Source organism: Ferruginibacter yonginensis (genome assembly GCF_042651465.1).
Classification (GTDB): Bacteria; Bacteroidota; Bacteroidia; order Chitinophagales; family Chitinophagaceae; genus Ferruginibacter; species Ferruginibacter yonginensis.
Window position 1 is genome coordinate 1,128,363 of the sequence record NZ_JBHSCZ010000001.1, and the last position, 57,671, is coordinate 1,186,033.

Annotated in this window: 45 protein-coding genes (1 of these 45 only partly in view); 20 read left to right on the forward strand and 25 right to left on the reverse strand. The window is 35.3% G+C overall.

All coding sequences use genetic code 11. The features are described 5' to 3' along the window. Positions 1-584: 584 nt before the first annotated feature. Positions 585-845, reverse strand: a complete 261-nt coding sequence (locus ACFOWM_RS04910; RefSeq protein WP_379707564.1) for a hypothetical protein — start codon at positions 843-845, stop codon at positions 585-587. A 597-nt stretch (positions 846-1,442) separates the two neighbouring features. On the opposite strand from ACFOWM_RS04910, the gene ACFOWM_RS04915 reads away from it, so the two are divergent. Next, positions 1,443-1,643 (forward strand): hypothetical protein, encoded by a 201-nt coding sequence (locus ACFOWM_RS04915; RefSeq protein ID WP_379707565.1) that lies wholly within the window; start codon positions 1,443-1,445, stop codon positions 1,641-1,643. Between the two features lie 59 nt (positions 1,644-1,702). On the opposite strand, the gene ACFOWM_RS04920 is transcribed toward ACFOWM_RS04915, so the two are convergent. Genes ACFOWM_RS04920 through ACFOWM_RS04930 form a run of 3 tightly spaced genes read right to left on the reverse strand, consistent with a single transcriptional unit; the run spans position 1,703 to position 5,493 of the window. After that, complete coding sequence (locus ACFOWM_RS04920) at positions 1,703-3,922, reverse strand: xanthine dehydrogenase family protein molybdopterin-binding subunit (RefSeq protein ID WP_379707566.1); 2,220 nt, start codon at positions 3,920-3,922, stop codon at positions 1,703-1,705. Between the two features lie 9 nt (positions 3,923-3,931). Then, on the reverse strand, positions 3,932-4,909 hold the full coding sequence (locus ACFOWM_RS04925; RefSeq protein ID WP_379707567.1) for an FAD binding domain-containing protein: 978 nt from the start codon (positions 4,907-4,909) through the stop codon (positions 3,932-3,934). Continuing rightward, entirely contained in the window at positions 4,906-5,493 is a 588-nt protein-coding gene (locus tag ACFOWM_RS04930) for a (2Fe-2S)-binding protein (RefSeq protein ID WP_379707568.1), read from the reverse strand. Before ACFOWM_RS04930 ends, ACFOWM_RS04925 begins: the two co-directional genes overlap by 4 nt. A 236-nt stretch (positions 5,494-5,729) precedes the next feature. On the opposite strand from ACFOWM_RS04930, the gene ACFOWM_RS04935 reads away from it, so the two are divergent. Continuing rightward, positions 5,730-6,560, forward strand: coding sequence for a helix-turn-helix domain-containing protein (locus ACFOWM_RS04935; protein WP_379707569.1), 831 nt, complete (start codon positions 5,730-5,732; stop codon positions 6,558-6,560). A gap of 74 nt (positions 6,561-6,634) precedes the next feature. Further along, positions 6,635-7,192 carry a cupin domain-containing protein gene (locus ACFOWM_RS04940; protein ID WP_379707570.1) on the forward strand — a complete coding sequence of 186 codons (558 nt, stop codon included), beginning with the start codon at positions 6,635-6,637 and terminating at the stop codon, positions 7,190-7,192. Between the two features lie 108 nt (positions 7,193-7,300). Here the strand turns inward: ACFOWM_RS04940 and rpsG are convergent, their stop codons facing one another. The 3 genes from rpsG to ACFOWM_RS04955 form a co-directional block, all read right to left on the reverse strand. Next, positions 7,301-7,768, reverse strand: a complete 468-nt coding sequence (rpsG, locus tag ACFOWM_RS04945; RefSeq protein ID WP_379707571.1) for a 30S ribosomal protein S7 — start codon at positions 7,766-7,768, stop codon at positions 7,301-7,303. Between the two features lie 94 nt (positions 7,769-7,862). Beyond that, positions 7,863-8,237 (reverse strand): 30S ribosomal protein S12, encoded by a 375-nt coding sequence (gene rpsL, locus ACFOWM_RS04950; RefSeq protein ID WP_255157446.1) that lies wholly within the window; start codon positions 8,235-8,237, stop codon positions 7,863-7,865. A gap of 146 nt (positions 8,238-8,383) precedes the next feature. Then, positions 8,384-9,448: a branched-chain amino acid aminotransferase gene (locus ACFOWM_RS04955; protein WP_379707572.1), complete on the reverse strand. Its 1,065-nt coding sequence runs from the start codon at positions 9,446-9,448 to the stop codon at positions 8,384-8,386. A 52-nt stretch (positions 9,449-9,500) separates the two neighbouring features. On the opposite strand from ACFOWM_RS04955, the gene ACFOWM_RS04960 reads away from it, so the two are divergent. From ACFOWM_RS04960 to ACFOWM_RS04970, 3 genes are read left to right on the forward strand one after another with little or no spacing between them, the layout of a single operon-like run. Continuing rightward, positions 9,501-10,073 carry a hypothetical protein gene (locus tag ACFOWM_RS04960; protein ID WP_379707573.1) on the forward strand — a complete coding sequence of 191 codons (573 nt, stop codon included), beginning with the start codon at positions 9,501-9,503 and terminating at the stop codon, positions 10,071-10,073. A gap of 9 nt (positions 10,074-10,082) precedes the next feature. After that, positions 10,083-10,664 (forward strand): RdgB/HAM1 family non-canonical purine NTP pyrophosphatase, encoded by a 582-nt coding sequence (rdgB, locus tag ACFOWM_RS04965; protein ID WP_379707574.1) that lies wholly within the window; start codon positions 10,083-10,085, stop codon positions 10,662-10,664. Beyond that, complete coding sequence (locus ACFOWM_RS04970) at positions 10,657-11,088, forward strand: acyl-CoA thioesterase (protein WP_379707575.1); 432 nt, start codon at positions 10,657-10,659, stop codon at positions 11,086-11,088. Before rdgB ends, ACFOWM_RS04970 begins: the two co-directional genes overlap by 8 nt. Here the strand turns inward: ACFOWM_RS04970 and ACFOWM_RS04975 are convergent. From ACFOWM_RS04975 to ACFOWM_RS04985, 3 genes are all read right to left on the reverse strand, one after another. Then, on the reverse strand, positions 11,085-11,825 hold the full coding sequence (locus tag ACFOWM_RS04975; protein ID WP_379707576.1) for a shikimate dehydrogenase family protein: 741 nt from the start codon (positions 11,823-11,825) through the stop codon (positions 11,085-11,087). The genes ACFOWM_RS04970 and ACFOWM_RS04975 overlap by 4 nt on opposite strands. Before the next feature lie 80 nt (positions 11,826-11,905). Continuing rightward, complete coding sequence (locus tag ACFOWM_RS04980) at positions 11,906-12,667, reverse strand: phosphosulfolactate synthase (RefSeq protein WP_379707577.1); 762 nt, start codon at positions 12,665-12,667, stop codon at positions 11,906-11,908. A gap of 75 nt (positions 12,668-12,742) precedes the next feature. Then, complete coding sequence (locus ACFOWM_RS04985) at positions 12,743-14,164, reverse strand: tetratricopeptide repeat protein (RefSeq protein WP_379707578.1); 1,422 nt, start codon at positions 14,162-14,164, stop codon at positions 12,743-12,745. A gap of 143 nt (positions 14,165-14,307) precedes the next feature. On the opposite strand from ACFOWM_RS04985, the gene ACFOWM_RS04990 reads away from it, so the two are divergent. Continuing rightward, the gene (locus ACFOWM_RS04990; protein ID WP_379707579.1) at positions 14,308-14,658 is read left to right on the forward strand and encodes a hypothetical protein; all 351 of its coding nucleotides are present in this window, start codon (positions 14,308-14,310) and stop codon (positions 14,656-14,658) included. Position 14,659: 1 nt separating this feature from the next. On the opposite strand, the gene ACFOWM_RS04995 is transcribed toward ACFOWM_RS04990, so the two are convergent. From ACFOWM_RS04995 to ACFOWM_RS05010, 4 genes are all read right to left on the reverse strand, one after another. Next, complete coding sequence (locus ACFOWM_RS04995; protein WP_379707580.1) at positions 14,660-15,319, reverse strand: hypothetical protein; 660 nt, start codon at positions 15,317-15,319, stop codon at positions 14,660-14,662. A 112-nt stretch (positions 15,320-15,431) separates the two neighbouring features. Further along, positions 15,432-17,288: a membrane protein insertase YidC gene (gene yidC / locus ACFOWM_RS05000; protein WP_379707581.1), complete on the reverse strand. Its 1,857-nt coding sequence runs from the start codon at positions 17,286-17,288 to the stop codon at positions 15,432-15,434. A gap of 173 nt (positions 17,289-17,461) precedes the next feature. Further along, positions 17,462-18,052 carry a 50S ribosomal protein L25 gene (locus ACFOWM_RS05005; RefSeq protein WP_379707582.1) on the reverse strand — a complete coding sequence of 197 codons (591 nt, stop codon included), beginning with the start codon at positions 18,050-18,052 and terminating at the stop codon, positions 17,462-17,464. Positions 18,053-18,136: 84 nt separating this feature from the next. Beyond that, entirely contained in the window at positions 18,137-19,090 is a 954-nt protein-coding gene (locus ACFOWM_RS05010; protein ID WP_379707583.1) for a ribose-phosphate pyrophosphokinase, read from the reverse strand. A 68-nt stretch (positions 19,091-19,158) separates the two neighbouring features. Between ACFOWM_RS05010 and radC the strand changes: the two genes are divergently transcribed. Further along, entirely contained in the window at positions 19,159-19,860 is a 702-nt protein-coding gene (gene radC / locus ACFOWM_RS05015; protein WP_379707584.1) for a RadC family protein, read from the forward strand. 52 nt (positions 19,861-19,912) lie between these two features. On the opposite strand, the gene ACFOWM_RS05020 is transcribed toward radC, so the two are convergent. From ACFOWM_RS05020 to ACFOWM_RS05045, 6 genes are all read right to left on the reverse strand, one after another. Continuing rightward, positions 19,913-20,224 carry a DUF3467 domain-containing protein gene (locus tag ACFOWM_RS05020; protein WP_379707585.1) on the reverse strand — a complete coding sequence of 104 codons (312 nt, stop codon included), beginning with the start codon at positions 20,222-20,224 and terminating at the stop codon, positions 19,913-19,915. 71 nt (positions 20,225-20,295) lie between these two features. Next, positions 20,296-21,219 carry a hypothetical protein gene (locus tag ACFOWM_RS05025; protein WP_379707586.1) on the reverse strand — a complete coding sequence of 308 codons (924 nt, stop codon included), beginning with the start codon at positions 21,217-21,219 and terminating at the stop codon, positions 20,296-20,298. 134 nt (positions 21,220-21,353) lie between these two features. Beyond that, entirely contained in the window at positions 21,354-22,952 is a 1,599-nt protein-coding gene (locus tag ACFOWM_RS05030; protein ID WP_379707587.1) for a SusD/RagB family nutrient-binding outer membrane lipoprotein, read from the reverse strand. 25 nt (positions 22,953-22,977) lie between these two features. Further along, on the reverse strand, positions 22,978-26,184 hold the full coding sequence (locus tag ACFOWM_RS05035) for a SusC/RagA family TonB-linked outer membrane protein (RefSeq protein ID WP_379707588.1): 3,207 nt from the start codon (positions 26,182-26,184) through the stop codon (positions 22,978-22,980). A gap of 143 nt (positions 26,185-26,327) precedes the next feature. Beyond that, entirely contained in the window at positions 26,328-28,409 is a 2,082-nt protein-coding gene (locus tag ACFOWM_RS05040) for a ComEA family DNA-binding protein (protein ID WP_379707589.1), read from the reverse strand. After that, on the reverse strand, positions 28,406-29,242 hold the full coding sequence (locus ACFOWM_RS05045) for a hypothetical protein (protein WP_379707590.1): 837 nt from the start codon (positions 29,240-29,242) through the stop codon (positions 28,406-28,408). Before ACFOWM_RS05045 ends, ACFOWM_RS05040 begins: the two co-directional genes overlap by 4 nt. Positions 29,243-29,347: 105 nt before the next feature. Between ACFOWM_RS05045 and ACFOWM_RS05050 the strand changes: the two genes are divergently transcribed. The 10 genes from ACFOWM_RS05050 (at position 29,348) to ACFOWM_RS05095 (ending at position 41,702) form a co-directional block, all read left to right on the forward strand. Next, on the forward strand, positions 29,348-30,226 hold the full coding sequence (locus ACFOWM_RS05050; RefSeq protein WP_379707591.1) for a bifunctional 5,10-methylenetetrahydrofolate dehydrogenase/5,10-methenyltetrahydrofolate cyclohydrolase: 879 nt from the start codon (positions 29,348-29,350) through the stop codon (positions 30,224-30,226). An 8-nt stretch (positions 30,227-30,234) separates the two neighbouring features. Then, a complete protein-coding gene (locus ACFOWM_RS05055) occupies positions 30,235-30,861 on the forward strand; it encodes a 7-carboxy-7-deazaguanine synthase QueE (protein WP_379707592.1) in 627 nt (208 codons plus the stop codon). A gap of 90 nt (positions 30,862-30,951) precedes the next feature. Next, on the forward strand, positions 30,952-32,880 hold the full coding sequence (locus ACFOWM_RS05060) for an OmpA family protein (protein WP_379707593.1): 1,929 nt from the start codon (positions 30,952-30,954) through the stop codon (positions 32,878-32,880). Between the two features lie 28 nt (positions 32,881-32,908). Further along, positions 32,909-34,006, forward strand: coding sequence for a DNA-processing protein DprA (dprA, locus tag ACFOWM_RS05065; RefSeq protein ID WP_379707594.1), 1,098 nt, complete (start codon positions 32,909-32,911; stop codon positions 34,004-34,006). Between the two features lie 65 nt (positions 34,007-34,071). Further along, positions 34,072-35,565: an IMP dehydrogenase gene (guaB, locus tag ACFOWM_RS05070; protein ID WP_379707595.1), complete on the forward strand. Its 1,494-nt coding sequence runs from the start codon at positions 34,072-34,074 to the stop codon at positions 35,563-35,565. Between the two features lie 109 nt (positions 35,566-35,674). Then, a complete protein-coding gene (locus ACFOWM_RS05075; RefSeq protein ID WP_379707596.1) occupies positions 35,675-36,865 on the forward strand; it encodes an Lnb N-terminal periplasmic domain-containing protein in 1,191 nt (396 codons plus the stop codon). After that, entirely contained in the window at positions 36,855-37,649 is a 795-nt protein-coding gene (locus ACFOWM_RS05080; RefSeq protein WP_379707597.1) for an alpha/beta fold hydrolase, read from the forward strand. The genes ACFOWM_RS05075 and ACFOWM_RS05080 overlap by 11 nt, the downstream gene beginning before the upstream one ends. A 57-nt stretch (positions 37,650-37,706) precedes the next feature. Continuing rightward, positions 37,707-40,325 carry a PKD domain-containing protein gene (locus ACFOWM_RS05085; protein WP_379707598.1) on the forward strand — a complete coding sequence of 873 codons (2,619 nt, stop codon included), beginning with the start codon at positions 37,707-37,709 and terminating at the stop codon, positions 40,323-40,325. 51 nt (positions 40,326-40,376) lie between these two features. Next, positions 40,377-41,135: an SDR family NAD(P)-dependent oxidoreductase gene (locus ACFOWM_RS05090; RefSeq protein ID WP_379707599.1), complete on the forward strand. Its 759-nt coding sequence runs from the start codon at positions 40,377-40,379 to the stop codon at positions 41,133-41,135. 81 nt (positions 41,136-41,216) lie between these two features. Beyond that, positions 41,217-41,702: a hypothetical protein gene (locus ACFOWM_RS05095; protein WP_379707600.1), complete on the forward strand. Its 486-nt coding sequence runs from the start codon at positions 41,217-41,219 to the stop codon at positions 41,700-41,702. 47 nt (positions 41,703-41,749) lie between these two features. Here ACFOWM_RS05095 and ACFOWM_RS05100 read toward each other — a convergent pair whose 3' ends face one another. From ACFOWM_RS05100 to ruvA, 5 genes are all read right to left on the reverse strand, one after another. After that, positions 41,750-44,185, reverse strand: a complete 2,436-nt coding sequence (locus tag ACFOWM_RS05100; RefSeq protein ID WP_379707601.1) for an outer membrane beta-barrel protein — start codon at positions 44,183-44,185, stop codon at positions 41,750-41,752. A gap of 229 nt (positions 44,186-44,414) precedes the next feature. Beyond that, positions 44,415-45,311, reverse strand: coding sequence for a helix-turn-helix transcriptional regulator (locus ACFOWM_RS05105; protein ID WP_379707602.1), 897 nt, complete (start codon positions 45,309-45,311; stop codon positions 44,415-44,417). Between the two features lie 76 nt (positions 45,312-45,387). Next, positions 45,388-46,773 (reverse strand): PDZ domain-containing protein, encoded by a 1,386-nt coding sequence (locus ACFOWM_RS05110; RefSeq protein WP_379707603.1) that lies wholly within the window; start codon positions 46,771-46,773, stop codon positions 45,388-45,390. A 127-nt stretch (positions 46,774-46,900) separates the two neighbouring features. Next, entirely contained in the window at positions 46,901-54,184 is a 7,284-nt protein-coding gene (gene sov / locus ACFOWM_RS05115) for a T9SS outer membrane translocon Sov/SprA (RefSeq protein ID WP_379707604.1), read from the reverse strand. A 29-nt stretch (positions 54,185-54,213) separates the two neighbouring features. After that, a complete protein-coding gene (ruvA, locus tag ACFOWM_RS05120; protein ID WP_379707605.1) occupies positions 54,214-54,801 on the reverse strand; it encodes a Holliday junction branch migration protein RuvA in 588 nt (195 codons plus the stop codon). A gap of 131 nt (positions 54,802-54,932) precedes the next feature. Between ruvA and ACFOWM_RS05125 the strand changes: the two genes are divergently transcribed. Beyond that, positions 54,933-55,931 carry a beta-ketoacyl-ACP synthase III gene (locus tag ACFOWM_RS05125; protein ID WP_379707606.1) on the forward strand — a complete coding sequence of 333 codons (999 nt, stop codon included), beginning with the start codon at positions 54,933-54,935 and terminating at the stop codon, positions 55,929-55,931. Positions 55,932-55,990: 59 nt separating this feature from the next. Continuing rightward, a protein-coding gene (locus ACFOWM_RS05130) for a S8 family serine peptidase (RefSeq protein WP_379707607.1) crosses the window boundary here: on the forward strand, positions 55,991-57,671 show its 5' portion. 284 nt of this gene lie beyond the right edge of the window; only the first 1,681 of its 1,965 coding nucleotides appear in the window; it begins with the start codon at positions 55,991-55,993; its stop codon lies beyond the right edge, outside the window.

The window sequence follows — 57,671 nt, forward strand, 5'->3', positions numbered from 1 at the left end:
AACTATTGCTAATAAAAATAAACCCTATTAATGAGATTTTGAATACTTTAAACAAAATTTTAAGCATTATATTATTTGAAGAACAATGATAATATTTCGTTTCTGATAATATTAGTTATAAATAAATTTTAAAAAATACTATAAAATCAAAATACTTTTTAAAATTAGTAAATCCTTGTAATTGTTTTAAAAGTATTGAAAAAATCGAATTGATCGTATTTAAAAACGGTAGATTAATTATTAAAATTTTGAAGAAGTATTTACTGAGTTAACAATAGCTTTACATTATTGTGATGTCCAATTTATTACATAATGTCTGATAAAAAATTACAGTGTCATAAATTATTTAAACTGCAATCAAAAAAAACTTTCTTGCATTGCTTATGCAAGAAATAAATATTATAAAATAAAAGACCGTTGTAATTAAATATTACAATCAATGAATTTTTCTATATTCTTCTGGAGTGAGCTTGGTAGTTTCTTTTACTTTACTGTAAGATCTAATTAATACCATTGACATAATCGTAATCAAAATAAATATCGATACAGAAATAATTTTTACTTTATTATTCATAATATTTTTTTTAACAATTTTTACAAATTCTCTCTTGTACACAATCATAATAAGCATTTATTTCTGCTTGAGTTGCAGGAGAGCCTACTGTTGAAGTAGGGGGACTACAGTGTATTGCTGAAGAAACAGCTACAGAAATATTTTCCCAAAAATTACAGTCATCCGCATTAACTGTTCCATTTGTATTTCGATGACATTTATCACCAAAATAAATAAAAGAATTTATTGAATTTGCATCGTCATTTTTCTCCTTCCTTTCTATTTGTATCAATATTTTAAAATATTCTTCAACCTTAGCTTCACTGTATTTTTTGCATAAAATCTTTGAAGCGCTAACTATTATATCTAGTGAGTTTTTTATATCATTAAAATTATTTGATTTTAATGCAGATTTATACTCTATAATATTATCTGTAATACTTTATAGATTGATATCGGTTTTAAAAGAATCAATTGAATTGTCAAAAGAATTTTATTTAACACATGAAATAATAGTACAGACCAAAACAAAAAACGATAAATTTTTAATAGTTTTCATATTCCTTTTTATTAACAACTTCCAACAGATTTGAGGCGCTGTGGAATAAATAATAAAATTGTATTATTACTTCCGCCTATTTACTATTCAATACTATAAAGTTATAAAGAGCTGATAACAGATTGTAAATGATATTTAGTAAAATATGTAGAAATACATCTTTTGTATTAGATTTAGCTTGAACTACTTTGTAAATGTTTAATATTTTTATAAGTCGAAAATAAAAATTAATATTTTGTATACATTAGTTGATTGTAGTAATAAAAATAGATTTATGTAGATTTTAAACAAACAATACTTTTACAACTAATCTATTTACAATAAAAAATCATGTCACGTAAACGCAACCCCATTTCATTTCCCCTTATCATCATATTTATTATTATTGCAGCTGCATTATGGAAACTTATCAACTTTAGTAATTTCAGCATTCAAAAACCCGGCTTGGCATTGGTATATGCTATTTGTTTGATAGTGTTGTTTTATTTAATGCTAAAGCGTATTAACCATAAAGATGATGCTACTTCATAAAAAAAACGACCGTACATTTTTTTAATGTAACGGTCGTAATTCAATGTTTATATGAATTATTAAGCCATCAATATTTTATCTGGCGTAATCGGTAAATCGTATATACGCTTACCTGTAGCATTGTATATAGCGTTGGCTATGGCAGCTGCGGCACCAATGATACCTACTTCACCCAACCCTTTTGAACCCGATGGGTTGCTATTGACATCTGGCTTACCAATAAAAGCCACTTCAATTATGGGGGCATCAGCATTTACAGGAATATGATATGCACCAAAATCGTTGCCTATACCCGTGCCCAATGTTGCATCAATGGTTTGGTATTCAGTTAATGCCATACCAATACCGCCAACACAAGCACCTGATATTTGATTGGCTGCTGCTTTTTGATTTACAATAGTACCACCATCGGCCACACACACCATTTTGTGCATTTTTACTTTACCTGTTTTGGTGTTTACTTTCACTACACAAAAATGAGCGGCAGATGAGGCAAATGCAAATTGTTTTCTTTCTTCACCCGGGGCGGCAGTGGCCATTACTTCTACCACTTCTAAATTATTCTTACGCCAAATATCAGCAAACAATACTTTTACCGAAGGTTGTGCCTTTATAGTTATGGCATCGTTGGTTAATACGAGTTCGTCAACCCCTACGGTTTTGAAAGCGGTGTTTTGTTCAACAGCCCATGTGGCTAATTTTGTTTTTAACTGATTGCATACCGCTACTATAGCACCGCTGATAGATGATAAGCCCGTGCTGCCACCTTGACTAGGCGCTGGAGGTAGGTTAGAGTTGCCGAGTTCTACTTTAATTTTTTCTTTATCAATACCCAATGTACTGTATGCCATGTTTTGTACACCGGTGCCCGTGCCCGTACCAATATCCGTCATGGCGGTTTGTACCACTACCGTTCCATCTTTTGTCATTTGTATACTAGCACTAGCGCTGGTTCGGCCTGCATTCCACATACCTACTGCCATGCCGTATCCTATTTTCCAATCGCCTTCGGTTAAAGTACCTGGTGTAGCGGGCCTATTTTGCCATTGAATCATGCTGGCACCTTTGGTAATACATTCATCAATATAATGAGTGCTCCAAGGTTTACCACTATCAGGATCTATTTTCAATGCTAGGTTTTTTAAACGCAAAGCAACAGGATCTTGCTGTAATTGGTAACTCAATGTATCAATGGCACTTTCCACTGCAAAGGCACCTGTACAGTCACCTGGCCCCCGCATCCATGTAGGTGTACTGAGGTTGAGTGGTACAATGGCTGATTCTGTTTTAAGGTTTTCGATGTTATACACCAACCTTGATATTCGAGTAATGCCTTCGTTAAAATTATCGTACACGGAGGTACTGTGCTTGGCTTGGTGCCATAAGCTAGTAAACTTACCGGTAGCATCTGCACCTATCACTAGTTTTTGCCATGATGCTGGTCGGTACCCTACCAATGTAAACATTTGCGGACGAGTTAATACTACTTTCACTGGTCGCTTTACTTGTTTAGCTGCCATAGCAGCTGCCAAAGTGTTGGGCCATACTTTTAAACCTGAACCAAAGCCACCACCAACAAATTCACTCACTACTTGTATATTATCAACAGGCATTTTGTATAAGCCAGCAAATACCCTTTGCACATTGTTTACCCCTTGGTTTTTATCGTACAAAAGCAACTTACCATCATCTTGCCAATGAGCAATAGTGGCATGCATTTCCATTGGGTTATGCACTTCATTTTTAATGGTGTAAGTACCTGATACTTGTACACTTGCTAGTTGCAGGGCATCGATATTGCCCCTATCTTTACCAGCAGGTTTTAATGGTACGTTGGCATGGGCTTTATCAAAGTCAACTACAAAATTCGTTTCATTGTATTCGGCTGTAACCAATGAAGCAGCATAGGTAGCTTCTTCAAAAGTTGCTGCAATAACCAATGCAATAGGTTGACCTTTAAAAAATATTTTATCGGTATGAAAAATAGGCAAACTAAACCTACTGGCTTTAATAGCAGCTTCATCAGCCAAACCAGGTACCGTTTGTTTGTTGAGGTGGGTAATAATATCAATTACGCCATCAGCCATTTTAGCATTGGCCGTTTGAATGGTTTTAATGGTACCTGCTGTAATAGTACTCGTTACAAAAACGCCGTAACACATGTTCGGCAATTGGTACTCGGCAGCATATTTACCTTTACCTGTTACTTTTGCCATGGCTTCTACCCTACCTTCTGGCGGAGGTGTAGGCATATCAACATATTCATCAAAAAATTCCATATAAAAAAGTTATACAGTTAAACAATTTTGTAGGGCTGTTTCAATAGCGCCTTGCAACATCAACGTTTTAAAACCATTATTGGCCAAGGCCTTGGTTTCACTCACCGCAATAGTAGCGGCAGCGGTAAAATTAGCAGCGGTTGCTGCTTTTCCTTTTAAAAATGCTGCTGCTTTGTTCCAGCGCCAAGGTTGGTGTGCTACACCACCAGATGCAAGTGTGGCTGCTACAATGGTATTACCGTTTAATTGTAACCCTGCTGCTACTGATATTAATGCAAATGCATATGAATCACGATCACGAACTTTTACATAACTGTAATGTTTATTAAAAGGATTATCGGGTATTTCAATGGCATTGATGATAGCCCCTTCAGGTAAATTATTATCAGCTGCAGGGTTATTACCCGGTAAGCGATGAAAATTATTGAAAGCAATGGTACGTTGGTTATTGCTTTTATCAGTTATGATTACATTGGCATCTAATGCAGCTAAAGCCACACAAAGGTCTGATGGATGCACTGCAACACATTGATCGCTGTAGCCTACAATTGCTGCCATGCGTTGATCGCCAGTAAGGGCACTACATCCACTACCTGGCGTACGTTTGTTACAAGGCGATACAATATCGTAGAAATAAGGACAACGAGTTCGTTGCAATAAGTTGCCTCCTGTTGAAGCCATATTGCGTATTTGAGGAGAAGCACCTGCTAATACTGCTTTGGCTACTAAAGGAAATTGAGCCACCACAATTGGGTGTTGGTGTAGGGCACTATTGCGTACCATAGCACCAATACGAATGCCCTTAGTTGTTCGTTCAATTTGGTTTGATAACGATTGTGTAACATCAATAACTACATCAGGTGTAGCAATGGCTTTTTTCATTAAATCGACCAAATTGGTGCCACCTGCAATATATTGTGTAGCAGCCGTTTTTTTGGTAAGGGCTTGCCGAACATTGGTTGGTTTACTAAATACAAATGGTTTCATATGGCTACTTTTTGAATAGATTCAACAATACCGTTATAAGCGCCGCAGCGACAAAGGTTACCACTCATAAATTCTTTTATTTCAGCAACTGATTTGGTGTGCCCCTCTTTAACACAGGCCACGGCCGACATAATTTGCCCCGGTGTACAATACCCACATTGAAAACCATCGCATTCAATAAACGCTTGTTGCATGGGGTGTAAAGTATCACCATCTGCAAGTCCTTCAATAGTGGTAACATTTTTACCGGGCAACATGGCAGCTAACGTAAGGCAACTCAATACCCTTTCGCCATCAATATGAACGGTGCAAGCACCGCATTGTCCGTGATCGCAACCTTTTTTAGTACCCGTTAAATGCAATTGTTCTCTTAACACATCTAAAAGGGTAGCACGGGTATCAGCACTAATGGTATAAGGCTTTTTATTGATGTTGATGGTGAGGGGTATCACCTCTTTGGGAGGAACAAAATAATTTTTTACTTCCTCATAGAGTGCTTTCACTTTTGATGGTATCAACGATACCGCACCCACCACAGATACTGACTTTAAGAAGAACCTTCGGGAGAAGGATTGTTTTTCCATACCATAATATTTGTAACAATTTACCAAATAAGTATGATAAAGCATGTACTATTTTTTTTAAAACAATCAACTTGCATTTCAACATATTCAATCAATTACAGCGGCTGTTGAATCGATATAAACGCAGTTCACCCTTTAATAATTTTCGATTTTTAAAGCAAAAAAAGTGTTTACGGAATAGCAAGGTTTTCAGTTTAAAGTATGATTCACTTAACTTAGTAATAGCATTATATTGTATGGTATTATCTGAATTTACACCCAGTTTATATTTAAGCCCTTATGTGAGGGTGTACCGTATTGTGCAATTCGAAATTAAGGGCCATGATTTACCTTTTAAAGCGTATCCACCTCGGCCAGAACAATGTTTAAGTTTTTACCCTAAAGACACAGAAACCGTTACCTATATAAACGAAGGCACTAGTTTTAGTAAGTTACGTACCGTGGTGATGGGACAGCAAACAGGCGTAACCCACCGGTTTGTTGGCCATAATTTCTTAGTATTTCAAGTTGTATTTGCTCCCGGAGGTTTATTTAAAATGACAGGCATACCTGCCGCCCTTTTGAATAATTGTTATTTAGATGCTTCCTTAATATTTTCGAAAGATATTACCTGTGTTAATGAACAATTGTTTGAAGCTCAAAATGAACAAACAATGGTTAGCATTGTAGAGCAGTATTTAAAACAACAGTTATACAAAACCAAGTTGGTTACACACCCTATTGATATGGTTGCGCCAAAACTTTTAACGTTACACGATGCTTTTACTATTGAACAACAAGCACGAACAGCATGTTTGAGCTTGCGCCAATATGAGCGTAAGTTTGTGGAAAGAATGGGTGTTTCACCGAAATACTACCAAAAAATTGTACGCTTTGAACATGCATTTCGATTAAAAAACAAGTACCCTTCATTAGATTGGTTATCTATAGCCATACGCTGTGGCTATCATGATTATCAACATTTGGCAAAAGACTATAAAACCCTTACCCAACAATTACCCAATGCTTTTCATGAAATGGATAGTGCTGCCCCCGAAAGACTTTTTGGTGAGGCAGATACCTATTAAAAATTGTCGTTTTTTTACCACCATCAGCTTCATTACGCAATCGATATTTGTGTAGTACAAATAAGCTATTTAAAATGAAAAGAAAACAGTTTTTATGGAGTACTGCAGCTGCAATACCTGCGGTTTTATTTGGTAAAAGTATGGCTGGTAACTTACCACCCAAACGCCCCAATAAAGGGTTTGTTGTTAAAGCTGGCAGCAGCAAAACAGGCAATGAGGTAATGTTGGGTGGCAAAAATGCCAACAATGTAAAAGTTGCTAGTAAAGATACTAATGGTGATTTGGCGATTTTTGAGTATATCGGTAAAGAAAAGGGTGGACCACCATTACATGTACATCCGCACCAAGATGAAATTTTTTTTGTGGTAGCAGGAACGTATCTTTTTCAAGTAGGTGATGAGCAGCATCGTTTACAAGCAGGTGATACCATTTTTTTACCTAGAACGGTACCGCATACATTTGCACAGCTATCTGATACTGGTCATTTATACTTTATGTTTCAACCTGCTGGTAAAATGGAAGTTTTTTTTGAAGCATTGGGTAGGTTAAAAGCACCACCAAGTGCGGCTGAAGGCGCTGCGTTGTTTGCTCAGCATGATATGAAAGTAGTAGGTGCTCCCTTAGCCTTTTAAGCCATCGATATGTTGCTATCAAAAAATTTTAATGATACAACCGTTTTATATAGGTAATAAAAAAGCCATTCAAAATTGAATGGCTTTTTTATTACTATTTTATGAAGCTTAAACTCTAAAGTGAGCAAATGCTTTGTTGGCTTCTGCCATACGGTGTGTATCTTCTTTCTTTTTGAAAGATGCACCTTCACCTTTACTTGCAGCTACAATTTCGTTTGCTAATTTATCTGCCATGCTACGACCGTTTCTTTCACGGCTGTAACGTACCATCCATTTGATACTTAAAGAAATTTTTCTATCAGGACGTACTTCAGAAGGAATTTGGAAAGTAGCACCACCAATACGGCGACTTCTTACCTCAACACCTGGAGTGATGTTACTTAATGCTTTTTTCCATACTTCGTATCCATCTTCACCTGTAATTTTCGCTACTTTATCTAACGCATCGTAGAAGATGTTGAACGCACCACTTTTTTTACCTTCCCACATTAAGTTGTTAACGAAACGAGTTACCAATTTGTCGTTAAACTTTGGATCGGGTGCTAAAGGGAGCTTTTTGGCTTGTGCTTTACGCATTGCTTAATTTTTAATTTGGGGGCTGAATTTCTTCAAGGTTTAAAACTTTACTCAACCCTATGTTTAATGAATAATTACGTTGTTAAAAAGCTACTTATTTCTTAGCTTTTTTAGTACCATATTTACTACGGCTTTGCTTACGATCTTTCACACCTGCAGTATCTAATGAACCACGTACGATGTGATAACGTACACCTGGTAAATCTTTTACCCTACCACCACGTATCAAAACGATACTATGCTCTTGTAGGTTGTGACCTTCACCCGGAATGTAAGCGATAACCTCAATTTTATTAGTCAAACGTACTTTTGCTACTTTACGTAACGCAGAGTTTGGCTTTTTAGGCGTAGTAGTGTATACTCTCGTACATACTCCACGGCGTTGAGGACAAGCGTCTAATGCTCTAGACTTGCTTTTAGCCTTAATAATTTCTCTTCCTTTTCTTACCAGTTGTTGTATAGTTGGCATTTATATAACCTTTTTTTTCGGACGGCAAAGGTAGGAGTAAGTTTTCAAAAAAGGAAATAAAACTTCGGAAAATCTGCATTTTTTTTCAAATAAAATAAAAAACCTTCATTTCTGAAGGCTTTTTATCAATAATCAATCAAGAAAAATTACAATTTTACCATCCACCCGTGGGTATCTGCTACTTTACCGTAACGAATGTTGTTCAAAGTTTCTTTCACTTTAGGTGCTACTTGTAATGTAGCGGTATCAAATTCCATTACATAATCTTTATAACGCAACTCTTTAATTAAAGAGATGGTTGCAGCCGTACCTGTACCAAATACTTCTTTTAAAGTACCTGCTTTATGGGCTTCAATAACTTCATCAATATTTAAGGCTCTTTCTTCTACCGTTAGGCCCATTTCCTTTAAAATAGTGATTACACTGTCTCTTGTAACGCCTTTCAAAATAGTACCCGATTCTAAATCAGGTGTAATGGCTGTGTTACCAATAATGAAGATAACGTTCATAGTACCACACTCCTGCACATATTTGTGCTCGTAAGCGTCTGTCCACAAAACTTGATCGTACCCTTTTAATTTTGCTTGTGCAGTTGCATACATTGCACCACCATAGTTACCAGCGGCTTTTGCAAAACCAATACCACCTGGCACGGCACGTACATATTGCTCTTCCACATAAATACGCATAGGGGTAGCATAATAAGGACCCGTAGGGCTTAAAATGATCATGAATTTGTATTTATCACTTGGTTTAACACCAATGGTTTCATCGGTACTAAACATAAACGGACGAATATATAGGGAGTGGTCTACTTTTTCAGGTATCCAATTAGCATCTAACTTCACTAATTGTTTCATGCCTTCCATAAAAATTTCTTCAGGAACGGTAGGCATTTGCATTCTTTCTGCCGATGCGTTGAAACGTTTAAAGTTATCGAGTGGTCTAAAAATATATGGCTCACCAGCGTCATTCTTGTAAGCTTTTACACCTTCAAAAATAGCTTGACCATAATGAATAGCCGCTAACGATGGCGCCATTAACAAAGGTTGGTACGGTTTAATTTCCACGTTTTTCCATTCACCATCTTCATAATCTGCTTCCAACATGTAATCCGTCATGTATTTACCGAAAGGAATATTTTCTAAATTGATATCGTTCAACTTGCTCCTTTCTATCTTTGTTATATTAAAATCTGCAGCTGCAATCATAATGATTAATTTTGCTGCAAAGAAACGAAATTTTACCAGCAAAAAAGACAGTATGAGTTTAGATAATATAAAATTGTCAACGACTACCATAAGTGATTTATATAAAAACACCTTAGTAAATACGTCGAATATTGAAAATTATCTAAAAAACGACGAAAATACCGTCAGTTCAAACAACAACTCTATACAAGAAAAAAATCTTATTCAAAACGCTACTATAAGCCCTGTTGAAAAAATAAAATACTTGGGTAATAATGGCAGGCATATTTTAATAGCAGTAGCAGATGCTGATAATGCCTTTTTAGATGATGAAAGTTTGAGTTTTTTAATTAATGTGTTGAGTGCTTGTAGTGTATCAATGGCTGATGTGGCAGTCATTAATACCCATCCCTACAGTGGTATACAACAAGCAGCCATTATAGAACAGTTTGCCCCAACTATTTTAATATTTGCTGGCACTACGCCAGCACAATATGGATTTCCTTTGCAGATACCTCATTATCAGGTACAAGCCTATCATCAACAACAGTTTTTGGTAACCCCAACGTTTAAAGCTATAGCGGCTGATGTTGCTCAAAAAAAGTTATTGTGGGCTGCCCTTAAAAAAATATTTTCCATTGCTTAATACATTCCCATGCAATTAATTTTTGCTACCAATAACCAACATAAAGTACAAGAAATAAGTGCTGCCCTTACAGATGGGTTGCAAATTATTACTTTAAAAGATGCAGGTATTGATATTGATATACCTGAACCACATGATACGTTAATTGCCAACGCCATTGAAAAAGCCACGGTTATTCATCAACTAACCCAACAAAATTGTTTTAGTGAAGATACAGGCCTTGAGGTAGCGGCTTTACATGGAGCACCAGGGGTAAGAAGTGCTCGGTATGCAGGTGATAAAGCGGATCATAAAAAAAACATTGCCTTGTTGTTAAAAAATATGGAAGGCATTGCTGAACGTAGTGCACAATTTAAAACGGTTATTTGTTTGGTTTTAAACAACGAACAATATTTTTTTACCGGTATTTGCGAAGGCCGTATTATTGATACCGAAATAGGCACCCAAGGTTTTGGGTATGATGCGGTGTTTGTACCTAATGGAAGTAATAAAACATTTGCTCAAATGGATATTGCCGAAAAAGGACAGTACAGTCATCGTAAAAAAGCATTGCAACAATTAATAGATTTTTTAAACCAATACCATGGCTAGAGTAAAAATTGATATTGCCACCCCCAGCCTATTTTCAACACAAATACCAGTACGCATTACAGATGTAAATTATGGTAACCATGTGGGTAATGATGCATTGGTAAGTATGGTGCATGAAGCAAGAATGCAATGGCTTACGTTTGGCGGTTTTAGTGAACTAGATGTAAAAGGTGCTGCACTAATAATGGGCGATTTAGCAGTTGCATATAAAAGCGAATCGTTTTATGGCGATATACTTGATTTCTCAATATCAGTGGATGGTATTACCAGCGTTAGCTTTGAAATATATTACCAAATAACCACTGTTCGTAATGGCATTACCGTTACAGTAGCGCAAGCCAAAACAGGTATGGTATGTTATGACTATACAGCCAAGAAAGTTGTAGCTATACCTGCTGCCTTTAAAAAGTTTTTAAGTCATTAAATATTGTTCCAAATTTGCCAATTGGCTTCTGCCTGAATGGCCAACATATCATACCCATTTTTTACCAATGTGTGTTGATGTAAACCTTGTTGTAAAAAAGCAGTGACGGCAGGCTGGTATACTAAATCATACAACAAATGCTGTGGCGTTAAGTATTGGTATGGTATAGCCGGTAATGAGCTAACATTTGGGTGCATACCTAGTGGTGTGCAATTGATGATAAGTAAGTACTGTTGTAGTATGGTTTTATCAATATCATTATAGGTGATGCTATTTTTATGCTGCTGTTTTGATCTGCTAACAATTACATAATCAATACCTAACTTATTCAATACAAATTGAACCGCTTTTGCTGCACCGCCTGTACCTAATACCAAGGCCTTTTTATGGTAAGGTTGTAAAAGGGGTTGTAATGATTGCTCAAAGCCAGTAACATCCGTATTATACCCGGTTAATTCACCATCATTAATGGTAATGCAATTAACGGCACCAATTTGTAAAGCCGTATCGTTTATATGCGTTAAGTAAGGCATTACAGCCTCTTTATAAGGAATGGTTACGGCTAACCCTTTCAGCTGTGGCGTTTGTAATAAAAGGTTAGGTAATGCAGTAATGCTGGTTAATGGATATAATTCAAACTGAGCATTTTTAATGTGTTCCGTTTGAAACTTATGTGTAAAATATTGCTTTGAAAACGAGTGCCCAAGCGGATATCCAATTAAGCCATATAGTTGCATATTGCGGAATGTTTATCAAAATAAAAAACCTTTTTGCTTGTATACACAAAAAGGTTTTTAAAATATTGTTTAAAAATGCATTACTTATCTAAATAAAACGAAAAAGTATCTCCTCTTAAGCCAATACGCATGGCTTCTAAAGCAATCATTTCTGAAGGCGCAATATTACCTAAGTTAACATTACAACCAATTAATTCTAAAAAGTATAACTGTTGTGCTTTTTGAGGTGCTTCCCATAATATTTTTTCGGCTGGTATTTGGGTTAAAATTTCTTGCACCAACCCTTCACGTACTTCACCTGAGCCTCTATAAATACCAACATTACCAGCTTCACGAGCCTCTGCAATTACATAACTTGCACCAGCACTTAATTCGGCACTCATCAATTCTATCCACTTATATGGCGGTATAATATGAGCAGCATCTTTACTACCTACTTCACTTAATACAGTACCATGTTTAATGAGTTTTTCAATATAGCCACATTTTTCAGTATGTGGTATGGTGATTGAACCGTCACTCACTTCCATATGTGTAACACCAAAATCTTTACACATAGCTATATAATCATCAAATTGATTGCGAATTACAAACGCTTCAAACAAAGTACCACCAAAATAAACAGGTACATTATGCGCTGCATACACGGCTAATTTATCTCTCAAATTGGGGGTTACAAAGGCGGTACCAAATCCTAATTTTACAATATCAACATGCGGACCAGCTACACTCATAAAGTTTTTAGCTTCTTCAACACTTAGGCCTTTATCCATCACCATTGTTATACCGTTGGTACGTGGTTGACTGGTACGAACGGGCATTTGAGAGAGATTAAAATTCATTTATACAATTTTTGCAGATCTAATAATTTAATTTTTGCAAATATATTTAAAGTAAAATAAAAAACCCTATAGAACTTATCGACTACTCTTTTTCTTGTAACGGGCTATTAAAGCCACTACTTGTTTGTTTTTTAAGATACGGGGATCGAGTTGTATAAATTTCTTTATAAACTTTGGTGCCAACATCATGGCATTTTCTAACACTAGCAAAGCTTCTTTTGATTTACCTGCGGCAAACAAAAACATGCTTTTATAAAATTGAAAAATGGGTTTATGTTCCGTTTGTTCGTAGGCGTAATGGGCATATTCAATACCTTCTTCAAACTGATTGGCTTGCAAGAGGCATTTCAATAATTCCGTCCACCCACTTACATTTTTTGGGCGCATACGTACTACATTACCGAAACAGGTTAGTGCTTCATCCATATTATTCATTTGCATGTAGCATTGCCCTAACGCCAAATTATAATCAGGTTGCATTGGGTTAGGTTTTAAGGCGGTATACAAACATTTTATAGCACTTTGCCATGCTGCTTCATTCATATAAGTACATGCAATTTTATAATGCATGCGTACATCTTGCGTATCTAAATGGCTGGCTTTTTTGTAATAAAAACGGGCTTGTGCAAATTTTTCGAGTCGATCGTAACAATGCCCAATTGCTTCATATATTACGGGCTCTGGCATGGAAAGCTCCAACACCTTTTCTAACATTTCAATAGACTCTTTGTATTTACGTAACCTTAAATAGGCGTCGCCCATATTGCGGTAAGCATTCTCAAATTTTTCGTTGATGGCCGTTACATAACTGTATGCATCAATAGCTTTTTCGTGCAATTTAATGCCTTGGTAAGCGGCGCCAAGGTTAAACCAAGCTAGTTCATTAAATGGTTGTTCTTCAATGATTTCTTTGTGAAGGGTGATACTTTCTTCATTACGACCGGTAAAATCTGTCCAAAAACAAATTTTATACAAAGCCTCTTCGTTAGCAGGATCTTGTTTGAGAATTAAAACCAAACAATCGAATACTTTTTCAAAATTTTCGTAATCGTCGTAAACATCTGCTAATTCAAATAACAAATCAATTTTATCATCGCCGTCAAATAGTTCAATGGCATTTTCTAATACTTCGGCTGCTTTTTGTTGCATATCGAGCGCTAAGTATGCCTCTGTTTTTAAAATGTATAAATTGCTATCGCTATTGTCAAGCAGTTCCGATTCATCGAGCAATAACAACCCTTCTTTGTATTGTTTGGTAACTACAAGCAAGTTTGCTTTCAATAATAATAAAGATGCTGTATTGGGATATTGGTTAATAGCGTATTCGCATACCACTAGTGCCGTTTGTAATTGATCTTTATCGTCAAAGTATTCAATTAAACGTTCAAAACCTTCTTTTTCTATAAATGAGTTAGGGCGGCCCATGCGAAGGTTATCGTATTGAATTAAAAGTTCTTTTATTTCCTCCCTATCATGTCTGTACCTATCGTTTTTCATCTGTCAATATTCTATAATGTAATTTAATCAATTCGATAGCATAAAAAAATTAATGCAAACTAGTTATCAACTAAAAAATAACATTTCGTATGAAAATAAATTTGTTTTATTATAAAATTAATTATATTTGTTATAGTTAGATTATGAAAAAAATCACAAAAATATTATTATTCACTGTTTTGTTTGCGTTGCAAATGAATGTAACCTTTGCTGATAGAGGCGTTGGTAAGAATAAGAATAATAACAAAGTGGTGATTAATATCAAAACTACTAACAACTTCAAATCTAACCTCAACTTCAATTTAAGAAACGGTATGAGTTATACCGGAAGTTTGAATACCAAAAATATGGTTAGTACCAATACTTATTCAAACACTTTTATTACCTACCAAAAAGGTAGTAGTGTGTACATATTACCTTACAAACAAAAGATTTTAGTAGCCGATGTTCGTCAAGGTTATACTGGTACAAAATTGATTATTAAGGTTAACTAATTTATTCTCCTCTTTTTAATTGTTGGTTCTCTTCGTATGTCATGGTTCTAAATCCAGCTTTAGGAGCATCAAATTTTGAAGCTAAAATACCTTCAAAACTATATTTCAATAAACTATATTTAAAGTTTAAGTTGCCTGAAGATAATTCGTATTGTACTGGTAAACCTGGCAATTGGGGAAATGCATTATTATAATTTTTATTAGCAATTATAATTGATGGGTCAAAATACACCGTGTATTGTTTACCATCAGCAGTGGCCACTGCCTTTTTACAGTTGTAGCCCAATATGTTGGTGGTATTATCATCAATCGTAAATTTCAAAGCACTGTTCGACTGATTTTTTTGTTCCCAATTGGCTTTTGTGGTAGTAATCATTAATTTTTGACCGCTATACTCTTTTAAAATATAACCTGTACCGGTTTTGTTATCAAAAACGGTTGTTTCAGTACCTGGAGTGCTCACCATTTCTGTTCTACTTCTATCTTTTGTAACAAACAATGTAACGGTAGCACCATTTAAGGCGCTTGCTACTTGCTTTTCACCTTTAGTACTTTCAATGGCAATTTGATACGTTATTACGCCTTCATTCATTATTTTTTGGGCAAATAAGCCAGTGGTTAAGCCACTTAAAATAATTGAATATGTAAATTTTTGGAACATAGTATTTGTTTATAATAAAGATAATAAAATAGTGTGCCGAAATACCTCCTAACTTGAATATAAAAAAGCTGCACTCATAAAAGTGCAGCTTCGTAACAATATTTTAACTTAATTAGTTTTTATTGGTTTTGTTTTTCAGCTCTTGCAATTTACGTTGGCTCTCTTGCATTGCTTCAACCTTTTCTTGAATTTTTGATTTCTTTACAGGCTTCTTTCTATTTTCATTGATTTGTGCTAAAATTTTATCGTGATCAATAACGTATTTCTGAATCACAATTTGCAATATCAATGTAATCGTATTTGATACAGTATAATACCAAGTTAACGCTGCAGGCAATTTATTGAACACACCTAGTAACAATACCGGGAAAATATAAGGCATGTACTTCATAAGCGGATTACTGTTATCCTGCATATTACTCATGCTATAAATAGAAATCAATAAACTGGTAGCTACGGCTGTAAGTGTAAACAAACTTACATGGTCGCCATAAAAAGGCACTTCAAATGGTAATTTTAAAATAGAATCGTACGACGCTAAATCATTAGCCCATAAAAAGTTTTTACCTCGTAAATCGATGTTACTTTGAAAAAAGTAGTATAACGACATAAAAATAGGTATTTGTAACAATGCAGGTAAGCAACCACCTAAAGGACTCACCCCTGCGGTACGCCACAATTTCATTTGCTCCATGCTAAATGATTGTTGATCAAGCTGGCCTGTTTTGTCAGTAAACTTAGCTTTCAATGCATCTACTTCTGGCTTTAGCACTTTCATTTTAGCTCCACTCAAATAACTTTTGTATAAGATTGGCGAAGTAATTAAACGAATTAAAAGCGTTACTAACAAAATTACAATACCCATACTTGCAATGTTGTTTTGCAAGAAATCGAACACCGGTAATAAAAAGTAGCGATTGATATATTTTACAAAAGAGAAAATACCTGTACCATAAGGCACAATATTTTGTAATTGATTATCGTATTTTTTTAAGATGTTGTAATCGCTTGGTCCGTAATAAAACTGTAAAGCTGTAGTAGCGTTTGCAGCAGCAGGTACAGCTACTTTTAAGTTAGCGGTTGTTCTAAATAAGTAGGTTGATGAATCAGCAGGTGTTTTCCATTCCATTGAACCTGATTCAAATTTAGTTTTGGCAATTAATGCAGCAATAAAAAATTGTTGTTTGGCCGCAACCCAATTAACGCTTTTGCTAAATGCCTTTGAATCGGGCTTTGCAGCGTATTCAAAATCAAAATTATCATTGGTAACAAAACAAACATGTGATTGTGTAAGTTCGTATTTGTGATCTTTTTCTACTTGACTTGCTTCTGATTGCCAGTTAATATTCATGGCATTTTGATCGAACCAATCATTACCTGTTGTAATAATATTTAAGTCGAGCATATATTCACCTGGCTTCAAAGTATATTGGTGCACCAATGATCTTGTACCTGATGTATCGCCTGTTTTAAATGATATGGTTTGACTATTATCAGCATTTTTGGTAACAGCAGTTGCTATGAAGTTGATGTTTTCTGTTTGTGCAGTACCCCCTATACCATTTTTAATAGCGTAAGAAAATTTATTGAAACTACCTGCTTGTAGTTGTACTAGGCTGCTATCGAATTTTTTATACTTTTTAAGTTCTACCAAAGTTGGTTGTGCGCCTTTAGTTGAAAAAGTAATTTTAACTACATCGTTTTCAATACTAACAGATTGAGGCTTTACGGTATCTTGCAAGAGGCCACTTGTTTGTTTTGCCAATTTTAAAGAATCCGCTTTTTGTGCATCAAGTTTTAGCGCCACTGAATCTACTTTTGGCTTTATTAAAGCCAATGAATCAGCTATACGTTTTGCAATAGCAGCTTGTTCTTTATCATAAGCTTGCTTGCTTTTACTGTTAATTACAAACATACCAATGAGTAAAGCTCCAATTAAGCCAAACCCTATCAGTGTATTCCTATCCATTCCCATTGTATTCAATTTTTATTTAAAACAGATCATGTGTTGTTCAAACAATGATCCACTATTTATTTTTTGCCTTATTGGCATTATGGGTGCAAATGTAGGTAAGTTTATGCTGTACTACCTATAAAAAATGCCTTCTTTGTAGAAGGCATTTTTAAGTTTATTTGGTGATATTATTTTTTAGCACCTGCTTTTGCAGCATTTGCTTCTTCTTGTTTCAATTGACGTGTCATTGTTACAGAAGCAATAGGAATACGAGGTGAGTTCATAATTTCCATGTTTTCCGCTTTAATATCTTCTACACGAATGTTTTCGTTTAATTGTAAAGCAGTAATATCTACTTCGATATTTTCTCTTAAAAACTTAGGTAAAGTTTTAATTTTAACCGCTTTCATTTTAGTTACCAATTTACCACCGGCTTTAACACCTGCAGGTGTACCAACGTACTTTAATGGTAAAGTAGCAATTACTTTTTTATCATCTACTAATTCTAAAAAGTCAACATGCGTTAATACATCTGTTACTTTATCAAATTGTAAATCTTTCAAAATACAAGTGTAGCTATTACCATCAACGGTAATTTTAGCTAACATAAATTCAGAAGTATACACGATACTTTTGAATGAAGATGCAGGAGCTGCAAAATTTACTTCAGTTTTACCACCGTAAATTACACCCGGCACCAATTTCTGAGAGCGAATTTGGCGGGTGGCTTTTTTTCCGCTTTCGGTCCTCAGTTGTCCTTCGATGTTAATTGTTTTCATTATCTAATTTTTTATGAGGTGCAAAAGTAATACATTACCTGCACATTTTGGCATTTATTTCAAAGTAATACAGTTCAATGACTACTATTTTGCGCCTCTAACCCTTCCACGAATAAACAAGCTGTTGATGCTTTTATTTTCGTAGGCATTACGTAAGGCTACTGCGAACAGTTCATCTACCGATAATATTTTGATTTTATCGCAACCTGGTTTCACGGGTATAGTATCACACACCACCAATTCTTCTAACACACTGTTTTCGATATTTTCGTAAGCCTTACCACTTAAAACAGGGTGTGTACACAATGCTCTTACGCTTCTAGCACCTTTTTCTTTCATTAACCCAGCGCTTTTGGTAAGGGTACCGCCAGTATCGCAAATATCATCTATCAATACAATATCTCTATCAGTAACATCGCCAATAACAACCATGCTGGCAATTTCGTTGGCTCTTTTACGGTGTTTGTCACAAATCACCATTTCACATTCAAAGTAAGTGGCTATTTCTCTAATTCTGTTGGCGCTACCTACATCAGGTGCGGCAAAAGTAAGGTTTGCTAAATTTAAACTTTCAATATAAGGGATGAATATGGCGGAAGAATCGAGGTGATCAACAGGTATATCAAAATATCCTTGAATTTGCGGAGCATGTAAATCCATGGTTACTACCCTATCAGCACCAGCAGCAGTTAACATATTGGCTACTAATTTTGAGCCTATGGCCACCCTAGGCCTATCTTTTCTATCTTGCCTTGCAAAACCATAATATGGTATAACCGCAATCACTTTGTAGGCAGATGCACGTTTTGCAGCATCAATCATCAACAATAATTCCATCAAATTATCTGATGGTGAGTAGGTGCTTTGAACTAAAAATACAAAGCGACCTCTAATACTTTCTTGAAACTCAACTCCAATTTCGCCGTCGCTAAAACGTTGAATATTTACTTTACCCAAAGGTTCACCAAATTTTTTGGCTATTTTTTCAGCTAAGTATTGCGAACCCGTACCTGAAAAAATTTTTACGTTAGATTGCATGAAAAAGTTTGTAAGATGATAAATATGCTGCGAAAATACACTTAGTTTGTGTTATTAATTTATACCCTATGGAAAAATCTTCTAACAAAAATACCACCATTAAAAATTGGGCTATTGATGACAGGCCTAGAGAGAAATTAGAACAATTAGGTGCTGATAAATTAAGTAATTCGGAACTATTAGCTATCATCATCAATAATGGCAATACAGAAAAATCTGCACTTGATTTGGCCAAAGACATTTTGAAGTTGTGTAACGATGAACTAGATTTATTAGGCAAATTAACCTTAGCAGATTTACAAAAAATTAAAGGCATTGGTATTGCTAAAGCGGTACGTATTGCTGCGGCATTGGAGTTAGGCAATAGGCGTAATGCTGGTGATATTATCAATAAAATACAGTTTAAAAGTAGTGCTGATGTAGCTAAGTATTTGAGTTACCAATTAAAAGATAAGTTACATGAAGTATTTGCCGTACTATTTTTAAACCAAGCCAATAAAGTAAAAGCTTTTAAGATAATAAGTAGTGGTGGCATTACAGGTACTGTTGCTGACCCTCGGGTAATACTACGACATGCCATTGAAGAAAGTGCTACCAATTTAATACTATGCCACAATCACCCCTCTGGTAATTTAACACCAAGTAAGGCTGACCATGATATTACGCAGAAAATAAAACATGCTGCCAGTTTTTTAGATATAAAAGTACTCGACCATATCATTGTAAGTGATGAGGGTTATTACAGTTTTGCAGATGAAGGGTTGATATAAAAAAACTGATTTCATAGATGAAATCAGTTTATAAAAATATTAAAAGCATTTGTTAAGCTTGACCAGCTGGGCCTCCGAAATTAAAAGGTATTTCAATAGCTTCTAAATCTTGGATGGTACCGTTTACTGCTTCAAATTTTTGTACATTTTCCACAATAGCTTTCATAAAGCGCTTTGCATGAAAAGGGGTCATAATCAAACGGCTTTTTACTTTGCTTTTCGGCGCACCAGGCATTACATTGATATAGTCGAATACAAACTCAGCATGGCTGTGTGTAATAATAGCCAAGTTAACGTAAGTACCCTCAGACATATCCTCTGAAATTTCGATATTTATTTGATTGGGTTGATTTTTATCAGACATTGTTTGTATTTAAAATTAGACAAAAAAAAGCTGCACGTTTTAACGTGCAGCTTTTAAATAATTATTTCAAATTAAAAATAAATTTGATCAGGATCGTAACTAAACTCTTCAGAAACTCTTACAGTTCTTGGTGTTACAACACCATTAATTGTAGTTGTTAAAGTGAAAGTATACTTCACTTTAAGCGTACGATTGTTGTTAGATGTGTAAACGAAAGCATTGACACCAGTAGGATCTAATGCTAAGTTCGTAATTGCGGTAGATGGCGCAGACAATGTACTTTGAGTAACAGCAGTTACTTGACCAGTAGCGTTTAATGTAAAACGTGGTCTGAAAAGAGCAGTACGTGCACCAGTTACTAGGTTGTTAACTTCTAAGTTAGGGTTTACTGCCCCTGCTAAAGCATATACATACTGATCAGCATATTCAACTACATTAGGAGTTATTTCCATAAGATACTCCGTTTTTAAGTTGTTAATACCAAATTGGTTTGCTGGATCAACTACTGAACTTTTGTAAGTGTAATTAGCAGTGATATCAGATGCATTGAAAGTTGAAGTTAAGTTGAAGTTAAAATCAGAATAATTAATCCAAACATCAATATCACTGTCAAAAGATGATATAGCACCTTGATTTGCACTTGTTAATTTAAAATTAACTGCATAATCATCATTAACGTTTAAAGCAGCTTTGTTAACTGTAAAGAATACAGGGAAAACTATTAATGGATCTGTAGATGCAGGCACTGTAATATCAGTTACAGTAATTGCATTTGCAGGTAATGGTGAGAAACCTGGTAAATTGGTCATAGTAACTTTTAATACTAATGGACCATTTAGCTTAGTTTCACGAGCTTGAGCGATTTTCAAAGTAAAAAACTTCACTGATTCAGTTGGTCTTTTAGTAAAATTAAAGTTCGCTACAGTATGATCATATCCAGCGCCGATGTTTTGTGCATCGGTATTGATATATGCTTTTTCTGAGATAGTAGTCAAAATTGACCCTTTATCATTTAGTAATCCACCTACATCTGATTTAGACTTTAAGCAAGAGCTAAAAGTGGCAATCATTGCGATGAATAAACTATATTTTATAAATTTCATATACTTTTTTATTTATAGGTGATGACTTAGTTAACGTCCCAGAATAATTTAGTTGTAAAACGATTGATATTTTGTGGAACATTCAATGAATTGTTATCAAACTCAGTTTGAGGGTATACATAACGAACTGGCTCAGGGTTAGAAGTAGATGCAGTAGTTCTCACACTTGCAGGAACCATTGTTACTACTGATTGACCAGAAACTTTTCTGTATTCAGCCCATTGTTCTAAACCATTGATATGTGTTAATGACAACCATTTTTGTCTTAAAATAGCAGAACGACGTGCATCAGCTGTAGTAAAGCTAGCAAAAGCAACTGCAGGACGCAACAAATATCTATCGCAGAAACCGTCAGCTACAGCATTTGCAGCAGTACCTGCTGTTGAAGGCGCTGCCACTGTTCTGAAATGAGAACGAATACCAGTTTCATATAAAGTTTGTGCGGATGCACCATTTACGGTAGTATTATACTTAGCAGCATACTCTGCTTGTAAGAAGTAAGACTCAGCAGCTAACATTAACATACCTGCCCTTGTACCAAAACCTACTTGTACTTGGAAAGCACCGATAGGACTGCAAGATGCGGTTGCAAAACCAGAACCTGCTCCTAATGGAACACCTACATAAGAAGCGACTGTTGCACCCGTACCAGTGATTGAAGTTGCAGCAGCATTACCAGTAAAAGTAGAACCTGATGGGTAAGCTAAACCTTGTAAACGGAAAGTATCAGCAGCACCAGTACCAGTTTTTAAGTAATTGATGACTACCGCATTCATTTTACGATATTGATAGTTACTTTGTACGTTGTTAACTTCATTGTAACCAAAGTTAGCGTAGAAAGGGTTCAATTTTCCACTTATGTTTTGGTAACCAGGTTGAATTAAAACATTTGATGTTAAGAAACCATTGGCAGCACGGGTTGCAAATTTTTGTTGAATGTAAGCATCTCTTGTACCACCCATCATGCTTTGACGCATAAGGATTCTTAATTTCACTGTGTTCGCAAACTGTATCCAACTAGTTTTGTTTAGCGCAAACATAATATCCTGTGATGTAAAATCAGTAGAAGTAGGCCATGTTTTACGAGCCATTCTGTCCATCGAGCTATCTAAACGATCAACTAAATCTTCATATATAGTTTGTTGGTTCGTGTATTTTGGAGTAATGTTACTTACACCTTTGAAAGCATCTGTATAAGGCACATCACCATACATATCCACTAGTTGTTGGAATACATAACACTGCATTACATCAGCTGGTTCTTTCCAATAAGAAAAACCTGAAGCATCTGCATTTTTAATTACATAATCGTAATCAGCTAAGTTATCGAACAAACCACTAAAAGCATTATAATCAGCTGATGTGTACTCGTAAGTTTTATCATTACCACCACCTGTAAAGCTGGTGCTGTGAGCGTAAATACCCGTCCATGTTCCTGGAACAATTGTTACGTTGGTACTTGCTTGGTTACGGTAAGTTGTACCAAGTGCCCCCGTCATAATTAAATCAACTTTTGGAACAAGGTTATTGTTTGGATCGTTATTTACATCTACAAACTTCTTACAACCTGTAAGGGCAACAAGCGCAAGTACTGTAGATGCTAATCCTATTTTAAATTTTTTCATATTTAATTTTTTTTAGATGTATTAATTAAAATACTAATTTAAGTGTTGCACCCATTTGACGTACTGGAGGTGTGTTTAAAGTAGTGTTAATACCTTGAGAGTTACCAGAAGTATTTGATAATTCAGGGTCAGTATACCAGTTATCTTTAGGTAATAATGTAATTAAATTACGACCCCAAACACTGAAACTTGCATCTTTGATGATTTTACGACCACCTAAAATTGATTGTGGGAAATCGTAAGAAATTGAAACGTCTCTTAACTTCCAGAAATCAGCTGAAGTAACAAATGCTTCACCAACACCTGATAAACCTCTTGAGAAACCAGCATCACCATAACCTTGGTAAATTGCTTTGTAGCTATCAACTGCCACGTTTGTGTTTGGAACTAACTTACCAGTACCATCATCAACTACTGAATTAGGCCAGATAAATTGTTGACGATTGTAAATAGCTGTAATTGCGCCAGAACCAGTGAAAGCCATATCAGTACCCAAATCATGATACAATAATGCACCACCTCTGTACTCTGCGTTCGCTACGAATGAAATGTTTTTGTAACGAATATTTAAACCAACACCTAAGTTGTGACGAGGTAAAGTTGTACCTTGGTTTACACGACCATCAGTTCTTAAAGGCCAACCATCGTTAGCATCAACAATTACTCTACCTTGAGCATCTCTTTGGAATGCAGTAGTTCTTAAGTAAGGGAATGTTTGACCTACAGTAGCGTTCAAACTTGCTCTATCATCTGGAGCTTGGTATTCGAAACTTCTTAAACCAGTTGCACCAAATAATTGATCAACTACGTTTGTGTTATTAGAATAGTTAGCAGAAACATTAATTGATAAATCTTTCGTTCTGTAAACGATTGCTTTGATATCAGCTTCATAACCTTTGTTCGTTACATTTGCTGCATTTAATCTGTATGAGCTAAAGCCAGAAGCTGGTGAAATTGCAACAGTTAAAGATTGGTCATTAGCTTTTTGTTGGTAAATAGAACCTTCTAAAACTAAACGATTTTCAAATAATGACAATTCAGCACCTACTTCTTTAGACTTAATTTCTTCGGGTTTTAAGACTGGACTAATCAACGTATTACCAACAGTACTACCCAATAAACCTGCATAAGGGAAACCACCAGCATTAGGGTAAATTTGTTGCAACTGATAAGCAGCAATATTATCGTTACCGTTTACGTTGTAGGCAGCTCTAATTTTGATATAATCAACTATTTTTGATTCTTTGTTTTTGATTGATGGAATCAATTCTGAAACGTTGAACGCAATATCTCCACCATAGGTAGAAAAATATGGTTTATTATAACCAATAGATGGTGCATAATACAAAGAACTAAAATCAGTTCTATAAGATCCATGTAAATAAACAATATCTTTAAACCCACCCGTTACATCTACAAAACCTCCAATTTTTCTACTTTGTGATTCACTGTTACCACCTGGAGTTAAACCAGTACCACTGTTTGTTAAATTATATAAATCAGAAAAACCAAGGCTTGCAGTTGATAAAGCAATATTTTTTGTACGTCCAACTACTGCTTGAGTTCCAGCCAAAACTCTTAAAGAGTAGTTGTTGAATTTTTTGTCATACACACCGAAACCATCAAATACTAAACGGCTACCAGTTGCTTGAGATTCACCATTACCACCTGGAATTGGTGTAGAACGAGCCACAAATTTACCCAAACCTGTTAAGAAACGGTCATAATCATTGTTATAATAGTTAACAAAACCACCCGTTCTTGCCCAGTTAGAGTAAGTATAGTTGTTTGAAGTAGTAGTTTGTGTTGTATTCGTTTGTGCAATAGCAACTCTACCTGTAAAAGTTAAATCACTAGTAGCTTTGTAATCTAACTTAAAGTTACCATTAAATATATAAGACTTTGTATTGAAACGATTGTTATCTCTTTCCCAATAAGGGTTGTTGTAATAATCATTGTAATAACCATTAGGCGTTGAGAATTTATCGTTTTTCCAATCCTTATAACGATCAAATGGTACCCAACTTGCTGAGTTTAAAGCAAAGAAATAAAAGTCAGAATTTGTTCTTTTAGCATTATCAAAAGAGTAAGATGCATCATAAGAAATACTGATTTTATTATATGTTTTGCTTGCATTCATTCTTAAGTTATTTCTTTCGTACTTATCGCCACCTACAATACCTGTAGTGTTTAAATTTTGGTAAGACAAGAAGAAAGAAGATCCATCACCACCAGCTCTGTAAGAGATATCTGATTGACGAGTATAACCTTGGTCCCAAACTCTTTTACGGATATCAGCGATATCAGAATAAGGTAATAATTGAATAGAACCATCTTGTACTGTACGACCTAAAGGACGAATTGAACCATCGTAAGCTGGACCATATTGTTGGTTTTCAGCTGGGTGGAAGTTTTCATTGTTGTTAGCACCGTAAGCTGAACCCGAACCAAAACCATGTTGTGTTCTTGGTAAGTAAGCTAAACTTTCAACGTTGATTGTATTTGTAAATGTAACTTCTGGTTTTCTGTTACCTTTCTTAGTAGTAATAACAATTGCACCATTTACACCATCAGAACCGAATAAAGTTGCAGATTGACCACCTTTTAATACGTCAATCCTTTCAATATCGTTCGGGTTAATAATGTTGATTGTGTTAGCAGGAACTGCCACACCATCTAAAACGATTAATGCGGTATTATTACCTGTAATTGAACGTAAACCACGAATAACGATACGTGGAGCACCATTTACAGATGAAGAGTTATTTTGAATTGATAAACCTGATACTTTACCAGAAAGTGCTTGCGCAACGTTTACTGGACGACCATTGGTTAATTGTGTTTGACTTACTGAAGCCCTAGAAGTACCATTTGACTTCGCAGTAGTTTTCAAACCAAGTGCACCAACTGTTACCAAGTTAAGGTCAGTACCTGCGGCACCATTTCTTGTTACTGAAATTACTAAACTTGTAGATGAGCCTGAATTAACATCTTTAGTTGCAATACCAACGCTTGAAATCTTAAGCGTAGCGTTAGGAGCAACGTTTGCTAAACGGAAATTTCCGTTTTGATCTGTAGCTGTACCAGCGTTAGTACCTACTACCCTTACGGATGCGGCTTCAACTGGTAAACCCTTCTCATCCGTAACTGTTCCGGTCACCACTCGGTTTTGTGCGAATGCCAACACTCCAAAGAGCATAAACATCACAAACAGTGATAAAATTCTTGTCATGAGCAAAAAATTAAGGTTTAATGAAATGTAAAAATAAGGATAAATTTTAAACGTAAAGAAATTGTTAATTAAAAAAATTAATAAATACTTAACTACAATATGACAGCGTAAGAACTGGTTACGCTGCATAATTTTTAAAAAAGTTAAAATTTATATAATGCCTGCAATTTTACTTCTGTTCGATGGTTTTGTTTTATAAGGTCTAAACCAGAGCCCACAGTGCTTTGATCAGGATAATAAAACTGTGCTATACGCCCCCAAACAGTGAGTTTTTTAGTTACATCATAATTGATATTCAAATAGTAGCGATACCCTTTTCCAGAAAAAACAGGTATGGAATAACCATACAATACATCATTTTCATAGGCATACAACCTGCTATTGTACCCATCGGTTTCAAAATATTGTAACCGTACATTGGCAGAAAATGGTTTCATTACAGGGTTAAAAATAAAATCGGTATACAACAAAAACCCTTTTTCGGTAGCAACCCCTTTTTTATCAAACCACACATGCTCTACCCTACTTCTAAAGGTGAAGCTGGGGTTGATTTTGTATGAAAATTGGGTTCGCCAATTTTGTTTAGGTTGTGGAACTACAGGGTTCAACGTTACGTCATCTGGATTAAAGTTGATTGATTTGCGTTCAGACTTAAACCTGGTATATATTTCAAATACTTTATTGGGCTTGTACGTAAGTTGAGCTAAGTAATCATTGCCCGTAGATGGTGCATCAACCCTAAAGCGTAACCAAGGAAACTTATAAAAATCTGCATAGGCATCAATACGCCAAGCACCTGATGGGCGAATGGTGATGCCAGAAAAGAAACCTTTTTCGTTATTTGGCAACGAGCTCTCCGTAAAAGCATTGGTATATAGCGATTGATACCCTTTTGAAATATTACGGTAAACAAAACTTAAATCAACATTTGATGCTGCACTTATCAATAAACCATTAACCGTTGCAATGTATTTTTTATTAGATGTGGCTGCTTCGCCAAAAAAATGAAGATTTTTATAAGTGTAGCTGTAATCAACGCTATAGTTACCAAAGTTACTGCCAGATAATGCGTATAAATTATAGGGTTCTGCTTGCTTTTGTAAAGGGAGTTTTAAATGATATTGTATGGCATTTAAACCTATATGCAGTCCTTTAAATTGGTAAGCCAAATTACCCCCAAAAGCAATTTGTGTTTGCACACCTTTATCTGCCACTTCACTTTTTGTTCTATGAAAGCCAGAGGTTTGTAATGAGGTAATTATATCGTCATCAGCATTCGTAGTATCGCCAGCAGAAAAATTAGCATCAACCTTTCTGTATGATCCAAAAACAGTAGCTTCCCAATTATTTTTAGCTAGGGTAATGCCTAAACCACGATGAAAATTGATTTCCCCTGCTGAGTTGTAAGGTCGTAGTACATCTGCTTGTCGTTTGGTAGCAACCACATCCGGACTTTTTTTGAAGGCCAAACTCATCCATTGCGTTAGCCCCTGCCCCATGTTTACGGTGTAATCGCCAATAGCTAATGATTTTATGATGCCGATATTACGAGCAAAAAAGTGTGCTGAATAAAAATCGAACCCTGCTTTTTGGTTGCCTTTAAAAAATTGTTCTCCAGCATCTTTTTCACCTACAACACCATACTGCAATAAATTTTTGTAGTTGTAACGATACCTTACAAATAGTCGCTGTTGCGAACCAGGGTAAAAACTTTTACCCGATGCAGGATCTACTAAATAACCAGCCGATTTTTCAAGTACTTGGGTTGCTCTTAAAAGCAATGTATGATCGCCCAATTTGAGTCGATCGCCCAATGAATTTAATAAATCAACATTGCTATTTACTGACACATAAGGCCTCAGGCGTTGTATGGTAGCTACATCCCAAGTAGGTATAGCTTGTAACTCATAAATATTGATAAGTTTACCAAAGTAGTTACGATAACTAATTAAGTTTTGTATTTGAATAGGCGTTAACAACCGCAAAGCATTTAACTGAGCAGCATTGGCGTAATTGAGGTTGATAGGATTTTTTTGGTATTGCAACATTTCTTGTTGGTACGAGTCATCTTCTGTTTCAACATCTGCACTATTTTCAGTTATGTTTTCAAGCTGTTGCTCCACCGTAGTATTGGGAACTGTTGTTTGCTTTTCAGGTTCAGGCACTTGTGCCCATACGCATTGGCAACACAATAGCCAACATCCCACAAAAATTAATTTCCTCATTTTTTCGCTTCTTTAAAGTTATAAATGAGCAAAACACCCGGCGACACACCGAGTTGCTGGTGGTAACTTGCGGCTACATCTATACGTATAGCATCATACTGAAAACCAATACCAGCATAACCTGTATTATTATCACTCCTAAAACCAGCTTTGGCAAAAAATTGTTTTTTAAAGCGATATTGAAAACCTCCGGTAACATTTACTGGTTGGTCTTCTTCCTTTATAATTTCGGTACTAAAATAAAAATTGTCAGATACATCATACCCTACGCCAAACTTATAGGCAGAAGCAATTTTTTCGTTACCTGATTTTCCTAAATTACCTCCAACTGGGTTGTATACATGTACCCCAACGTTTAGTTTTTCAGAAACATGCATAATAGCCCCTGCCTCAAAATTTACAGCACTAGCGCTGTTGTAAGTAGGTATGCGATAGCCATAGTAATTAAATTGCACACCAATATCAAGTTTACTACCTAATGAACGACCGTAAGCTACACCAACTTTTTGTTCATTAAAATTGGCAAACCCAGCATAATTGGCTTGTATACCGAAGTTGCCTAAACTTGTTGGGATGGCTAAGGCTAATCCGTAAACACTATTATCTGCCAACAAAAACCTACGCTCACCGTAAACCCCTACACTGGCAGCTTTTGTTTGCGCTAATGCAGCTTGGTTACTTGTAAACGAAAAAGCATCATTTTGTTTTGTGGTGTAGGCACCCAAACCAATGTAAGGCATACTAACACTGTAGCGCAACGATTGTGCAGCCGCCACAAAATGAAGACATGTAAAAATCAATAAAGCTACAATTGCATGTAAAAATTTTCTCAAAGCTATTTTTGTTATTTTTATAAACACCAAGTTATATCAATTTACTGAAACATAAACAGCTTAAAAGCCTTATCATAAGTGGTGATAGTTTTATACTTTTGCAGCATGGAAATTTTAAGCGGTAAAATAGTAGCTGAAGCTGTAAAAACACAAATTACAGCCGATACAATTTTACATAAAAATAATACAGGCATAACGCCTCATTTAGCTGCAATTTTAATAGGAAACGATGGCGCTAGTGAAACTTATGTTGCTAGTAAAATAAAAAATTGTGCAGATGTAGGCTTTAAAAGTACCCTTATAAGGTTTGATGGTGATGCTTCGCAAGCAGCCATTGAAGCAGCTATAGTTCAATTAAATAACGATACAGCAGTACATGGTATATTGGTACAATTACCATTACCAAAACATATTAATGAACAACAAATTATTAACCTTATTAACCCCTTAAAAGATGTTGATGGGTTTCACCCCATAAGCATTGGCAACATGGTATTGGGTAATGCTAGTTTTATACCAGCAACGCCTTATGGAATTATGTTGATGTTGAAACATTATGGAATTGATACGGTAGGTAAACATGCGGTGGTTATTGGTAGAAGTAATATTGTGGGCCGCCCTATGAGCATTTTATTAAGTCAGGCTACCAACCCCGGCAATTGTACAGTTACATTATGCCATAGCAAAACACAAAACCTCAAAGCCATTTGTAAAGAGGCAGATATAGTTATTGCAGCACTTGGTATACCCGGCTTTTTAAAAGCAGATATGGTAAAAGAAGGGGCCATTATTATAGATGTTGGTATTACAAGAGTTGCCGACAGTTCTAAAAAAACAGGCTTTGCAATAAAGGGCGATGTTGATTTTGATGCAGTAGCACCGAAAGCAAGTTTTATTACCCCAGTACCGGGTGGTGTGGGCTTAATGACAATTGCTGCACTGTTAACCAATACCTTAACGGCAGCTAAATTGGCAGCACAATAATTATTTTTATGTTGATGACAGATGATATTTTAACCAGCACTACCTTACCCGTAATGGAACACTTTTACACCATACAAGGAGAAGGTTTTCACCAAGGCCGTGCAGCGTATTTTATTAGGTTGGGTGGTTGTGATGTGGGGTGTGTTTGGTGTGATGTTAAAGATAGTTGGGATGCTAGCAAACACCCACAAATGAGCATTGAAAACCTTGTTGCCGCAGTAACTGCAACACCTGCTAAATTAGTTGTAATAACAGGAGGTGAACCATTGTTACACTCTCTTGATGTACTCACGAGTGCACTACAACATGCCGGACTAGAAACTAATATTGAAACATCGGGTTCATCGCCTTTATCAGGGCATTGGAGTTGGATATGTTTATCGCCCAAAAAATTTAAAGCACCTTTACCAGAAGTAGTACCATTTGCCAACGAATTAAAAATGGTGATTTTTAATAAATCTGATTTTGAGTGGGCGGAAACATATGCTGCACAAGTAAAAGACCATTGTAAATTATATTTACAGCCAGAGTGGAGCAAAGCTGCTACCATTACACCTTTAATTGTGGATTACATTAAAAACAATCCACAATGGCAATTATCGTTACAAGTACATAAATACATTAACGTTCCTTAATATTTGTTATTTAAGAAAATCTTATCAGCCCCTTTCAACCTTTTTATAGCATTTAAAATTTATCTTCAAATAATATTTAAATGTGCATACATGAATCGCTGTATAAGACTTTCCTTTACATTCTATATATTCATTTTTACTTTGCCTTTGGTTACGCAAGCACAATGGTATAACCCAGATAAGGTTAATAAAAAAGCCGCTACTATATTTGAAAAAGCTTACCAAGAAGCTATTGAAGGCAAGTACAATGAAAGTATTACCCATGTATCTGAAGCCATAAAAATTGATCCGCAGTATTTAGATGCTTACTATGCCCGTGCAAGCGTTTACACCATTATTAAAAATTACAAGGCCGCTGTTGGTGATTATGAAGCAGCAATACAAAAAGATACGGTATATGCCCGTGAATATTATCTATCGTATGCGATAGTGTTAGCAGGTAATGGTCAATTTGAAAAAGCATTGGCATTTACCAATAAATTTTTAGCAATACCTAACTTAAATGAGCAAAATAAAAAAGCCGGTAATACCAGAAAAAAAAGTTTTGAATTTGCACTACAGTTTGCCGCTGCTCACCAAAATGATGGTTACACCTTTAACCCCATAAATATGGGCGATAGCATTAACTCTGGAGCATTAGAATATTTACCATCAATAACAGTTGATGGTAATAAAATGATTTTTAACAGGCGTATTAATGGCGACGAAGATTTTTATGAAAGTATAAAAGTAAACGGTGTTTGGCAAAATGCACTGCCAGTTGCAGGCAAGTTAAACACCAATCTTAATGAGGGTGCACAAAATATTTCACAAGATGGTGAGTGGCTCATTTTTACAGGCTGCAATTATCCTGAAGGTTATGGTAGTTGTGATTTGTATATTTCTTACAAAAATAAAAATGGCACTTGGAGTGAAGCTGTTAATTTAGGCAGTAACATTAATACCAATGCATGGGAAAGTGCACCATCACTATCACCCGATAAACGTGATTTGTATTTTTCAAGTACACGACCAGGAGGTTTTGGAGGTTCAGATATTTGGGTATCGCATCGCAATGCTAACGGTAGTTGGAGCTCACCAGAAAACCTCGGGCCTACTGTAAACACTAGTGGTGATGATGGTTGTGCATTTATGCATGCTGACAACCAAACCTTATATTTTAATAGCAATGGGCACCAAGGGTACGGACAAAGTGATTTATTTGTAACACATAAAAATCAAAATGGCACATGGCAAACGCCACAAAATTTAGGTTACCCCATAAATACAATCGATGATGAAGGCTCATTGGTAGTAGCAGCAGATGGTATTACTGCCTATTATGCTAGCGATAAAGCCAATAATAACAATGGTTTAGATTTATATAGTTTTAATTTACCAAAGGCTTTCACCGCACATAAAACATGGTGGGTAAAAGGTAAAATCTTCGACAAAAAAACAAATATCGGTTTACCCTCAACCGTGGAGTTGGCCACTATTGATGCAGGCTGGGTAGTATCTACATTGCAAACAGATGAGGAGGGTAATTATTTAACCACTTTACCACAAGGCGAAAATTACGCTTTCAGTGTTAATAGAAAAGGCTACCTTTTTTATTCAGAAAATTTTAGTTTACAAAATAATATTGCGGACTCTGTTTACACCATAAATATTGCGTTACAACCTTTAGAAAAAAGTGCAAGTATAACCTTGAAAAACATCTTCTTTGAAAGTAAACTATCTACCCTACAAACAGCCTCATTTACTGAATTAAACAAAGTGGTTGATTTATTAAAAGACAATAGTAACCTTACCATTTTAATAAGTGGCTACACTGATAATGTAGGTAAACCTGCAGATAATATTGTACTCAGCCAAAAAAGAGCCCAAGCCGTAATTGATTATTTAATAAGCAAAGGGATAGATGGCAAACGATTAACAGGTAAAGGTTTTGGAGAAAACAACCCAGTAGGCAATAACAATACAGAAGTTGGGAAAGCTCAAAATAGACGTACTACTTTGTCGGTAATTTCAAATTGAATTTTGTAATATTGTTCATCTGAAACTTATGAACAACGATTTACTGTACCAACTAGCACTTACGCAAGTACCGCATATTGGCGATGTACGAGCCAAAACTTTAATTGAAGCATTTGGCACAGCTGAAGCCATATTTAAAGCCCCCAAAAGAAAACTTGCTTTACTAGAAGGCATTGGTGAAGTTGCCGCTACCACCATTACTAATTTTGATGATTTTAAAAGTTTTGAAGCTGAAATTGCTTTTATTGAAAAAGCACATATTCAACCGCTTTTTATTACAGATGCAGCATACCCTCAGCGTTTACTCAATAGTTACGATGCCCCACCATTACTATTTTATAAAGGCAATGCCGATTTGAATTACAATAAAATGATTGGCATTGTAGGCACAAGATCTAACTCGGATTATGGCAAACAAATTTGCGAAACGCTCATACAAGATTTAGCGGCACATGAGGTTTGTATCATTAGCGGCTTAGCATTTGGTATTGATACCATTGCACATAAAGCTGCCCTTAAAAATAATTTAAAAACAGTAGGTGTATTAGCACATGGATTAGATAAAATTTACCCTGCACAAAACAAAAACATAGCAGCTGATATGTTGATGCAAGGCGGTTTATTAACTGAATTTAGGAGTGGCACTTTGCCTGATAGACATAATTTTCCTAGCAGAAACAGAATTGTAGCTAGCCTTTGCGATGCCATTGTGGTTATTGAAAGCAGCGAAAAAGGCGGTTCATTAATTACGGCTGAATTAGCCAATGGTTATAACAAAGATGTATTTGCTTTTCCTGGTAAAGTTACCGACCAACGTAGCGCCGGTTGCAACTATTTAATAAAACAAAATAAAGCCGCCTTAATAACAAATGCACAAGATATTATTGATGCAATGAACTGGGGTAAAAGTGTTCCCAAAACTACATCACAGCGTTCGCTTTTTTTAGATTTAACGGATGACGAACAAAAAATTGTTACCATTTTAAACGAGGTTGAAAGCATACATATTGATCAACTGTATTTGAAAACGGGGCTGAGCAGTAGTAGTGTTGCCAATGCTTTACTGATGTTAGAAATGCAAGCTGTAATTACATCTATGCCTGGCAAAATGTATAAACTTTGCTAAAGCGAATAAGCAATTAATTTGTGGGGAGTGATGGCTGATTGGCTTTTTGTTCTTTATCTTTGCTCATGGCAACAAAAAAATCTCCTACAAAAAGTATTCCCAACAAATTTTTCGGCGAAGGACTCACATTTGATGATGTGTTACTCATGCCAGCTTACTCACAAGTTTTACCAAGAGAAGTAAGTATTAAAACCATGCTTACTAAAAACATAACCCTTCATGTACCTATGTTGAGTGCAGCAATGGACACCGTAACGGAAGCCAATTTAGCCATTGCTTTAGCTAGAGAAGGTGGCCTTGGTATTTTACACAAAAACATGAGTATTGAGCAACAAGCCGAGCAAGTACGTAAAGTAAAGCGAAGTGAAAATGGTTTAATATTAGACCCTCTCACTTTGTTGCCAGATGCTACTATTGGAGAGGCTTTACGCCTTATGAGAGAGAATAAAATTGGTGGTATCCCAATTGTTGATGCGCAACATAAATTAGTAGGTATTTTAACGAATAGAGATCTGCGTTTTGATATTAACAACAAACAAAAAGTAAGTGAGGTTATGACAAAAGAAAACCTCATTACTGCGCCAGAAGGTACAGATTTGAAAAAGGCCGAATTAATTTTCCGTAAAAATAAAATTGAGAAATTACCTGTAATCAACAAAGCTGGTAAGTTAGTGGGCCTTGTAACTTTTGGTGATATTTTGAAATTAAAAAATCATCCAAACGCAATTAAAGATGGGCATGGAAGGTTATTAGTAGGTGCCGGCGTTGGTATTACGAACGATACCATTTTAAGAGTAGAAGCATTGGTAAAAGAAGGTGTGGATGTAATTTGTTTAGATAGTGCACACGGCCATACCAAAGGTGTGATTGATACCTTAAAAACCATCAAAAAAACATTTAAACAAGTTGATGTTATTGCTGGTAATGTAGCTACAGCAGCTGGTGCATCGGCATTAGTAGCTGCTGGTGCTGATGCTGTAAAGGTTGGTATTGGCCCGGGGTCAATATGCACAACCCGTATAGTTGCTGGTACTGGTGTACCACAAATTACCGCAGTAATGGAAGCAGCCAAAGCTTTAAAAAATAAAAATGTAGGTATCATTAGCGATGGTGGTATTCGTTACACTGGCGATATGGTAAAAGCCATTGCAGCAGGTGCTACTTGTGTAATGATGGGGAATGTATTTGCAGGCACAGAAGAAAGTCCGGGTGAAACCATCATTTACGAAGGCCGTAAATTTAAACAATATAGAGGTATGGGCTCTTTAGGTGCAATGGCACAAGGTAGTAGCGATCGCTATTTTCAAGATGTAGAAGATGATATTAAAAAGTTTGTACCAGAAGGTATTGAAGGCAGGGTGCCATTTAAAGGTAATTTAAGAGAGGTAGTACATCAATTTACGGGTGGCTTAAAAGCAGGCATGGGCTATTGTGGAGCTGCTGATATTAAAGCATTACAAGCAAGCGGACAATTTGTGAAAATTACCAATGCAGGTATGAGAGAAAGTCATGCACATGATATTGCAATTACCAAAGAAGCACCAAACTACAGCAGGTAAAATAGTTTTGTAAAAAATGAGGAGTCGTTACAAATTTGTAACGGCTTTTTTTTGATTCATACCAAAATCAAGTTACAGCTTCATTATAAAAAAACTAATTTCGTTGCATATGAAAAATGTAACATCATACAGCAACTATTGGAAGCTTTTGTTAAGTTGCTTTTTAATATTTACAAACAACATTAAACTTGCCCAAGCACAAGATAGTAGTAGGATACAAATTTCTTTACTCACTTGTTCGCCAGGTGATGAACTCTATTCAACATTTGGACACAGTGCTTTAAGAGTAATCGATAGCAATAGTGTAACAGACCATGTTTATAATTACGGCACTTTCAATTTTGATGATGAAGATTTCTATTTAAAATTTGTAAAAGGTCAACTAAAATATTACGTAAATGTTGAAAATTTTAGCGACTTTAAATTCGCCTACATTGCTGAAAACAGAAGCATTACTGAGCAAATTTTAAACCTCACAAGTGCCGAAAAAATAGCGATTAAAACAGCATTGATAGAAAATATAAAAGAAGAAAATAAATACTATTTGTATGATTTCTTTTTTGATAATTGTACCACAAGGTTAAGAGATATTATTGTAAAATACCACCAACCTACACCAAACATGAAGGCAGTAATGCCTAGCAATTACACTTTTAGAAACGCCATTCATCAATACTTAGATAATGGTAACAAACCTTGGAGCAAATTGGGTATTGATTTATTGTTAGGTGCCCCTACTGATGCGGTAATGACCACCAACCAACAAGCTTTTTTACCTGATAATTTAATGCATCAGGTTTACAGTGTTAATAATAGCAAACTCACAACATCATCTAACAAATTGTTTGAAGTAAGTACAACAAAAATTGAAAGCAGTTTGTTTACACCCATGCTTTTGTTTTGTAGTATTTTATTGTTTTATGTGCTTTTATATTTCATTAATAATACATATGTTCAACGCTGTTTACAGTTTTTTGATTTCCTCTTATTTTTTATTGTGGGCGCTTTTGGTTGTTTGTTGGTTTTTATGTGGGTAGGTACTGATCATATTATGACCAAAAACAATTACAATTTATTATGGGCATGGCCATTTTTTTTAGTGTATGCTTTTGTAATGAACAGTCAATCTAAAATTGTAAAAACATGGTCGTTACTCACTAGTATATTTTTAATATTATTGGTGTGTTGTTGGTTTTTTGTAGCGCAACAATTCAACAATGCACTTTTACCATTAGTAGGGTTATTAATTTTTAGAACATGGAGCCGTATTGCACCAAAAAACAATCAACATGTCGCATAAAATTATAACAACCGATTTAGGGAGCATGAGCTATCAAATAGAAGGTAATGGGCCGGCTGTATGCTTACTTCATGGCTTTGCTGAAGATAATCAAGTTTGGCATAATTGTATACCTACTTTAAAAAATAATCATACCATTATAACCCCCAATTTACCCGGTATTGGGGCCTCTACCATTGTAAGCAAAGAAGCAATTTCTATTGATACGATGGCAAAAAGTATTAATGATATTTTAGTTGCAGAAAATATTGAACGAGCTTTTATAATTGGTCATAGCATGGGAGGTTATATTAGCTTAGCATTTGCTAAACTGTATCCTCACAAACTATTAGGCTTAGGGTTAGTACATTCAACTGCGTATGCTGATACAGCTGAAAAAATAGGCACAAGAAAAAAATCAATTGAATTTATACAAACGCATGGCGCTTCTGCTTTCATAAAAACCACTATCCCTAATCTTTTTTACGATATTGAAGTCTCAAAAAATGCCATTATACAACAAACGTTCATTGGTGATGCTATTGAGGCCAATACATTAGTTACACATTACTTAGCTATGATTGATAGAAAAGCTACTGTAGAAGTGTTACAGCAATGTAAAGTGCCCGTTTTATTTGTTATAGGAAAACATGATAAAACAATTCCGTTTTTAGATAGTTTACAACAATCTCATCTACCCAACACTTCGTTTGTACATATACTAAACAGCTCAGCACACATGGGAATGTTGGAGCAGCCAGCATTATTTAATGAAATATTGGCAAAATTTTTACAAGATGCGTAAAATACCTGCACAATCCGTACAACATTAATGCGTATTTTAGTATCATATACTTACTTGATGAAAAAACTGCTACTAATATTATTTATTTCTATACTACACCTACCTTTATTTGCAGCGCATATAACTGGGGGTGAAGTTATATATGATTATTTGGGGCCTGGTGCAGGTGGCAACAGTAGTAGGTATTCTGTAACACTTCGTTTGTTTAGAGACAACCTTTGTGTGGGTTGTGCAGTTATGCCTACAAGTGTAAGTATGGGTATTTTTGATAATGATAACAATACACAATTTGGTAACTATATCAATGTAAATTTAACCAGCACCTTTCCTTTGAGTGTAATTGCTGCACCACCTTGTTTAACCAATACCCCAAATTTTGATTACAGTGGCGGTATTTACACTTTTGAAGTGCAATTACCTATTAACACAAATGGCTACACCATTGCTTATCAAACTTGTTGCAGGGTAGGTAGCATTACTAATATTGGCAATGCTACAAATGTAGGCTCCACTTACATAGGTGAAATACCTGGAACAAACACTTTGCCGGTGGGCAATGATAACAGTGCTCGTTTTCGTACTGGCATTTCTATTATTTGCCAAAACAAAAATTTTATTTTAGATTTTAGTGCTACAGACCCCGACCCTAACGATGTGTTGGTGTACAGCCTTGTAGGTGCTTATGGTGGTGGACAAGCAGTTGATGCTAGCTTTGCAACACCTTCTGCTCCTCCATATGGTTTAGTGCCCTATTCAACGGGTTATAATGGGTTACAACCCTTGGGGCCAAACGCCACTATTAATGTTAACACAGGTATTATTTCTGGTATTGCACCAGCTGCTGGCAAATACATTGTATCTGTATTAGTAAAAAGCTTTAGAAACGGTGTTTTTATTGCTGACCATAGAAAAGATTTTATTGTAACTGTTGCCCCATGCGATTTTGCCAGTGCTGAATTGAAACCCGTTTATAATAGTTGCGATGGCTTTACATTTACTGTACAAAATTTAAATAGTTCAGCACTTAACTTAACGTATGATTGGGATTTTGGCGACCCAGCATCAGGGGCCAATAATACATCTAACCTCGAATTTCCTGATCCGCATACTTACACAAGTGCAGGTGATTTTGTATTGACGTTGATTGTAAATAAAAATACACCTTGTGCTGACACTGCAACCGCAATTGTTAGGGTTTATCCTGGATTTTTCCCTGCATTTGGTCCGCTACCTCCACAATGTAAAAATACGCCTGTACAATTTACAGATGCCACTACCGCTACCTTTGGGGCTGCTAATTTTTGGAGATGGGATTTTGGCGTAACTAACTTAACCAACGATACCAGTAGGCTACAAAACCCTACCTATACTTATACCACACCAGGTACTTACAACGCACAATTTATTGTTGAAACTGATAAAGGTTGTAGAGATACCTTATACCCTGTGGTTACTATTGTTGATAAACCTGAATTTTTTATATCGAGAGATACATTAATTTGTACAGTTGATACCTTACAATTAACCACCAATGTAAACTCGGGTAACATAACTTGGTCGCCCAATATTGCCATCAACAATGTAAACAGCTTTAACCCATTGGTTAGTCCTGATGTAACCACAACTTATACTGCAAATTATACTGATCAATTTGGGTGTTCAACCAGTGCATCAGTTAAAATAAATGTAGTCACCGATGTAAGTTTACTGGCCATTAATGATACTACCATTTGCCGAACCGATACAACAAGGCTCAACCTCAATACCGATGCTTTATACTTTACATGGACCCCTAGTAATGTAATCCAAAACCCAACGGTGCAAAATCCCATTATTTTTCCAACAGCACCAAGTACTACTTTTCATGTAGTAGCATCTATTTCAAATAAATGTTTTGTTGAGAAAGATATTGTGGTAAAAACAGTGCCTTATCCGGTAGCTAATATTACGGGTGATAGTCCTATTTGTTTTGGCAAATCATCGCAATTAAATGCAAGTGGGGGCAGTATATATTTATGGTCGCCTCCTGCATTTTTAAATAATGTAAATATTGCGAACCCCATTGCACAAACCCCCACACGTTCAGTACTTTATTCTGTAACAGTTAGAGATACTTTGGGATGCCCCAAGCCTGTAACTGCTACTTTTAACCTTGATGTCATAAGGGTTATTGCCAATGCTGGACCACAAGATACTTCAGTAGTGTTAGATGAACCTTTACAATTACAAGCAACTGGTGGTACTATTTACACATGGTCGCCAAGTACGTATTTAAATAATGTAAATATTTCAAACCCTATATCATTACCACAAAATAATATTACATACACTGTTAATGTTAGTAACAATATTGGCTGTTCAGCTACTGATACCATTAATGTTAGGGTGTTCTTTTTACCGCCAGATTTATATGTTCCAAAAGCTTTTACACCAAGCAAAGATGGTTTGAATGATATTTTTAGACCCATCGCTTTAGGCATCAGAAACCTTGAGTATTTTAGAATTTATAACAGGTGGGGTGAATTAGTTTATGTTACCAGTAAAATTGGTGAAGGTTGGGATGGCCGTTACAAAGGTGTACCACAAGAAACCGGCACTTTTGTATGGCAAGCCAGTGCTGTTGACTTTAAAGGAAGAAAAATTGTAAGAAAAGGTAATGTTATTTTGATTAGATAATGTTTTGGTACGATATTAGCTTTCTTAACAAAAATTTATAAATTTTATTGAATGAGTAAAACAGTCTTTGTAACTGGTGCAACATCTGGCATTGGTAAAGCTTGTGCTGAAAAATTTGCAAAAAATGGGTACGATGTTGTTATAACAGGAAGAAGAGTTGATTTATTAAACCAAGTAAAATCTCACTTAGAAAAAAACTACTCCATAAAAGTAACCGCCCTTGAGTTTGATGTACAAAACAGAGCGGCTGTTTTTACAAGTGTTGAAAATATTATTTCATTGCACCCTACAATTGATATACTAATAAACAATGCAGGGTTAGCACTAGGAAGAGATGCTTTTGATGAAGCCAATATTGATGACTGGGAAACCATGATGAATACCAACGTAACGGGGCTTTTGTATATAACTAGAGCATTAATGCCTCATTTAAAAGCATCGAAAGGCCATATCATTAACATTGGTTCAATTGCAGGCAAAGAAGTATATGAAAATGGCAACGCTTATTGTGCTAGCAAATTTGCAGTTGATGCTTTATCAAAAGCCATGAGAATAGATTTAGTAAAACACGGCATAAAAGTTACCAGTGTAAACCCTGGTGCTGTTGAAACCGAGTTTTCAATAGTACGTTTTAAAGGCGATACAACCAAAGCAAAAGCAGCTTACATTGGGTATACACCGTTGGTTGCTGCTGATGTAGCTGATACTATTTTTTATTGCGCCAGCTTACCAGCCCATGTTTGTATCAATGATTTAACAATCATGAGTACGCAGCAAGCAAATGCCACAATGTTCTTTAAAGAAAGTTAGTAATAATACGTTTAATGGTACAATAATTATCAAAAAACGTCGTTTATAGTTCTGTATTGTTGAAATATATCTTGAAAAACCATGTTCGCAACACTCTCTAAATTAAAATACTTACTGGTAGGTTTTACCTTGTTTGGTAAAATATGCGTTGCACAACCCATGGTGAAGCAAACAGCTGCATGTGAAAACAGCATGATTTTAAAACAGGTTGATAGCCTTAAGGCAGAATTTCAAAAGCAAGGTTTTATTGTAGTGAAAGAAGCCAGTATGCCCATGGAAAGCGAATATGAAATACCTGTTGTAGTTCCATTAAGAGAAGGCACTTGGTATAGGGTTATTTTTATAGGTGATATTACCTCAAGGTTGTATGAAGTAAGAATGTATGATTGGAATGAACGACAAGTAGTATATCAAAAGAAAATGTGGGGCGATGTTGATGGCAATATTATTAACTACGATTACATACCTAAGTTTACTGAATACCACATGATAAAACCTGTTCAAGTAAATAAGAAAAATAAAAATGTTTGTGGTTATATAATGATGTTTAAAAAAGTGATTAAATAAAGCTGCATTAATTGCAGCTTTATTTATTTTCAGCATCTTCTAATTATCTAACTTGTTTTTACCCTACCTTTTTCATCATCAGCAGCTCCTGTTTTGCGTAAGTTTAATGTTTTGCCCTTATTAAACCTGTAACTAAAACCGATAGTAACTACCCTACTATCTAAAACACTCACCCAATTTGCTTTTGAGTTAGCAATGTTTCTGATATCGCCACCTGGTTGGTTCGTAAAAAACAAATCGCTTACATTGATTCTTAAAGCACCTTTTCCTTTTAATATTTTTTGCGACAAGCCAACCCTTGCTTGCCATACAGGTATGGTTAAAAACTGTGCAACTAAAATTTTTGTTTGGTATGAGCCAGCTAACTCGGCACTTAAGTTTTTAGTAATAACAAATTGGTTAGTGGGCGCTATGTACCCATAAAATCGATGATCATCTAATATTTGCCCATACACCACCGATTTATATTGCATGTTTTTGTATGCAGCGTAAAGCTGTAAAGTCCACCATTTGGTGATAGGTAAGGTCGCATTAACATCTATACCATACACCACTTGTTTACCAAAATTACCAGGGCGGCTGTAGTAAATATTACCCCTTTGTTCATTTGTTTCTTGTATTAAATTGTTAGCAACGCTATAATCAATTGTAGTGGTAATTTTATTTTTATAGGTATGACTCACAGCTGCTGTAAAAGCAATAGTTGGTTGCAAAAATGGGTTACCTCCATAAAAAGTAAATCGATCAAGTGGATATGTAAATGGATTTAAATCTTGATAATTGGGCCTATTTATGCGCCTTCCAAAAGAAAAAGCCATTTGGTTTTTTTGAACGGTATCTAATTTGTATTGAATAAATAATGTTGGAAATACATTGGTGTAATTTCTTTTAAAACTACTATCCATCATTGTTGGATTACCAAATTGCTTACCACTGATTTGTGTATTCTCAATTCTGACACCAGCCTGAAGCGACAATAATTTTTGTTCTTTTGATACATTAAAGTATACAGCATTAATATTTTCGTTATAATTAAATTTATTAGAAAAGCTATAATTAGGTATTGAAGTACCTGCAAGCACATCAAAAAAATCAGCTATATTTTTCGATGTTACTTTACTTGCTTTTAAGCCAGTTTCAACTTTAGCATTGCTATTTATAGGATGTACATAATCAAACTTTGCAGATGCAATATTAATAGTTGCTGGTAATGATGAGGCTAATGTGGTGCTATTTATAAATACATTGTTGGGGTCAAACGAACTATTAATTAAATTTTGTGTTACGGTTGAAGTATAATTAATGTAATCAACATTACCTGTAAGTTCCTTACCCTTGTTATTAAATTTATAACTGTAGTTAGCGTTCACACTTGTATTATTCCATTTTTTATTTGAAGGATTGGTTGCTTTGATCAATGCCGTTGGTTGGGTATTATTATCAAGCACTTTAGCATTGTTTAGTACATTACCTGTTGCTGGATTTGTAAAACCACTTACAGCAATTCCTAATGTTGTTTTGGGTGTAACATAAAAATCAGCCCCTACCCTTGCATTGAAACTTGTTTGTCCTTTTTTTATAAATGAATTTTGGTTGAAAGTACTATTCAGTATTCCGTTGTTATCATAATAAAAGCGATTGATAGTTAAATCTTGGTACGTATTTACATCATTATAACTCATATTGGTAAATACATTTACTTTATTAATACGATAATTAAAGTTGATGCTATTATTGGTTCTAAAATAACTGCCCTGCCCAATCGCCACATTTATACCTCCGTTAAAACCCAATACCTTTGTTTTCTTTAGTCGAATATTAATGATACCTGCATTACCGGCTGCATCATACTTTGCAGGAGGATTGGTCATTAGCTCAATTGATTCTAATGTATTGCTAGATAGTGTTCTTAAATAATTTGCAACATCAGCGGCGGCTAAATACGTTGGTTTATCATCAATAAAAATTACCACTCCCTGTTTACCTTTTAATGAAATATTACCATTTACATCAACTAAAACACCTGGAGATTTCTCAAGTACATCTAAAGCATTTGTACCAGCATTACTAATCAATGCATCAGGATTAATAACAACCCTATCAATTTTTTGCTCAACAAAATTTTTAGTAGCGGTAACTTTTACTGTTGTCAAACTTTGGGCAATATTATTGAGCTTAATTGGTGCAAGTATAATATTATTATTCACTATCTCAATGGCATTACTGAAGTACAAATCAAAATTGCTATTACTTACATTTACTTTATAGCTACCCTTTTTTACAAATTCAAAAGAGAAAGCACCTTCATTATCACATAATACTGTTTTATAGATACTGCTATCATTAGCCTTAACAAGGTTTACTATAATACCTTTTGCATCAGCACTTGTTACAATTTTACCGCTTATTGAAAAAACTTGTGCATACACAACATTTGAAAAAACAGTGCATATAAAAATGGGTAAAATAAAAATACTTTTCATAAAAAATGGGTTAATACAATTATAAAAATTGTTTGTACATACAATTAAAATTAACTACATTGAAAGCCTTGTTTATTAATATACTATTGGAGCGTTACCATTGTAAACAAAATAAACGTAGACAAATATTAAAACAACTGCTTCTATCAATGATAAAATCATAGTTGTTTAATTATTCAATTGAAAATAAAATTGCACAAATTGTTGTGATTGTACTTGTAAAATCCTGCTATTTTCTCAAAAGCGATGAAGGTGTACAACCCATGTATTGTTTAAATGCTTTACTAAATGCAAACACATCTACAAAGCCGCATTCATAAGCAATTGCAGCAATTGATGTACCACCTTGTTGCAATAACTTTTTAGCAAATTGTAATCTTTTAAATAAAATATATTGATGCGGCGTTTGTTTATATATTGATTTAAACAACCTAAAAAAATGATATTCACTCATGCAAGCATACTGAGCTATTTGATTGATTGAAATTTTAGTAGCAAAATGATGGTCAATATAAAATTTACCTTGCTGTAATTGTTTAAAAAGTTGCCGCTTTGTAGCTGATTTTACTACGGGTATTGATTGAAGTTGTTTGTAAATAGGTTGTTGATCAACTACAATTTTTTCTGCTAATGTGTAGAAAAAATCAATAGGTAATTGTTGTACTGCAATTTGATGTAATGTTATGTATTGCTGAAAGTCGTGCAACGCTTTACCTACTGCTGTTGAACTAGCTTGGTATTGGTTTTCAATAAAATTGTCTGTACTTAAAAATAATCCCAAATCTATATCTGGGAAAGCGGAATCAGGTCTTTTAAAACTGGCAGCAACTTCATGTATAATAGCTGGAATAATATTGATACAAATACCCTTTACATTTTTAGCACTTTCAATTTCTACGTGTCCTAATTTTGTAGCATTACATAGCAAATAATTACCAGCCTGTACATCAAAAATTTCATTATTTAACACATAGCGTTCGCTACCTTCTGCCACGTATTTGATAGCAAACCCTTTGGAATGTACTGGTTCAAAAAAATTATGTAGTGATGAAAACACAATACTATTATCACTGTGTTCAATGCGTTGCATTATTTGCTGAGTATCACTAAACAAAGGATTATCCATAACCTTTTAATAATGTATGAAGATAATACCTTGTAGCAGCAATATCCAACAACATTTATATAAGTGGTTGTATATTTTAATTACTGGATTGCTTTTTTAACCAGTCGCCAATATAATCAAACACTTTACTATTAAACCTTGCAGCAGCATACGAAGCATATTGTGCTTGGTTGGCTTGCATTTTCAAAAATGTTTCCATTGAGCCAATTGCTTCAAAAGTATGAGTGGTGCCTGGGGCTAACCAAAACTGCCCCTTGCCAGGATGATTTTTATTTACCCAATCAATAAGCGCTATATGATCATCAGCATTAATTGCTGCAATATCACACTCACCATAAATAGCCAACACTGCACTATTGGTAGCGGCCCATGCTGCTTTTACATTCATTTGATTAAGCTCTTTATGCACTGATGCAGCCCTACCAGATAACCCTAATTTTGTTTTGGCGTCATAACTAATTAATAACTCCATTGCAGCCAACCCTTGTGGCGTAGCTGTAATTTGTTCAATTGTTTTATCAGTTAAAAAATAATCGTGAATGTATGGTAAAGCCTCATTAATTTGTTGTTGCAATTTTTGAGCACTTTCGCCATACATCATTTGTGGTTGCAGCAAATTAGCATCAAGCAAATAACTAAGCCAAGGTTTAAAAACGGTACCATACACTACCACTGCCTTTGGTTGGTATTTTTGTGCAAGTAAAGGTGCCGTTACACCACCCATTGAGTGGCCAAATAAAATAATGTTAGCAGTGTCAACATTGGCTAATTGTAATAAATTTTTATAACCAGCATCATACATGGCTAGTTCATCTTTAAAGCCCATCGTTTCACAGGGTTGCTGGTTGGTATTGTCGCCCATGTCAGCTTTTTCCATTCTGTATACTGCGAAGCCTCTTTCTACCAGTGCATCAATTGCTTGTTTTGTTTTATCAAGCGGCAAAAAATTATCCATACTGTAACATGGCAACCCTTGCAAAAAGTAAATAGTACCAATCGGTTTTTTATTTTTTAATGTTTTATAAATGGTACGTACGTAACCATTTTTGTATGGAAAAGCATCATAAATAATTTCAGCATTATCGCTTTGCTCGTAAGGCTTTGGCAATACTTTGGCTGCAAGTATTTTTTTTACTTTATTACGAACGATGGTTACTTCAATGTTTTCATCAGCCCTTAAATTTTTTGCAACTATTGGTAATGCTGTTGGTTGTGCAATAACAGTATTATTAACTTGTGTAATTATATCATTAGCTTGTATACCTAAAGCAGCGGCAGTAGTATTAGGAATAACATTTTTAATAACTACACCATTTTTATATTGTAATGCTACAGCTAAACTATCAGGCACAGTAGTGTAAAACCCCACACCTAATATACCTTTTCTATTAATTTTTTGAGCAATTAAAGGTTGTGCAATAAATAAAAGATTTAATAGTAGGAACAAGCGAAAGCAATTCATGATTTGCGAATTTTATACAACTAAAGTTAATTGAAGCTAAAAGATTGTTTTTGTAAAATCCTGCTAATTTGAATAAAAAAAGGTTGCTCATTATAGCGACCTTTTTTTTATTTGTTTGATGATCATTTTATTGTGATAATGATATTCTTACTTGAATACCTGCCCTTGTATTGGTAGTAGGCGCACTTGATGATATGTAAGGTTTTACTTTACGTTGGTCAAAATAAAACTTTAAGTTTACCCTATTGCTCAAGAAATAATCAACCGTTGGTGTAATGGTAATTTCTCGGCTACCACCTGTTGCAAAATTATTATCTTGATCGAGTCTGCTGTTAGCAGTAACATTATCTCTCACCCTGTAATCAATTCTAAAATTAATTTCGTTTTCTAATTTTTTACCACCTCCTAAAAACTTAGGCAAGGTTAAGCCACCTAATAATTTCAAACCTTTTTTACGATAGCCAGCACCAATACTAAACTCTGTACTGCGTTGTTCACTCAATTGGTAATCGTATAAACTCAAGCTCAACGTACGTGATTTTGCATATTCAAACTTTGCTTGAAATTGATTAGTGAATTGCATATCAAAACCTAGTAGCGGACTAAATTGTTCTTGTATACTTACATTAGGCACTAAAAAGAAAGGTATATACGCTTTTGAAACCGTGTCATAAAATGATGGGTAACCAAAACGTGATACATCTTGATATAACAAAGCCGATGTAAAACCATTCATACTTAAGCTGCCATTGTAACCATGCGATACACTGAAGCTATTGAAAATTTTATCTAATCCTTTAACTCTTGATAAACCATTATACGTAAGGTTCCAATTTGGTTTTGGCAAGATAGAACGGAAAGGGTTTGACTTAGTTCTACCATCTGTTTGTTTAATCAACGATACCTTTTCAGGATCTTGACTGGTGTATGCTGCAATAAATGATGGTATTAATACATCAACTGCATATTTGCCATAACCATAATAATATCCATCAGGCTGTAAACCGGCATTTGCTTGCTGTTGTGTATAAGGGTTTTGTTTACCCAACCTACGTGAAAGTACTACCCTATTATCTTGAAAAGTTTTGAAAGTTTGTGATACTCTGTTAGGATCAAACTTGCCAAACAATGTTTTAAATGCGATATAACTTACATCAAACCCACCTGTTGAATATGGAGTGAGGTGTAAAAATTGTTTGTTGTTACCACCTGTTGTATCAATAAACCTAAATGTTTCAGAATAATTTTTACTAAATGTTTTTTTGATGTTGACTGTTATATTCAAATCTCTTACAGGTTCAAAAACTGCACTTGCGGTTAATGACTGGTCAAAGTTTTGTTGAAACAAATAATTAAAATTAGAATCTTTAGTTATTAAACCAGCGCCTGCTTTTCTGTTGAGCCAGTTACTATCAATTTGTTTTCCTAAAATAAAATCAAAGCCTGGTGCTGCACTGCTAAAGTTTTGTCCGAAAAACCTTGTACTATCAGTATAACCTGGCAAACGAGTACTACCATTTTCGCCAATTGTAGCATTCACTTGTTTTAAACTGGTTAATAATTTACCAAAAATTTTAAGTGGTGTGTTTACATAAGGCAAGGCCGATTTGTCTAAAATTTTTCGGGTACGTAACACTTTTTTACTTGATTTAGTTACTACACTATCTTGCACTTTTGTATACCTATTGCGCCATTTATTTCGGTCTTCAATATTAGATGGTGCATCTAACTGGCGTAATAATTTCGACTTTTGGTATAACTTATTAAAATCCATTTGAACCGTACCTTCTTTTTGTTGACCGTTTTCTAAGAAGTTACCTAAGTTAACGGCTAATCTGCTAGCACCAATCCAACGATAATTCGCTTGGTATTTAACATTGGCCGTTACAAAATCTAACAATGGAATTTTTGAAATTGGTAAAGTGTAAGATGCTGAAACGGTTTGGTTAAACAAAGTATTACGGCCACCTTTAAACAAATTATTCAATAAAGAATCTCTTTTTTGTTTGGTATCAATTCTACCAGCTGGTTCATCAACCCTTGAGTTATTAGTGGCTACATAATCTAATGTTAAAGAACGGGTTAGGTTCCAACGCACAACATAATCTCTCTGGAATATGAAATACTTATCATAAGTTTCAGGCGTTTGGTATTTATCGCCACCAAAACTTCTTGGTTTAATGACACCAAACTGACGTTGTAAATCGGCCCTAAAACTAATTTGTGATGGCATTAAACTAAAGTTGAAATCTTTCACCAAATCGAGCCATCTTGTTTTTTTCTTACGCAATAGGTTTTTAAATGGTGTAATGTATTTGGTTTGTGTGTTATAGTTGTAACCCAAGCCTGCCCTATGCCTTGTAACATCATTAAACTCAATTAAAGGGTTATAGCTACTTGTTTTAATATATGAGTAACTAATATCAACATTTGAGATATCATAAATTTTTGGCTTTTTGTCGTTGGTTTTTATTTTACGAACATTGGTAAAGTTGACGGTAGTTGTTGAGTTAAAATCTATTGCAGTTTTACGAATTGAATCTTTTTTTGCACTTGGTGCTGCATTCAATTTATCTTTCAACTTGATATCTAAATCGAGCGGATCGTACTCTGGTGTACTTACAGATTGTGAGTAACTAGCAAACACAGGAATTTGTATACCGGCTTTTTTCGGCAACAACTTACCAAGCTCCAACGTAGTTGAAATATCGTATTGTAAGAAATTATCTCTATAGCGTTCATTAACACGTTGCTCTAGCGTACCAAAACCTCTTGTATGAAAATTACCTGATAATGATAATGTACCTAAATCTGCCAAAGTAAAATCAACCCTTGCTAATGCTGCGTAGCCGCCTTCTTCATCAAGTGATGATAAGCGAAGTTCGTTTACCCAAACTTCACCACATGCGACTGGTAATGCTTTGGTATTTTCAACTGCAATTAAAATACCTTTCACTTCTCCTAAGTTTGGATTACCTAAAACCCCATACGTTTGTCCGTTACTTTGAAGTCTTCTAAATATTTGATTAAGCGGCGTACTTGAAGAGTTACGTGATTGTTTTAATTTAGTTAGTACCGTTAAATCTAAGTCCAAACTATTTCGTTTTAACCAAAGTGAATCATTGTAGGCATCTGAATTGGCATTTAGGCTAGCAGCACTTGCTGGTGTTTGACTTAAAGGAATACGAATTTCATAATAGTTGTTAATAAAGTCGGTACCAATACGCACAATGGCAGTTAAATCTTTATCTCTCAAACTCACCGTAGCATTACGTGCCTGCTCTGAGTGAATATACATAGATAGTTTTTTGTATTGCCGTAAATCTCTATTGGCAAAAGTTTGAAAAACGCCTTTAGAGTCATTTCTTCTTAAATCACAAAACTGAATCGTCATAGCTTGTTCGTTTTGTAATAAGTTTACACCATTATTACTGAGGGTTTGTTGGCGCTGAATATCTTTTGGCGTTCTATATGGAAACGGCAATTTGGTATCGTTCTCTTCAATGTTTACTGAGCCAACGTTAAAAGCCGTTGGTGTTGCAGGGTTTGATTGACCCAATGTGTCAATTTCAAATTTATACCTACGCCAAATATTACGAGCCAATTGCAATTGAGCAAAACGTACCACAGCTGTATCAGCAAAATCAGTCATGTACATTCTAATAAATCTGATTGATTTAAAATCTTGAATGTTACCAATTTTTTTGTCGTAACTATTGATAGGAATACGAATTTGATAGAATGTTTCATTACGTGTAGTACCGTTAGGTAAATTAACCGCCACTACTTTTTTATCAACAATATAATTTTGACCAATCTGCATTTCGGGTGCAGTTGATGGTTTTAAATCAAATATGTATTGATAATATTCTTCTGTTTCGTTGAGGGTATTATCTCTATTAAAATCTTCAGCATCGGGGTATAAAGTTGCGGCAGATGTAAACTGCCCACCATTATCAATTGGTGAATTACCTTCAGGTGAATTATAATTTTTGTAACGAGCTAAAATACCATCAGTACCTGTGAATGATGCATTACGGTAATGTTTGTAATCATCACTCGATGGATCTAATAATGCATTTTGATAAGCTGCTGAATTGATACCAAAATTAGCTGCAATTGTATTCAGGTAAGCCTGTCTTTTTCTTACCTCAGCCGTATCGCTCATACCATCTAAACCAATATCTTGAAATTTACGATCGTCAGGGTTGTTGCTAAAAGCGTTGGTAACTTGTATGGGGTTACGTGGTACGTTGCCCCAAACCGTGGTATCTATGGGTGCTGGTGCGTTTGGCGTAGGTAAACCGTTTTCATAAAAACGACGACCATCTTTCAACACATCTTCAGAAATATTACCAAGGTTAAAATACAATTTACCACCAGCTGCTGTTGGATTATTAATAAACGGATCTTGAATCCAAGCTTCAATAAATTCAATATTAGCCGTTTCAAAATCGGTTTGATCAATATTACGCTGTAAACCACCCCAACGTTTGTTAGGTTGCAATAAATTACCTTGTGCATTTACTGACCCGATAGCATTGTCGAAGTTATATGGACCTCTTTCTCTTGGATAGTAAGCTAAATCAAAAGTTTGCAAAATATTTTCACCAAAACCGGTTGTTCGTTGAGGAAAAATTTCTTTTTGATATACTTGACGCACCCTAGGGTCGCTCAACAAATTAGCATCTGTAATAGGGTTATTGTTGGCCCTAAATTGTTGTAATATTGGCTCAATTTGATACCAAGCAATTTTTGCCCTATTTTTTCCATAATCAAGGTTGTTACTCAACGTTGCTTCAGGGAATAGTAATGTATTGCTGTTACGAGGTGTTGCACCAATAGGGGTTGATGCTAAACCCCAAGCAATTGCAGGAAAACGTAAATCAATACCTGATTTACTGCCTTCAAAATCATCAATATACACTACGCCATTTTCGCCCCTACCAATTTGCGGTGCATGCCCTGGTTTCAACATAGCCGCTTCAGCATATGCATTAACCGTTGATGGTGCTTTGGTTGAGTAAAACGGCAGCTTATCTAATAACTTGGTTAAACGAGGTAAATCTTTTTTATAGTTTATATCCAAACCGTACATAGCATTACGTATAGGATCTTCACCAATATTTACTTTGGTAAAAAACGGTCGTTCACTAAGGCGTACAATGGTTCCACCAAATGATAACTGCTCTTTTGCAGTACTCTTTGCCAAATAATCTAACCTGAGCCCTAAGTAAGAACGTTGTTGTAAACCAAATGACGCATTGTTTTCAAAATTAACTTGTACTGGTAAGCCTGAATTTAAAATAGCTGGATTGATGATTTTAATGGTACCTAAATCGTAGTTAATATCATAATCAATACCTTCTTGCAACACCCTACCACCAGCAGTTACTGATACAGAACCTTTAGGAATATTATAACCAATACTAATATCAGATGAACCTGATGTTTTTGCGGAGCCTTTTAATAAAAACCTGTTGAGGTTAGGGTATTGTTGTGCAACCGCTTTAATAGAATCGTACAATGCATAAAACAAAGTGTCACCAGCAGTGGTGGGTACTGTGTTATAAATTTGTGGTGCAATATCTCTACCAAATGGCTCTAACACAGGGAAAATAACCCTACTGTATTGTGAGTTAACGGTAAAGTTTTCAATAAAATCAAATACACCATCTGGCTGCGGATCGTTCTGGCTATTGAGCCTATCTAAATTAATTAATGAAATGATAGGTGCACCTTGGTTTTTATCGCCATAAGGCAAATAACGTTTGGCACCTAAACCTGGTTGTTCGTATAATACATCTAACTTAAAATCTTGTGGGGTTAATACACCATAACCAACCGAGTAAACGTTTTTCATCATCAAACGCCAAATAGGCAATGTTACACGTTGACTGGTAGCTTTTAATAATTTTAAAAACAATACTTTTTGTGTAGCAGTGGTACTATCTGGTGGTACATCTTCAGAAAACTCACCTACTTGGTAAATTTTTCCGTTAAAAGAATATTGAAATGCAACGCCCAACACTTCATCGGTTTGCAATGGTGAACTTAATGATAGGGTACCCAACTGGCGATTGAATGTGTAGGAGTTGCTATCTAGTTTTCTTGCAAAAGTTTTTTCAAAATCTTGTACCGGACTCAACCCTAGCGATAATAAATTACTGTAAATAGTTGCAGGGTTACGAGCATCGGGCAGGTTACGTATTTTAATTAATAAATCGTTCGTTTGGTTAGTAGGTATGGGTTGATTGTTCAACACATTTATGGTAGGCGGCTGTAAAAAAGGGTTGCGTTCTGCCAAATCCATTAAGCCCACTACATCTCTGGTTTCAGTTGTTGTACCATTACGGTTGGTAACCCAAACTTGTAATTTTAATACTTGCACTTGGCTATTAATAGCTGGTGCGGTACTCATTACGCTGTTGTAATTATCTTTAAAATATTGGGCTAATAAAAAGTGCCTATTTTCTTCATATTCATCTGCCTTAAATTCAAACGTTTGTGCGGCAGAACCGCCTTGTAAATTTACATTTTGGCGTTGCGATTTTTGATTCGCTAAAATAGTGGTAACATACAATTTACCAAACTGCAATTGTGTTTTTATACCAAATAATTGTTGGGCACCCGGTATTAATGTGCCTTTCGATGCAAAACTAACCGTACCTGCTTCAAAACGTTTTACAATATCATCATCACTACCAACATAGTCTAACTTTAATTGATTATCGAGGTTAAAATTGGCTAATGTGTTGTAGTTGATGGGGAACTTTAATTTATCACCAATGCTAGCGTTTACATTTAATTGGGCATTCAAATTAAAATCTAATCCACCACTTCTTCTTGCTCTTTCTGGTAATGTTGGGTTATCAATTAACTGACCTTGATAACCAGCGGTAATATCTACATTACCTTGTGGCGTAATATCAATTTTTCCGTTACCAAATAACCTATTAAACAGGTTATCGGTTAATTTTAATTTTGGCTTTAATAATTTTCCCCTGTTTAATAAGTTGGTAGTATTTGCCCTGCGTTGAAAATAGGCTTGTTCAGCTTGCCTGTTTCTGATGGCCCAAAATTCTTCAAAAGTATATGTGGTAGGCGTACGATAATATTTATCGCCTACTTTCTCATATACTGAATAAGTTCGGTTAATGGCATTGTACACCACCGAATCTTTTACATTGCTTGGGTTGGGTAAATAGTAAGTACCTCGGTTGGTAGATGAAACAGCATCGCCCCTACTATCTTTTATTGGATAAGGTAATGTAGGTGGTGGTGTGTCTCTTACACTATGTTTATATGTACGTAAAGGCTCCTTGTTACCGTTGTTGGTAGACATACCAAGTAACGCCGGTACTGTTGCACAAACGAGCAGTGTGAAAAATAATTTTCTTATAAGCAGCATTAAGATAATAAGTTAAAGTAAATCTAGTCTCAAATTGCTTTTAGGGCTTGTTTTATCAGGTGTTCCAATTTAGTTATGGTTGGTTCTGCGGTTATAATTTTTTTAACGGCCGCTTCAGCTTGTTTAGGTGCAATACCTAAAGCAACTAAGGCGTTCACGGCATCTTTTTCAATACTAAAGACACCTTTTTCCCAAGTTTGGCTGCTTGTTGTTGATTTGTTACCAACTTTATCTCTCAGCTCTAAAACCAACCGTTCTGCAGTTTTTTTTCCGATGCCTTTTACACTTTCAATTAGCTTTACGTTATTAGAAGTGATGGCGTTAGTCACTTCATCTGGCCTTAATGATGACAACATCATTCGAGCTGTTGCTGCACCTACGCCAGAAACGCTTATCAATAACACAAACATGTCTTTCTCTTCTTTATCAAAAAAGCCATACAACGTATGAGCATCTTCTTTAATTTGTAAATATGTGTACAACATACCATCATCTAAACCTTCAATAGCAGTATAGGTATTAAGGGTGATGTTAACCTCGTACCCCACACCATGTACATCAACATACACTTGAGAGGCGCTCTTAAAACTAAATTTTCCTTTGAGGTATGCGTACATAAGTTTACAAATGCGTCAGTTAGCGAAAATAAGGTTTTTTTTAGTTCAGCTTACCTAAATTTTACATGAAGCACAATTGATTTATATTTACAATTCAATAATCACACATTTTAAATAAAAATTATTTTCGAATGCAAAAAATTACTGCGGCAATTACAGGGGTAGGCGGCTACGTACCTGAGTATAAACTTACCAACAAAATACTTGAAACAATGGTTGAAACCAACGATGAATGGATTAAATCAAGAACAGGTATTGATGAACGCAGAATTTTAAAGGGAGAAGGTTTAGGCTCAAGCGATATGGGCGCTGAAGCGGTAAAAAATTTATTAGAAAAAACAGGCACCAACCCTTTAGATGTGGAGTGTGTTATTTGTGCAACCGTTACGCCAGATATGTTGTTTCCTGCAACTGCTAATATTATTGCAGATAAAGTGGGTTTAACCAATGCTTTTGGGTTTGATTTAGAGGCTGCTTGTTCTGGTTTCTTATTTGCATTAAGTACTGGTGCCGCTTTTATTGAAAGTGGCCGTTATAAAAAAATTATTATTGTTGGGTCTGATAAAATGAGCAGTATTGTTGATTATACCGACCGTACCACTTGTGTTATTTTTGGTGATGGTGCCGCTGCGGTGTTACTTGAACCAAATATGGAAGGTTTAGGCTTGGTAGATAGTATTTTAAAATCAGATGGAAGTGGCCGCAACTTTTTACACATGAAAGCAGGAGGCTCCGTAAAACCATCAAGCGTTGAAACAGTAATGGCCAAAGAGCATTATATATACCAAGAGGGACAAACCGTTTTTAAATTTGCAGTTAAAGGTATGGCTGATGTGAGTTATGAGTTAATGGAAAGAAATAAATTAACCGGTGACGATATTGCTTGGCTAGTACCGCACCAAGCTAACTTAAGAATTATTGATGCTACTGCCAACAGAATGGGCTTGAGTAAAGAAAAAGTAATGATCAATATTCAAAAATACGGCAATACTACAGCAGCCACTATTCCCTTATGTTTATGGGAATGGGAAAATCGCCTCAACAAAGGTGATAACATTATTTTAGCAGCGTTTGGTGGAGGGTTTACTTGGGGAGCCACTTATTTGAAATGGGCTTACAATACTAAGTAAAAGGTATTTCGTATTTAATGTGGGGAGTGAAAATGTTTTACATGTAAATATCAATGTATATGAAAAAAGTTATGGTTTTGATGTTGTTGTTAGGTGCTTTGGTAAATCATAGTTATGCACAACAAACAAGGTATTTAATAAAATTTAAAGATAAGGGTAGTAACCCTTTTTCTTTGAACAATCCATCGCAATACCTTAGTACTCGTGCTTTACAACGTAGAACAAGGTATAACATCGGCATTGATAGTTTAGATTTACCCGTTACGCCACGTTATGTTGATAGTGTTCGTTTAGCCGGTGCTGTAACTATTTTAAACACCTCAAAATGGTTAAATGAAGTAGCTATTAAAACATCAGATGCTACTGCATTAGCTAAAATCAACAACTTGCCATTTGTGGTAAGCGTTGTAGGTATTGCCTCATTTACTGCGGAAATACCTACGCCTGTAAACAAAAATTTAGGCACTTTAGACACCAATACAGCATTCGAAAATACAAATTCATTTATAGGCGAAACCACAGCTAATGTTTATAACTATGGCAGGTCAAACGGACAAGTACAAATTCACCAAGGTGCTTTTTTACACAACCACGGTTTTAGAGGTGAAACTATGCAAATAGCTGTTTTAGATGGCGGTTTTTTTCATTACCAAACCCTCCCAACTTTTGATAGTGTAAGAGCCAACAACCAAATTATTAACACTTGGGATTTTGTTGCCAACAATGCTAGTGTTGATGAAGATGATGCTCATGGTATGAACTGCTTTAGTACCATTGCTGCAAATAACCCTGGCTTATTTGTTGGTACAGCCCCAAAAGCTGCTTTTGCATTATTTCGTACAGAAGATGTTGCTACTGAAACTAAAATAGAAGAACACAATATGGCTGCCGGTTTTGAAAGAGCCGATAGTTTAGGTATTGATGTGTGTACAGTTTCATTAGGATATACCACTTTTGATTTTGCATCGCAAAACTATACATATGCCAATATGGATGGCAAAACAGCATTAAGTACCATTGCTGCGGATATTGCTGCTAAAAAAGGGATGCTCCCTGTAATTGCAGCTGGCAATGAAGGCCAATCACCTTGGCGTTATATTGCTGCCCCTGCTGATGCTGATAGCGTTTTAACTGTTGGTGCTGTTGATACATTGGGTGTTGCTGCTGCTTTTAGTAGTTACGGACCATCGGCTGATGGTAGAATAAAACCTAATGTAGCTGCTGTAGGGCGAAATGCTATTGTTGCTAGCCCCTCAACAGGTGCACCTGTATATTCAAATGGTACTTCATTTGCTACGCCAAATTTGGCAGGCTTAACCACTTGTTTATGGCAGGCTTTTCCTGAGTTTAATAACATGACGATTATTGATGCAATACAAAAAGCCAGCAATAGAGTGGCTACACCAAATGATAGAACAGGTTACGGCATACCAGATATGAAAAAGGCTTTCGTTGTACTACAAAAAAAATCATATACACAACAAGTTGCTATTTCAAACTGTACTGCATCGTTCACTTTAAATACTAAGTACGATGCCACTATGAATATTATTGTTGAAAAAAAATCAGCTACTCAAACCAATTACACAACCTTTAAAACAATTTTAGGCACAGGAAATTTCAGCAATAAAAACATTACTTTCACTGATGATTTAATGAATACTGCCGGTGCAAATAACAGCTACAGAATTAAAATAGAAATAGCTACTGATACCAGTTATTATTTAGATTCTCTCAATG

What these genes read in the sequence shown, in the direction of transcription:
- ACFOWM_RS04915 (WP_379707565.1), top strand. Translation starts at nt 1,443, where the DNA reads ATGTCACGTAAACGCAACCCCATTTCATTTCCCCTTATCATCATATTT.
- ACFOWM_RS04920 (WP_379707566.1), bottom strand. Translation starts at nt 3,922, where the DNA reads ATGGAATTTTTTGATGAATATGTTGATATGCCTACACCTCCGCCAGAA.
- ACFOWM_RS04925 (WP_379707567.1), bottom strand. Translation starts at nt 4,909, where the DNA reads ATGAAACCATTTGTATTTAGTAAACCAACCAATGTTCGGCAAGCCCTT.
- ACFOWM_RS04930 (WP_379707568.1), bottom strand. Translation starts at nt 5,493, where the DNA reads ATGGAAAAACAATCCTTCTCCCGAAGGTTCTTCTTAAAGTCAGTATCT.
- ACFOWM_RS04935 (WP_379707569.1), top strand. Translation starts at nt 5,730, where the DNA reads ATGGTATTATCTGAATTTACACCCAGTTTATATTTAAGCCCTTATGTG.
- ACFOWM_RS04940 (WP_379707570.1), top strand. Translation starts at nt 6,635, where the DNA reads ATGAAAAGAAAACAGTTTTTATGGAGTACTGCAGCTGCAATACCTGCG.
- rpsG (WP_379707571.1), bottom strand. Translation starts at nt 7,768, where the DNA reads ATGCGTAAAGCACAAGCCAAAAAGCTCCCTTTAGCACCCGATCCAAAG.
- rpsL (WP_255157446.1), bottom strand. Translation starts at nt 8,237, where the DNA reads ATGCCAACTATACAACAACTGGTAAGAAAAGGAAGAGAAATTATTAAG.
- ACFOWM_RS04955 (WP_379707572.1), bottom strand. Translation starts at nt 9,448, where the DNA reads ATGATTGCAGCTGCAGATTTTAATATAACAAAGATAGAAAGGAGCAAG.
- ACFOWM_RS04960 (WP_379707573.1), top strand. Translation starts at nt 9,501, where the DNA reads ATGAGTTTAGATAATATAAAATTGTCAACGACTACCATAAGTGATTTA.
- rdgB (WP_379707574.1), top strand. Translation starts at nt 10,083, where the DNA reads ATGCAATTAATTTTTGCTACCAATAACCAACATAAAGTACAAGAAATA.
- ACFOWM_RS04970 (WP_379707575.1), top strand. Translation starts at nt 10,657, where the DNA reads ATGGCTAGAGTAAAAATTGATATTGCCACCCCCAGCCTATTTTCAACA.
- ACFOWM_RS04975 (WP_379707576.1), bottom strand. Translation starts at nt 11,825, where the DNA reads ATGCAACTATATGGCTTAATTGGATATCCGCTTGGGCACTCGTTTTCA.
- ACFOWM_RS04980 (WP_379707577.1), bottom strand. Translation starts at nt 12,667, where the DNA reads ATGAATTTTAATCTCTCTCAAATGCCCGTTCGTACCAGTCAACCACGT.
- ACFOWM_RS04985 (WP_379707578.1), bottom strand. Translation starts at nt 14,164, where the DNA reads ATGAAAAACGATAGGTACAGACATGATAGGGAGGAAATAAAAGAACTT.
- ACFOWM_RS04990 (WP_379707579.1), top strand. Translation starts at nt 14,308, where the DNA reads ATGAAAAAAATCACAAAAATATTATTATTCACTGTTTTGTTTGCGTTG.
- ACFOWM_RS04995 (WP_379707580.1), bottom strand. Translation starts at nt 15,319, where the DNA reads ATGTTCCAAAAATTTACATATTCAATTATTTTAAGTGGCTTAACCACT.
- yidC (WP_379707581.1), bottom strand. Translation starts at nt 17,288, where the DNA reads ATGGATAGGAATACACTGATAGGGTTTGGCTTAATTGGAGCTTTACTC.
- ACFOWM_RS05005 (WP_379707582.1), bottom strand. Translation starts at nt 18,052, where the DNA reads ATGAAAACAATTAACATCGAAGGACAACTGAGGACCGAAAGCGGAAAA.
- ACFOWM_RS05010 (WP_379707583.1), bottom strand. Translation starts at nt 19,090, where the DNA reads ATGCAATCTAACGTAAAAATTTTTTCAGGTACGGGTTCGCAATACTTA.
- radC (WP_379707584.1), top strand. Translation starts at nt 19,159, where the DNA reads ATGGAAAAATCTTCTAACAAAAATACCACCATTAAAAATTGGGCTATT.
- ACFOWM_RS05020 (WP_379707585.1), bottom strand. Translation starts at nt 20,224, where the DNA reads ATGTCTGATAAAAATCAACCCAATCAAATAAATATCGAAATTTCAGAG.
- ACFOWM_RS05030 (WP_379707587.1), bottom strand. Translation starts at nt 22,952, where the DNA reads ATGAAAAAATTTAAAATAGGATTAGCATCTACAGTACTTGCGCTTGTT.
- ACFOWM_RS05035 (WP_379707588.1), bottom strand. Translation starts at nt 26,184, where the DNA reads ATGACAAGAATTTTATCACTGTTTGTGATGTTTATGCTCTTTGGAGTG.
- ACFOWM_RS05040 (WP_379707589.1), bottom strand. Translation starts at nt 28,409, where the DNA reads ATGAGGAAATTAATTTTTGTGGGATGTTGGCTATTGTGTTGCCAATGC.
- ACFOWM_RS05050 (WP_379707591.1), top strand. Translation starts at nt 29,348, where the DNA reads ATGGAAATTTTAAGCGGTAAAATAGTAGCTGAAGCTGTAAAAACACAA.
- ACFOWM_RS05055 (WP_379707592.1), top strand. Translation starts at nt 30,235, where the DNA reads ATGTTGATGACAGATGATATTTTAACCAGCACTACCTTACCCGTAATG.
- ACFOWM_RS05060 (WP_379707593.1), top strand. Translation starts at nt 30,952, where the DNA reads ATGAATCGCTGTATAAGACTTTCCTTTACATTCTATATATTCATTTTT.
- dprA (WP_379707594.1), top strand. Translation starts at nt 32,909, where the DNA reads ATGAACAACGATTTACTGTACCAACTAGCACTTACGCAAGTACCGCAT.
- guaB (WP_379707595.1), top strand. Translation starts at nt 34,072, where the DNA reads ATGGCAACAAAAAAATCTCCTACAAAAAGTATTCCCAACAAATTTTTC.
- ACFOWM_RS05075 (WP_379707596.1), top strand. Translation starts at nt 35,675, where the DNA reads ATGAAAAATGTAACATCATACAGCAACTATTGGAAGCTTTTGTTAAGT.
- ACFOWM_RS05080 (WP_379707597.1), top strand. Translation starts at nt 36,855, where the DNA reads ATGTCGCATAAAATTATAACAACCGATTTAGGGAGCATGAGCTATCAA.
- ACFOWM_RS05085 (WP_379707598.1), top strand. Translation starts at nt 37,707, where the DNA reads ATGAAAAAACTGCTACTAATATTATTTATTTCTATACTACACCTACCT.
- ACFOWM_RS05090 (WP_379707599.1), top strand. Translation starts at nt 40,377, where the DNA reads ATGAGTAAAACAGTCTTTGTAACTGGTGCAACATCTGGCATTGGTAAA.
- ACFOWM_RS05095 (WP_379707600.1), top strand. Translation starts at nt 41,217, where the DNA reads ATGTTCGCAACACTCTCTAAATTAAAATACTTACTGGTAGGTTTTACC.
- ACFOWM_RS05100 (WP_379707601.1), bottom strand. Translation starts at nt 44,185, where the DNA reads ATGAAAAGTATTTTTATTTTACCCATTTTTATATGCACTGTTTTTTCA.
- ACFOWM_RS05105 (WP_379707602.1), bottom strand. Translation starts at nt 45,311, where the DNA reads ATGGATAATCCTTTGTTTAGTGATACTCAGCAAATAATGCAACGCATT.
- ACFOWM_RS05110 (WP_379707603.1), bottom strand. Translation starts at nt 46,773, where the DNA reads ATGAATTGCTTTCGCTTGTTCCTACTATTAAATCTTTTATTTATTGCA.
- sov (WP_379707604.1), bottom strand. Translation starts at nt 54,184, where the DNA reads ATGCTGCTTATAAGAAAATTATTTTTCACACTGCTCGTTTGTGCAACA.
- ruvA (WP_379707605.1), bottom strand. Translation starts at nt 54,801, where the DNA reads ATGTACGCATACCTCAAAGGAAAATTTAGTTTTAAGAGCGCCTCTCAA.
- ACFOWM_RS05125 (WP_379707606.1), top strand. Translation starts at nt 54,933, where the DNA reads ATGCAAAAAATTACTGCGGCAATTACAGGGGTAGGCGGCTACGTACCT.